The organism is Gilliamella sp. wkB112 (genome assembly GCF_001690685.1).
Classification (GTDB): Bacteria; Pseudomonadota; Gammaproteobacteria; order Enterobacterales; family Orbaceae; genus Gilliamella; species Gilliamella apicola_J.
Genome location: NZ_LZGL01000013.1, coordinates 173014 through 230684, shown reverse-complemented (window position 1 = coordinate 230684; position 57671 = coordinate 173014). Strand labels below are relative to the sequence as shown.

At 34.2% G+C, this 57671-nt stretch carries 53 protein-coding genes and 1 pseudogene (1 of these 54 running past the window's edge); 25 read left to right on the top strand and 29 right to left on the bottom strand.

From position 1 onward, the window contains the following. The 13 genes from A9G12_RS05945 to A9G12_RS05885 all read right to left on the bottom strand — a co-directional run. Positions 1-315 carry the beginning of a Gp138 family membrane-puncturing spike protein gene (locus tag A9G12_RS05945; RefSeq protein ID WP_065564941.1) on the bottom strand. Its footprint begins 336 nt before the window's first position, so only the first 315 of its 651 coding nucleotides appear in the window; its start codon is at positions 313-315; the stop codon falls past the left edge of the window. A gap of 82 nt (positions 316-397) precedes the next feature. Next, the gene (locus A9G12_RS05940) at positions 398-1222 is read right to left on the bottom strand and encodes a phage protein (protein ID WP_065564940.1); all 825 of its coding nucleotides are present in this window, start codon (positions 1220-1222) and stop codon (positions 398-400) included. Continuing rightward, a complete protein-coding gene (locus tag A9G12_RS05935; RefSeq protein WP_065564939.1) occupies positions 1191-1532 on the bottom strand; it encodes a phage baseplate plug family protein in 342 nt (113 codons plus the stop codon). Before A9G12_RS05935 ends, A9G12_RS05940 begins: the two co-directional genes overlap by 32 nt. Before the next feature lie 35 nt (positions 1533-1567). Next, entirely contained in the window at positions 1568-2245 is a 678-nt protein-coding gene (locus A9G12_RS05930) for a phage baseplate protein (protein ID WP_081299674.1), read from the bottom strand. Continuing rightward, the gene (locus A9G12_RS05925; RefSeq protein ID WP_065564938.1) at positions 2245-4188 is read right to left on the bottom strand and encodes a phage tail protein; all 1944 of its coding nucleotides are present in this window, start codon (positions 4186-4188) and stop codon (positions 2245-2247) included. Before A9G12_RS05925 ends, A9G12_RS05930 begins: the two co-directional genes overlap by 1 nt. Positions 4189-4329: 141 nt before the next feature. Next, positions 4330-4746 carry a phage tail assembly chaperone gene (locus tag A9G12_RS05920; RefSeq protein ID WP_065564937.1) on the bottom strand — a complete coding sequence of 139 codons (417 nt, stop codon included), beginning with the start codon at positions 4744-4746 and terminating at the stop codon, positions 4330-4332. Further along, on the bottom strand, positions 4746-5177 hold the full coding sequence (locus A9G12_RS05915; protein ID WP_065564936.1) for a phage protein: 432 nt from the start codon (positions 5175-5177) through the stop codon (positions 4746-4748). The genes A9G12_RS05920 and A9G12_RS05915 overlap by 1 nt, the downstream gene beginning before the upstream one ends. 11 nt (positions 5178-5188) lie before the next feature. After that, on the bottom strand, positions 5189-6700 hold the full coding sequence (locus A9G12_RS05910; protein WP_065564935.1) for a DUF3383 domain-containing protein: 1512 nt from the start codon (positions 6698-6700) through the stop codon (positions 5189-5191). Then, the gene (locus A9G12_RS05905; RefSeq protein ID WP_065564934.1) at positions 6697-7194 is read right to left on the bottom strand and encodes a phage neck terminator protein; all 498 of its coding nucleotides are present in this window, start codon (positions 7192-7194) and stop codon (positions 6697-6699) included. Before A9G12_RS05905 ends, A9G12_RS05910 begins: the two co-directional genes overlap by 4 nt. Before the next feature lie 389 nt (positions 7195-7583). Then, on the bottom strand, positions 7584-8066 hold the full coding sequence (locus tag A9G12_RS05900) for a lysis system i-spanin subunit Rz (RefSeq protein WP_065564933.1): 483 nt from the start codon (positions 8064-8066) through the stop codon (positions 7584-7586). Then, on the bottom strand, positions 8066-8506 hold the full coding sequence (locus A9G12_RS05895; protein ID WP_065564932.1) for a D-Ala-D-Ala carboxypeptidase family metallohydrolase: 441 nt from the start codon (positions 8504-8506) through the stop codon (positions 8066-8068). The genes A9G12_RS05900 and A9G12_RS05895 overlap by 1 nt, the downstream gene beginning before the upstream one ends. Next, positions 8503-8829, bottom strand: coding sequence for a phage holin family protein (locus A9G12_RS05890; protein ID WP_218056586.1), 327 nt, complete (start codon positions 8827-8829; stop codon positions 8503-8505). Before A9G12_RS05890 ends, A9G12_RS05895 begins: the two co-directional genes overlap by 4 nt. Before the next feature lie 364 nt (positions 8830-9193). Further along, positions 9194-9556 (bottom strand): antiterminator Q family protein, encoded by a 363-nt coding sequence (locus A9G12_RS05885; protein ID WP_065564931.1) that lies wholly within the window; start codon positions 9554-9556, stop codon positions 9194-9196. A gap of 283 nt (positions 9557-9839) precedes the next feature. Here A9G12_RS05885 and A9G12_RS05880 point away from each other — a divergent pair, with 283 nt between their 5' ends. After that, positions 9840-10535, top strand: a complete 696-nt coding sequence (locus A9G12_RS05880) for an XRE family transcriptional regulator (protein ID WP_065564930.1) — start codon at positions 9840-9842, stop codon at positions 10533-10535. A gap of 616 nt (positions 10536-11151) precedes the next feature. After that, a complete protein-coding gene (locus A9G12_RS05875; protein ID WP_065564929.1) occupies positions 11152-11400 on the top strand; it encodes a hypothetical protein in 249 nt (82 codons plus the stop codon). Between the two features lie 186 nt (positions 11401-11586). Here A9G12_RS05875 and A9G12_RS05870 read toward each other — a convergent pair. The 9 genes and pseudogenes from A9G12_RS05870 to A9G12_RS05830 form a co-directional block, all read right to left on the bottom strand. Further along, a pseudogene (locus A9G12_RS05870) lies at positions 11587-11823 on the bottom strand (bifunctional aspartate transaminase/aspartate 4-decarboxylase); the annotation flags it as partial. Positions 11824-11830: 7 nt separating this feature from the next. Then, entirely contained in the window at positions 11831-13045 is a 1215-nt protein-coding gene (locus A9G12_RS05865) for an MFS transporter (protein ID WP_065564927.1), read from the bottom strand. 67 nt (positions 13046-13112) lie between these two features. Then, positions 13113-14876, bottom strand: coding sequence for an ABC transporter ATP-binding protein (locus A9G12_RS05860; protein WP_065564926.1), 1764 nt, complete (start codon positions 14874-14876; stop codon positions 13113-13115). Continuing rightward, positions 14863-16626 (bottom strand): ABC transporter ATP-binding protein, encoded by a 1764-nt coding sequence (locus tag A9G12_RS05855; RefSeq protein WP_065564925.1) that lies wholly within the window; start codon positions 16624-16626, stop codon positions 14863-14865. The genes A9G12_RS05860 and A9G12_RS05855 overlap by 14 nt, the downstream gene beginning before the upstream one ends. 73 nt (positions 16627-16699) lie before the next feature. Beyond that, positions 16700-18712, bottom strand: coding sequence for a TonB-dependent receptor (locus A9G12_RS05850; RefSeq protein ID WP_065564924.1), 2013 nt, complete (start codon positions 18710-18712; stop codon positions 16700-16702). A gap of 353 nt (positions 18713-19065) precedes the next feature. Next, positions 19066-20661, bottom strand: a complete 1596-nt coding sequence (locus A9G12_RS05845; RefSeq protein WP_065564923.1) for a bifunctional aspartate transaminase/aspartate 4-decarboxylase — start codon at positions 20659-20661, stop codon at positions 19066-19068. A gap of 28 nt (positions 20662-20689) precedes the next feature. After that, positions 20690-22390, bottom strand: a complete 1701-nt coding sequence (gene aspT, locus A9G12_RS05840) for an aspartate-alanine antiporter (protein ID WP_065564922.1) — start codon at positions 22388-22390, stop codon at positions 20690-20692. A gap of 310 nt (positions 22391-22700) precedes the next feature. Continuing rightward, entirely contained in the window at positions 22701-23099 is a 399-nt protein-coding gene (locus A9G12_RS05835) for a hypothetical protein (RefSeq protein ID WP_065564921.1), read from the bottom strand. Between the two features lie 42 nt (positions 23100-23141). Next, on the bottom strand, positions 23142-24209 hold the full coding sequence (locus A9G12_RS05830) for a methyltransferase (RefSeq protein WP_065565015.1): 1068 nt from the start codon (positions 24207-24209) through the stop codon (positions 23142-23144). Between the two features lie 166 nt (positions 24210-24375). Here A9G12_RS05830 and A9G12_RS05825 point away from each other — a divergent pair, with 166 nt between their 5' ends. The 15 genes from A9G12_RS05825 (at position 24376) to A9G12_RS05755 (ending at position 37961) form a co-directional block, all read left to right on the top strand. Then, positions 24376-25095, top strand: coding sequence for a beta-ketoacyl synthase chain length factor (locus tag A9G12_RS05825; protein ID WP_065564920.1), 720 nt, complete (start codon positions 24376-24378; stop codon positions 25093-25095). 152 nt (positions 25096-25247) lie between these two features. Continuing rightward, on the top strand, positions 25248-25865 hold the full coding sequence (locus A9G12_RS05820; protein WP_218056585.1) for a lysophospholipid acyltransferase family protein: 618 nt from the start codon (positions 25248-25250) through the stop codon (positions 25863-25865). A 22-nt stretch (positions 25866-25887) separates the two neighbouring features. Next, positions 25888-26142, top strand: coding sequence for a phosphopantetheine-binding protein (locus A9G12_RS05815; RefSeq protein WP_065564918.1), 255 nt, complete (start codon positions 25888-25890; stop codon positions 26140-26142). 13 nt (positions 26143-26155) lie between these two features. Continuing rightward, a complete protein-coding gene (locus A9G12_RS05810; protein WP_065564917.1) occupies positions 26156-26404 on the top strand; it encodes an acyl carrier protein in 249 nt (82 codons plus the stop codon). 125 nt (positions 26405-26529) lie between these two features. Then, positions 26530-26973: a hypothetical protein gene (locus A9G12_RS05805; RefSeq protein WP_081299673.1), complete on the top strand. Its 444-nt coding sequence runs from the start codon at positions 26530-26532 to the stop codon at positions 26971-26973. Then, positions 26943-28676 (top strand): ApeI family dehydratase, encoded by a 1734-nt coding sequence (locus A9G12_RS05800; protein WP_065564915.1) that lies wholly within the window; start codon positions 26943-26945, stop codon positions 28674-28676. Before A9G12_RS05805 ends, A9G12_RS05800 begins: the two co-directional genes overlap by 31 nt. Further along, positions 28667-30427: a glycosyltransferase family 2 protein gene (locus tag A9G12_RS05795; protein WP_065564914.1), complete on the top strand. Its 1761-nt coding sequence runs from the start codon at positions 28667-28669 to the stop codon at positions 30425-30427. Before A9G12_RS05800 ends, A9G12_RS05795 begins: the two co-directional genes overlap by 10 nt. Further along, a complete protein-coding gene (locus tag A9G12_RS05790) occupies positions 30411-30839 on the top strand; it encodes an acyl-CoA thioesterase (RefSeq protein ID WP_442903472.1) in 429 nt (142 codons plus the stop codon). Before A9G12_RS05795 ends, A9G12_RS05790 begins: the two co-directional genes overlap by 17 nt. Next, the gene (locus tag A9G12_RS05785) at positions 30836-31441 is read left to right on the top strand and encodes an outer membrane lipoprotein carrier protein LolA (RefSeq protein WP_065564912.1); all 606 of its coding nucleotides are present in this window, start codon (positions 30836-30838) and stop codon (positions 31439-31441) included. Before A9G12_RS05790 ends, A9G12_RS05785 begins: the two co-directional genes overlap by 4 nt. Then, the gene (locus A9G12_RS05780) at positions 31419-33752 is read left to right on the top strand and encodes an MMPL family transporter (RefSeq protein ID WP_065564911.1); all 2334 of its coding nucleotides are present in this window, start codon (positions 31419-31421) and stop codon (positions 33750-33752) included. The genes A9G12_RS05785 and A9G12_RS05780 overlap by 23 nt, the downstream gene beginning before the upstream one ends. 21 nt (positions 33753-33773) lie before the next feature. Beyond that, positions 33774-34346, top strand: coding sequence for a DUF3261 domain-containing protein (locus A9G12_RS05775; RefSeq protein WP_065564910.1), 573 nt, complete (start codon positions 33774-33776; stop codon positions 34344-34346). Next, positions 34347-35528: a beta-ketoacyl-[acyl-carrier-protein] synthase family protein gene (locus tag A9G12_RS05770; protein ID WP_065564909.1), complete on the top strand. Its 1182-nt coding sequence runs from the start codon at positions 34347-34349 to the stop codon at positions 35526-35528. It begins immediately after the preceding gene. Then, complete coding sequence (locus A9G12_RS05765) at positions 35528-36001, top strand: ApeP family dehydratase (RefSeq protein WP_065564908.1); 474 nt, start codon at positions 35528-35530, stop codon at positions 35999-36001. Before A9G12_RS05770 ends, A9G12_RS05765 begins: the two co-directional genes overlap by 1 nt. Before the next feature lie 5 nt (positions 36002-36006). Next, positions 36007-36738, top strand: a complete 732-nt coding sequence (locus A9G12_RS05760) for a 3-ketoacyl-ACP reductase FabG2 (protein ID WP_065564907.1) — start codon at positions 36007-36009, stop codon at positions 36736-36738. After that, positions 36735-37961, top strand: a complete 1227-nt coding sequence (locus tag A9G12_RS05755; protein ID WP_065564906.1) for a beta-ketoacyl-ACP synthase — start codon at positions 36735-36737, stop codon at positions 37959-37961. The genes A9G12_RS05760 and A9G12_RS05755 overlap by 4 nt, the downstream gene beginning before the upstream one ends. Positions 37962-38068: 107 nt before the next feature. Here A9G12_RS05755 and sohB read toward each other — a convergent pair whose 3' ends face one another. Beyond that, positions 38069-39178: a protease SohB gene (sohB, locus tag A9G12_RS05750; protein ID WP_065564905.1), complete on the bottom strand. Its 1110-nt coding sequence runs from the start codon at positions 39176-39178 to the stop codon at positions 38069-38071. Between the two features lie 151 nt (positions 39179-39329). On the opposite strand from sohB, the gene A9G12_RS05745 reads away from it, so the two are divergent. Then, the gene (locus A9G12_RS05745) at positions 39330-41030 is read left to right on the top strand and encodes a formate--tetrahydrofolate ligase (protein ID WP_065564904.1); all 1701 of its coding nucleotides are present in this window, start codon (positions 39330-39332) and stop codon (positions 41028-41030) included. Then, positions 41030-41560, top strand: coding sequence for an RnfABCDGE type electron transport complex subunit B (locus tag A9G12_RS05740; RefSeq protein WP_065564903.1), 531 nt, complete (start codon positions 41030-41032; stop codon positions 41558-41560). The genes A9G12_RS05745 and A9G12_RS05740 overlap by 1 nt, the downstream gene beginning before the upstream one ends. 50 nt (positions 41561-41610) lie before the next feature. On the opposite strand, the gene typA is transcribed toward A9G12_RS05740, so the two are convergent. Both typA and hemG read right to left on the bottom strand, forming a co-directional pair. Continuing rightward, positions 41611-43437: a translational GTPase TypA gene (typA, locus tag A9G12_RS05735; protein WP_065564902.1), complete on the bottom strand. Its 1827-nt coding sequence runs from the start codon at positions 43435-43437 to the stop codon at positions 41611-41613. Between the two features lie 124 nt (positions 43438-43561). Beyond that, entirely contained in the window at positions 43562-44137 is a 576-nt protein-coding gene (gene hemG, locus A9G12_RS05730) for a menaquinone-dependent protoporphyrinogen IX dehydrogenase (protein ID WP_218056584.1), read from the bottom strand. A gap of 140 nt (positions 44138-44277) precedes the next feature. Here hemG and glmU point away from each other — a divergent pair, with 140 nt between their 5' ends. Both glmU and glmS read left to right on the top strand, forming a co-directional pair. Further along, positions 44278-45654, top strand: coding sequence for a bifunctional UDP-N-acetylglucosamine diphosphorylase/glucosamine-1-phosphate N-acetyltransferase GlmU (glmU, locus tag A9G12_RS05725; protein WP_141674111.1), 1377 nt, complete (start codon positions 44278-44280; stop codon positions 45652-45654). A 13-nt stretch (positions 45655-45667) separates the two neighbouring features. Then, positions 45668-47500: a glutamine--fructose-6-phosphate transaminase (isomerizing) gene (gene glmS / locus A9G12_RS05720; protein WP_065564901.1), complete on the top strand. Its 1833-nt coding sequence runs from the start codon at positions 45668-45670 to the stop codon at positions 47498-47500. 110 nt (positions 47501-47610) lie between these two features. Here glmS and A9G12_RS05715 read toward each other — a convergent pair whose 3' ends face one another. From A9G12_RS05715 to A9G12_RS05700, 4 genes are all read right to left on the bottom strand, one after another. Further along, positions 47611-48252 (bottom strand): DUF7424 family protein, encoded by a 642-nt coding sequence (locus A9G12_RS05715; protein ID WP_065564900.1) that lies wholly within the window; start codon positions 48250-48252, stop codon positions 47611-47613. 183 nt (positions 48253-48435) lie between these two features. Further along, the gene (locus A9G12_RS05710) at positions 48436-49092 is read right to left on the bottom strand and encodes a hypothetical protein (protein ID WP_065564899.1); all 657 of its coding nucleotides are present in this window, start codon (positions 49090-49092) and stop codon (positions 48436-48438) included. A gap of 408 nt (positions 49093-49500) precedes the next feature. Next, positions 49501-50145, bottom strand: a complete 645-nt coding sequence (locus A9G12_RS05705; protein ID WP_065564898.1) for a DUF7424 family protein — start codon at positions 50143-50145, stop codon at positions 49501-49503. 398 nt (positions 50146-50543) lie between these two features. Continuing rightward, entirely contained in the window at positions 50544-51149 is a 606-nt protein-coding gene (locus A9G12_RS05700; RefSeq protein WP_065564897.1) for a hypothetical protein, read from the bottom strand. Positions 51150-51461: 312 nt separating this feature from the next. Between A9G12_RS05700 and A9G12_RS05695 the strand changes: the two genes are divergently transcribed. The 4 genes from A9G12_RS05695 to rlmKL all read left to right on the top strand — a co-directional run bounded on the left by A9G12_RS05695 (position 51462) and on the right by rlmKL (position 57491). Continuing rightward, positions 51462-53357 carry a PTS mannitol transporter subunit IICBA gene (locus A9G12_RS05695; RefSeq protein ID WP_065564896.1) on the top strand — a complete coding sequence of 632 codons (1896 nt, stop codon included), beginning with the start codon at positions 51462-51464 and terminating at the stop codon, positions 53355-53357. Positions 53358-53437: 80 nt separating this feature from the next. Further along, positions 53438-54601 carry a mannitol-1-phosphate 5-dehydrogenase gene (locus A9G12_RS05690; RefSeq protein WP_065564895.1) on the top strand — a complete coding sequence of 388 codons (1164 nt, stop codon included), beginning with the start codon at positions 53438-53440 and terminating at the stop codon, positions 54599-54601. Between the two features lie 6 nt (positions 54602-54607). Further along, the gene (locus A9G12_RS05685) at positions 54608-55159 is read left to right on the top strand and encodes an MltR family transcriptional regulator (RefSeq protein ID WP_065564894.1); all 552 of its coding nucleotides are present in this window, start codon (positions 54608-54610) and stop codon (positions 55157-55159) included. Between the two features lie 211 nt (positions 55160-55370). Then, complete coding sequence (rlmKL, locus tag A9G12_RS05680; protein WP_065564893.1) at positions 55371-57491, top strand: bifunctional 23S rRNA (guanine(2069)-N(7))-methyltransferase RlmK/23S rRNA (guanine(2445)-N(2))-methyltransferase RlmL; 2121 nt, start codon at positions 55371-55373, stop codon at positions 57489-57491. Positions 57492-57671 lie beyond the last annotated feature (180 nt).

Here is a 57671-nt window from a genome sequence, read left to right as displayed (position 1 = left end):
ATCAAGAGGTTTTGAAGCGTTACCTGTTGCAAACCAACCATCAATACAGCGGCTAGAAAATACAACAAGTCCTTCATCACCTGCTTTGATTGGCACTGTAATACAAAACCCACCAGCATGTGGAAATTGAGCTGGCACATCAACTAATAGAGGGATTGAAATTTCCTCACCATTGGATAGTACTTTGTTAACCATGGGCTTGCATTGAACAGTGTGCCCATCAAATGAAATAACTTTTGCTGGTAAAGCGGTATAAATATTCGATTGCGCACGCTTAATTTGACTTTCAATTGCTTGAAATAGTGAATCTGTCATATTTTCTCCGAGCAATAAAAAACCCGCCGAAGCGGGTCGTGATCTACATTAAATCGGTCATAAATTTAATTAAAAATGTCTATTAAACTTTACCAAAATTTCCACCAATACAAACTAATTTGCTATTCCAGTTAGTACCATACAGATCTCCATTATGCTCTATCGTTTTTATTTTATAGTCGCCATTATACTCGGTTTGCACCGACTCGACGCGAACAAGCGAACCGATTCTGTAATGAGGATTACATAAAGTTGTAATTTCTAACCCTTCATTAGTTTTTTGAGGGCAGCCTATCATGCCAGTAGTTCTTGATATAACCCAACCTTCGTTATTGGCAAGTGCTTTATCTTTAGGGATAACAACAAGCTGATCGTCTTGTATTGACCAGTCAGCATTATTGTTAATGGCGATTTTGTGCATGGCTTCGCGAGTGTCACACATCATTACTTTACCTCGTGGAAAAACCTTATCATTTGGTAAATTTATAGCACCTTTTTGGACACCAAAACTACTCACCACTTCATTTAAAAAATCACTATCTTTCTGCCCTTTTTGCAAGGTTTTAACAATTGTTTTTTCGGTGTATGCTCGATGTCCATCACTGCAACGCAGTGTAGTAATCATGTCTTGTTCAGCAATTTTATTTTCAATCGTTAGAATATCGCCACAGAATATCAATCTTAGTACATCTTCTTTATAACAAACCGATAATTCAAGAAAATTATATTGTTTACTCGTAATGAGATTGCGATTTGAATCATTAAGATTATAAATTGATATTTCAGCAGTGTTTGGTTCAGAAGTGAGTGTTTTTTTAATTGAGAAAGTTACTCTAAGATTATTAATAACAATGCTTTCTTTACGATTACCAATTTTAAGTTCTAAAACCCTGCCGAATTGCCGCACGATATTCTTCCTTAGTCATTATTAACAGTTGCATGCGATTATTTAAATCATCTTTAGATATAGCATTAATACCCAATCCTGATTTATCATTTAATTCCATCACAAATGGCAAATTAAACTCAATCAAAGATGGACTACCGACAGATAACCCTTTATTTTTCGTTATATACTCATCATTATCAATATCAAACAAGTCGAATTGATAACCGGTTAATATTGCGTTATATCTCAGCGTTAAACGCAAATTTCTATCATAGAGTGTAAAGGATTGCTCTAATACTTCATCTGTTGTTGTTTGTATTATAAACATATCAACCTCTTGTTTTGCTTAACACAAATTCTTATTTAGTTTTCTTTCGGTTGAGTTTTACCAAGATTTCTCGTTTTCGGTTTTGGTACATTTAAACCACTTGCAGTCTGCGTATCAACAATAAAAATTTCACGGAATGTTAACGTAAATTCACCTACAGTATTCTGATTTTGAGTAAGACCGACTGACGTTATAACCATATTTTTATATTGCCGCGTATTAGTTTGCAATGTTACTGGTTCACCGCTACGCTGTATTGCCAATAGTTTTTCGTAAGCATCGGCGATACGGTCAGAAGAAAGGCAGTTCAATAATGGAGATTGGTAATCAGGTAAAAAGTCAGCAATAACTTGGTTAGTTGCTTTTGCGCCAGTTCGAAAATATGATGCAAAGCGATTGACCATATTTTCTGCCTGAGCTGTTACTTTTTTTATTGGCATAGGTAACGGATAATTTGAAAAATTAAAGCCTAATATACTATCAAATGAAAAATTATTAGTTTCGTAACCAACTACTAGACCCGTTACATTAATCTCCTTAGGATCTAATACTACATGGTCAGCAATATTAGCCCCTTTTTCAATTGGATTTTCGGTTACTCGCAACTTCGATGCGTGCTGTTCATTTGTGTTAATATCAAAACTAAAAGTAAAATTCTGACTGACGATTAGACCTGTACTATTTGATGATTTATTTAATATAGACTGAAACATTAGTTAGACCCCATTTTAGTATTTGTATTATCTGCTATCCGTCGGGCCTCATACTGTGCAATATAATTTAGATTATCAAAACCTTGTTGTGGTGTTGTGACATTCATTGTGTTATATATTGTTACAGCATTATTATTGTTAACTTTATTATTTAATGGACTAATACCGCTTGCTTTTGCAACACCTGTGTCTAATTTAGCTGATACTTGTGCTTTTGTGATCTTTGTCGCTGTTGTTGTTATCTCTATCTCATTATCATCAAGCGATAAATCATCATCTTCTTTATCATCTCCACCTAGTCCAAAAAAAGATGCAACGCCCTTAATTTTATTTTTAACCACATCAACAAATCCAAAAAATTTGTCTTTAATCCAGGTTATACCTTCACTAAATGGGGTAGTTATAAAATCAAGCACATTAGAAAAAATACTGCCAAATTGTTCCGTGAATGACGATACAACACCTATCCCTGAATCAAATAGTCCTGAGACAAAATTCCAAGCAGCTTCAAATGGTGCAGTGATAAAACCAAGCATACTAGAGAAAATACCGCCTAATAGTTCCGTGAATGACGATACAACCTCTATCCCTGAATCAAATAGTCCTTTTACAAAATTCCACGCAGCTTTAAACGGCCATGTAATAAAATCCCAGATTGCCCAAAGTGTTTTACCCAGTTTATCTGTCGTTGAGGTGGTGTCATCTTCCCAGATATCAAATAAATCATTAACAAATTTCCAAGCTGCTTTGAATGGAGTGGTGATGAATCCCCATATAGCTTTGAATATTTCACCAATCGCGTTAACGACATCACCTGCATCGATACCAAGCCAGTCCATTATCGCGCATATAGCTTGATACGCCATGCGGAACGGAAATGTAAGCACATCAACAATGAAACCAAAAATCTTACCAATTCTATCAACCGTTTTCATTGCGTCTTTCTCAGACATACCAAAAAACATTAATATATTTTTTAGAAGATTGGCCAGTAACGATTTAATTCCTCGTATTAATGATTTAACACCATTTACTAACGAATTAAATAATTTTTTAGATATTGATTTTACTTTTTGAGTATCACCAGACCAAAATGCTTGTATTAGCTCCCAAAACGATTTGATAAAGCTCCACGCGGCTTTTGCACCATCAATGAATGGTTGCCAGTATTCACCGAAAAGACTTTTACCACCCTTCATATAGACCATAAGATCATCAATCAGAAGCATTAAGACAGTCAGTAATCCAATTACAATACCAATCGGACTGAATAGCAATGCTTGGTTAAATTTTGCCCAAATCACAGCAAGCGCTATAATGGCATTTTCCCAGCCTATTGTATTGCTAATAATTTTATCAATGAATTCTCCAAAATTAATAATAATATGAATTGCCTTACTAACCCATGTAATAACTGTGGTAATTCCTTTACTGATGAGTTCTTTATTAACTATTAACCAATTGCGAAAACTTATGATAAGGTCAGTCACAGCTGGAGCAAGATTTAATGCAATTTTTGTTTTAATACTATCAATTGCATTTCCTGTTTTTTCCATTTCCTTTTTATATAACTTACCTTGATCGATTTCAGTTTTAGATATTTCAAATAATACATCTTCATTATTTGCTAACTCTTGAGCTTTATCGATCGCATTATCAAATGCATTTACAATCGTCTTACCATAAGATTTTCCTGCAGCAGCAATACTAAACAACATTTTTTTTAACGTTACAAGTTTAGATTGAACTTGTACGGCTGAATTGCCAGTCTTATCTGTTGATTTGCTAGTTTCACTAAAGACACTATTTAAATCATTTTGGATTTCCTTTGTGATTTTCGAAAGTTTGCCTGCACCAGATTGTAATTTGTCTGTTATTTGGGCTATATTACTGACTTGAGAAGTATCAATGCCTATTTTGTTTAAATAATTTCCCGAACCCACTTTAGTTCTCCTTTGGTTTTTCGGCCAATTTAACCTCAGCTATTACATTATGCATTTCGATAACATCATCAAGTGAATAGACGGTCCTGAGTTCGTGGAGTGTGGCATATTTATTTACGATCACACCCCACACAAACCAATCTACATCGCTTTCTCCGCTACTGTCTCCAAGCTGAGCATATTTAGATTGGACGCTATTCCATTTGGTAAAAAACCCAAAAAATGGAACTTTAATCCCTCAATAATGATTTGATAATAATGACTACGATGAGTATTAAAAAATTTACCGGCTTCATCAGGTTTTTGGAACAATACTTTATTACCATTCTCATCTATGGCGGTAACATAATCTAAAATGAATTTTTCTATTTCTGCAAACTGCTCTGAGCCAATATTAGAAGCCAGTTGACCAATATCAAAACCTGATTTATTGTCATCTAATGAAAAACAGCCCTTTAAAAGAGCTGTTAATTTTTTAAGATATTTATTTGATTTGAAGAAATCTGCTGCAGTAAATGTATAAACTATATCATCAATATTAAAATCTTTACTTTCCATTATAAACCACCTTTAATACTAAACTCTGCTTTGGTTGCCTTGAATGTCCATGTTACACCATTGTGAGATGTACCACGTGCATACGTTGGCGGTGTAGTAAACCAGCATCCTGTAAGTAAAAACTCATCACCATTACGTAAATCTTTATAGGTGATTAACTTACCAGTGGCGGTAGTTGGATTGTTAACCTGAGCATTGCGTAGTTGATTTAATTTTTCGTTAGTTCCGGTATGTTGGAGGGTTTTAATAGTTATTGTTGCACCCCGATTACAAGCATGTACAAAGACCCCTTTTCCATTAATACCATAAGTAATATCACCATCATCACCAATTGGTGCAATGCTGATTGAATCTTGAGCATTTTCATACCCTGTAATTTCTGTGCCGTCGATGGTTAGTACGGCATCTTCTAGTGAAAATGATTTAGACATATAAAAAATCCTTATCGATTGAATTGAACAATAATATCGACGCTATGACCAGCACCGGCTAATTTGAGTGCGCAGTTAATTGGCATCATTTTACGTGCCTCTCTATCTGCTGTATCTTGCCTATCGAATGAATCAGAATAGAAGTAGTAACCGTTGATTTGATCACCATAAGATAATTCACCGATATTACCCAACGTCCATTTGCCCAGGCCTAAAAAACCATTATTAATAAATTGTTCTCCAATTACCTTAATTGAACTGATTAAAATTTCCTGACCTCGGTCGGTTTGTGGGATTTTAGTCGGTTGTCCTTGTAGGGTATTAAAAGCCTGTACTTGTACTGCGTTGATAAATGCGTCTAATCCTGTAGTTTCATCTATAAACGTACCACCAATCATCACCCCTTCTGCAAGCATATTAGTACCAGCATAATCAGTATAATAATTGATGCCTAAGCGACGGCATTTGGTTGCTTCATTAACCGTGATTCGATCATCTGAAGTGACACTTACTTCTTGTTTAAATTTAACTGTTTTAACGGTATTTACACCTGTCCAAACAGTTGTTAGAGCAATACCCATTAGTTCAGCTGCAGCATGAGTATTCCCTTTGTTGTTATACTGAACCATTAAACGGCCACTGTTACGTTTTGCTAACGTTTTTAATACGTTTCCATCGGTATATTCAATATTAGCTGTTCTGGTTTCGGTATAACCAAGCACTTTAGCATTTTCAATACCTTGCGCCACCACCCAATCATGAGCTTCGACTAATTCATCATCATTAATCGTATTAGCAAAATAAACACCATACCAATTTTGATATTGATTTTGTAACTTACTTAAGGCTTCTGCTGGTGTTTCTTTTATATGATTTATTGAATCTTCACCACTAATTAACACTCCTTTACCGTCAATTAAATTGGTCATGTTGCCAATATAGGTACCATCCAGTTCTTCATTAAAAACGTAACCAAAATTAGCACCTTTACCCTCAATTTTAGAAGATAAAATAAATCGATTACCAATAGAATCATAAACAAACTTAACATCAGCATTAGTTAACTTGTCATTTATAATCGTTGCTACATCATTCATGCTCGATACGCTTGAAAAGTTCAGTTCTTTAACATCAATTTTGGCATCACCGAAATAAAATGAGAAACAACCATCAGTAATATTTTTAAATTGAATATATGACACAGCAAGCGTTGAACCGTTAACTTTTGAACTAATTGCAGATGTTGTTAATCCATTTTGGATGTATTTTGCAATAATTGCTGTTTTGGGTTTTGGTCGAGCTGAAAATAATGCTGATGTAGCTCGGTAAACATCAGAATTAGTGCCAAATTGTGATGCCACACTGTCAACATCTGATACTACAATGTAGCGAGTATCGGCATTAGCAAATGCATCGCACATTTCATTCGTAAAAATGGCAACTACGCTTAAATCGCGTTTTTGTGCCCCTTTGGGGGTTTGTTGTAAAGTAACGTCTACAACTTGACTTAATGGTAAACTCATTTAATAACCTCTAATTTAAATTTTACGTTATCACCTCGCGGAATGCTGGTTTTAACGATGGGATTGATTGAAAAAATAAGATCGACCTGTGCATGTTGCATAATTTCAACTTCACTGGTCATAGGTAAACTACGGATTTCAGAACATCGAAGATACCCCATGCTTAATTGCTTTAATCGTTGCCATACAGGCGTTAATTTCATAGATTCAGTCAATTTGCATAGCATTTCGTAAGAATCGTTGCCATAAGCATCAACAGTGATAGTGATCTCTTTTAAAACTGATACAATTTCTTCTTCATCTTCTCCGTTATAACGAATTTCTGCGCCAATATCAGTTTCGTTGGTATCAGATACTGTTATATAGTTATCGATATTAGAAACATCTTGTGTGTTCCTAACATCAAATATGACTGTTTCAGGTAGCATTAAAATATTTGCAATTATGCGTCTGACTTCAGTCATATCGAATCGTGAAACACTAATAATAGTCATCATTACTCCGTGTTATATTTTTTAAAAATTTTATGTCGTTATGTTTTTAAAGTATGCCGATAGACTAGTCTAGTAAGGAATTTTGGTGTGCCATTATGACTATTAACAACTTCATATAGATTGTTAACTAATATAGTTATCAAAACTTTTACGTACTTTTGCTAGACGATTTATTACCCCAAAAAAGCAAGTCAAGTTCATTGTAGATAGAAAAAAGTTATTACTGATGGTAACTAAGATAAGAGCATTTTTTAGGTAACAATAAAGTGATTAGCAACACTATGAATTGATTGAACAATAAATTTGAAGTAAGCCCAATCATCGATAAAAAAATTGTTATACTATTTTGGCAATTCATTCGTGCTGTAAAAGTAAATTAATTATCACTATTATTCCCCCCCTTTACACATAAACTTAGTTTTGTTTTTAGGCGCAATTTCTTGACAATAATATTGTTGCCAACCGTCAATTATTGCTTTGTTGTAGTTAATTGCGTTGGCGAGATTGTAATAATCTTGTCTAGAAGTTTTTGCAAGTCGTAAGGCTCGGTAAGCAATATCGCTGGTGGCGGTACTATCTCTCTCGATATTTTCGACTTTGACGCGCAACTCGACAAGACCATTATCAATATCATTACGCAAATTATCTGTACTAACTTGACCATTTTTTATCGTCTCGATGATATTTAATTCCAGTTGTTTAACTATATTATTGCTCTGTTTGTATTGCTCAAATTCTGTTTCTAATTTATTAGCTGTAGCTATGGCAAATTGTTTACCTTGCCAACTATGATAAGCAAAATAAATAGCACAACAGGCCACTAAAATACAAAATATTGGGGATACTTTATAAATACATTTCAATTTATCCATCATACTAATCCATTCAAGTAAATGGTTTTACCGCCTTGTTTCACTGCAGTTAAAACTTGTTGGCGATTGTAAGTTGGACTAAAACCAATATGTACCCATTGGTTATGTTCCTGAATGAGTTTATCGAATTGAACACCTGCATCGATTAATCTTTGGCAAATCTGTTTAGGTGAACCAAATGATGAATGGAAATCAACGGCTAATCCTTTAGTATGGGCGCTAGTAGATACGCCTCCAACACGTGCATTTAAAGCAGGACAACGATAACCTGATGTAATAATTATTGGTTGTCCTAAAGCTTTTCTAACAAATTCCAATTTTATTGCAGTCAATTGGATATTAGGCATTAAATCTGTAGGTACGGAATTATTAATTTTTAACCGACTCGCAGTTGTTGAGTGAGTGAATTCTTCTAATTTGAAATGTTCTGTTAATTTCATTGTTCATCTCCTTTGGCTTTTTTTATTAATCGTTCTTCCAGTGCTTTAATCAATGTGGCACCTGACCATCCAGCCAAACCAGCAATACCACCGGCAAACTCAAAAGCCCAGTTGAAATAACTCGCCGCTAATACCACTAACGCTCCTGCAAATGTAGAAATGAATATTTGAGCAACCAAAGTTCCAACTCGGAATTTGTCACCGTTTAGAACGTGATAACAATAACTAGCCAATGAACCAAGCGATGTTAAAATGAACAAATAAATGATAACAATCCAGTTGACATTATCAGGATCTTTAATTGGCATACGTTTTATCTTCATGATGTGCCTCCGAATGAGGCTGTTGATATAAAGAAAGAGATGCAGTACTTAAAATTGTCAATTATGACGGTCAAACTCAGTAATTTGAAGTAACTCAATATTGGCTATGTCATAAATTTTGGATATAAAAAAACCGCAATTAAGCGGTTTAATTTTAAAGTTACTGATATTAAAAGTATATTTTATTACTGCATCGTTTTATTTATTTAACTACCATTATTAACCTAAATTTTTAAGTTTAGACTAAATAGATACTTAAACATAACAAAAAAGCCCAACTAAACAGTTGGGCTTTTATTTAAATGCATAAAAATACATTATAGGGCTATTATATATGCGAATTTGCGCAAAGTCAACCTTTTTATCACGAAATTTCATGATGCTTTTTATAAAATTCAAAAATATACCCTCTTATAAAGCTTTCAGCTTCATTTAACAAACTAATAATGTCATGCGGGCGTCTTCCAATAACTTTTGCTTGAGCATTACATGATATGCCTCTTAAATAATAAGCTGTTAGAACAATCCAATGTGAGTAATTATCCTCTTTTAACCTTAAAACAGCATTGTCCACCTCTTCAGCTTCTATTTCAGTTAAATATTGACGACTATCTACATCAGGTGGAGCACCTTCAAATCCTGATGACTTTGATGGATATTCAGTTCCGATTCGTTTAAGAACTCGGGTATTTTTCCATGCATTTAAAATATCTTTTGTATCTCTCATCTCATCTCTCCATTTAATTCTTTAATCTATTGCTATTAATTAATTGTCTTAGTTTGCTTAAATATCTTATTCGTTTGCATTAAGGTTATATTGATTTCAAATCATGTTATTTTTATTGAATATAATTAGAAAAAAGGAACTATTTATAGAAGCCTTCATAGCTATTAATAATATATGTTATTAATGATAACCAAAGTTATTTAATAAATCAATAACTTTTATTATTTGATAAGCGATAACTTGAGTTATACAATGAGTAATTCATTAACTATGAGATAAAAATATGACTACATTTACTGATAGAATAAATTTGGCATTAAAAAACTCTGGCATGTCTCAACATCAATTAGCTGAAAAAGTTAAAATTAGCCAACCAGCTATTCAAAAGTTGCTTTCAGGCAAATCTGGTACATCAAGGAAAATTGTTGAAATTGCTAATGCATTAAATGTAGATCTTCTATGGTTAACTAAAGGTACTCCAACGACTAAAACAAATCGCAACCAATCAAATGCAACAATGCTTGGAGCTATTGATGAGTGGGATAGTAAAACTCCTTTAGCAGATGACGAGGTAGAAGTCCCATTTTACAAAGATGTACGATTATCAGCTGGTGATGGTTTTGCTGATGATATTGAAGATTATAATGGCTATAAATTACGCCTTTCTAGATCCACTATGCGTAAATATGGAATTGATAAAGACTGTGCGGTTTGTTTAACTGTCTATGGCGATAGTATGGAACCAGTTTTCAGAGATGGTTCTACTGTAGGTATTGACCAAGCAGATACACTCATACGCGATGGAAAAATATACGCAATCAATCATGACGGATTACTAAGAATAAAAATTCTTGAACGACTACCTGGGAATCAAGTTAAGATCAGAAGTTATAATCCCGGATATGAGGATGAAATAGTGTCGCAAGATGAAATCACTGTTCTGGGACGAGTTTGGTGGCAATCTTCTATACTTGATTAGTAAATAATTATACTCCAATCCAATAATTTGAATGAATTTTAAACACAAATAAGCATTCAAAAACCTATTTAAAAAATCAACATTTAAGCCTCAAAAGAGGCTTTATCCTCCTATAGAAATACTATATTTATTCTAACTATCCAAATAACTAACTTAATATCAAATACATCGATAACTTAAATATTAGCCTTAATAACTTTAATTATTGACAATAACGATAACTTATATTATCATTGTTTTATCAAAACCAATCAACTTAACAATAAAATTAAACAATACTACGAGTTATTTAATTAGTTAAGAAGATTCAAGTAGCTAGCAGAGGCATATGAACATACTGCGGTTTTGATTAATTATACATAATTAAATTATATATATTACATCATGCATTGACTGATCAGTTACCGCTTTTCTTTTACCGTCAAGATTAAGTTTTAGGAATATGAATATGACGAATAAAGACTTTATAAATGTAAAAAAAAAGGACAGATTCGATAAAGATTATAAATTAACACCAAGTGAAAAAATCCTCGCTTTTATTTCTTACTCTATATTAATTATAGAAATTCTATTTGGATTATTTTACTGGATGCTACTTATTGCCACGAGGTAAGTTATGAAAATGACATATGGCCAATTTATAAAAAATGCAGACGATGACCAAAAAAAGCAAATTGAAATAGAAAATATTCAATTTATATTATTGAATGAATTATCATTTATGGATTATGAAGCCAATGAATACATTAAAGATTCACTTTATAATATCGCCGAAAAATTAGTAAATGATAAAGCAAGAAAAAGAGGTTTTAATAATATGATGTCCCTTGAACAATATTGTATCGCATATAATAAATGCCTTTAGGTACTCATAATTATTAAAAAATGACCAATTATTATTTATTTTTGGTTGTTTATAAATTTGCGTTTTTTGTTATATAAAAAAGTTATCATTGCACATTCCTAAAAAATAAAAAACCCTAGATAAACTAGGGTTTGGTTTGATTTTAAGTATCTTTAAAAAGTTATTAGCTTTTATATTTAAGCTAGGTTATTTATTTTTAGCTTTATACTCATCATAGTATTCTTGAGCAAGTTTACGTAATGATAAACCGATAGCTGCATATTGGTATTCATTTAAATTAGTTAATGATGCCCTTGCAGAAGGGTGTTGCACTGCAAAGCCTTTACCTGGTAATAAAACCACTCCAGTTTCATCAGCAATTCTGAATAACAATTCAGTTGGATTTTTATTTTTTAAGATCCATTTAGCAAATTTATCGTCATACCATTCTTTAAGGCTTTATTACCTTACGTGCAAAAAATGCATTAAAAAAAGCAATAATAATAGAACCCAACACAACTTCAAAATACCCCAAATGTTGAGCTAAAAAATAACTTAATGATATAGCAGGGAACCCACAAATAAATCCGACTGAAGTTTGAGCATTATAAACTGTTGAAGTTGCTTGAGTACCTTCAGAGTTATCCATAATAATGGCGGAAATTGGAATAGAAAGAAACGGTAGGCTCATAAAATAGAGGAAAAAAGCAAAATAAACACTGAAAATATTAATAAAACCCAAAGATAGCGGAATAAATGACAATAAACAGCATGCATGAACGACTAGGGCAGAAATTAAGCTTTGCCTTCTGGTTAGTCGTTTGATTATTTTCGAAACAAAAAATACTGCAACTAAACTAACAATTGAACCAAAAACCTTAAGTAAAATTGCAATATCCGGTAATGACCAACCATTGTCAACAAGTAATGGGGACATCAAATTATAAGCAGGCAACAAACTAAAAGGAATAATCATCAGTAACATTAACCAACTGATCTTTCCTTTCCATACTAACAATAGATTTTTCCAATAATACTTATTAGCTGTTTCCGTAATATAATTAATTCGTCGATATTGATATTCTTTAAAAAAACATAATTGAGATAATGTAAAAAGTAAAGTTATTATAATTAGTAGCAAACACCCCATCCAACCTATATAAGGATAAAGCAACAATACTCCACCACCACCAAGAATATTGCCTAACATAGCACCACTCATTTTCACACTTGAAATAAAATAACGCTGATCTTCGCTAAACATTTGGCAAGTTAATCCTGATAGAGCAAGATCTTGAGTTGCGGTCATTATTGAAAAGATAAAAATAAGGGATAAAACTAATCCATATTGTTTAATAGGATCGAGAAAGGCTATAACTAACAAACATAATAACATTAAAACTATTGCTATCTGCAACCAATTACGATAATGATATAAGCGAGTCTTCAAATATTTATCAATAAATGGAGCCCATAAAACTTTAATACCAATCGGCATCATCATTAGAGGTATAAGACTAAGCTGATCTAATGCCATACCGTTTTGTCGTAAAATTATTGCCAAGGCAATAGTTAAAAAACCAATACCAATGTATTGTGTAATATAAAGACTTACAAATAAAAACCACACGTTCTTAGAAAGATTAATATTTTTATTTTCAAGCATTTAGATTTTTACCTTTTTTAACTTATATTTGTTTACTAGTTAAAATACACTAAGTAATTAGATTAGATTAAATTATTGATTGTTGAATATCCCAAAACTTTTGGTAAATACCATTTTGATTTAATAGTTGTTGATGGTTACCACTTTCAGCAACCTCACCATGATTTATCACATAAATTTGTTTAGCACCAATAATCGTGGATAATCTATGTGCTATAACCAGTACAGTTTTGCCTTGGACTAAACAATTTATCGCTTTTTGTACTGCTAACTCATTTTGAATATCTAGCGCAGCAGTAGGTTCATCTAAAATTAAAATTGGAGCATCTTTAAGAATGGCTCGCGCGATAGAGATACGTTGTTTTTCACCACCAGACAAACTTTTACCAATTTCTGAAAGCTGTGTGTGGTAACCATCTTTTAAATTTTCGATAAACTCATGACATCTAGCTTGTTTACACACTGCAATCACTTCTTCGTCAGTGGCAGATATTTTTGCCATTCTAATATTATTAATAATGGTGTCCTGAAAAAGATAGACATCTTGAAAGACTACTGATACTAAACTCATTAATTGTTTTTGCGACATATTACGAATATCAACACCACCAATTTTGATTGTTCCGGATGACACATCTGAAAAGCGTAAAATGAGTCTAGTAATAGTTGTTTTACCACAACCACTACTACCAACTAACGCTGTTAATGATTTTTCAGGAATAGTTAAAGAAATATTATTAAGGACGGAACTATGTTGGTTAGGATAAGTGAAATTAACATTCTCGAATTCAATATCATAATGCTGTGGCATTATTGTTGCTTCTTTTTCGGGTAATGAAGGCGCATTTAAAATTTCTTGTAATTTTTCATAGCCAATCACCAACGTTTCAAGCATAGATGACATTTGTATAAAAGTATTCAATATATCGGTTGAACGGGCTATAACTAATAATACGCATGCTAACAACATATAATTGATAACAGCAACATTGACTAAATAAGCCCCTAAAATAATTATTAATAGTAAACTCACTTGTATAGTAATAGTAATAATTAAATTAGGTTTTTCACCCTTTTTAGTACCGATACGTAATATATTGGCGACATCCTGTGCCACTTCAATAAATTGAATAATTTTTTGTTGAGTTTGACCGGTTGATTTTAAAACTTCTAATCCTTGCACAAATTCAACTGCCTCGCCTTTAAGTTTGGCATTTGCCTGCGCTAATATACTAAAACCACGACGATAAGCTTTACGGCGCCAAAAATACAGTGGAATAGCAATTGGAAAAACTACGATCATCATTAACGATAATTGCCAATTATAAAACAATAACATAATAGAAGCTGAAAACGGAATAGTTATTCCCGTAAGGATAATGTTAATCAACATAAACGCATAAACAGCAGCTTCGTTAACACTTTGCATTAATACATAATTAATTTCACCTGAACGGTATTGATTTAAATAATCTAAGGAAATATGCCGCAATTTATTGCCTAATTTTTCTCTTAGTTCAGTAACAGCTAAATTAGAATATCCATCAGCATCATATTTTTCAGAATTTACACGAAAAATAAAACTAATAATTAAAAGGCAAATAACCATCATTAGATAAATCATGACACTATGATTATTATGAGTATCTAAAGCGATAAAGAGTGGATAAAGTGTAACTAACGAGATGCCAAATAAACATGAAGACAAAATAGAATAGATTAAACTACGAATAAAAATAGATCTTTGTTTACCTGATGCGTTCAATAAGCTCGTATACGTAGTTAATAATGATTTTACTCGACTGGTTTGTATATGACTATATTGTTTCATCGGTAACCTCATTATTTACAGAGTTAACGGCAATAGTCCAATTTCGGGCCTGTTGATATTCTTGCCATAAAGCCTGATATTTATCCGAACTTTTGATTAAATCATCATGATGACCTTGAGCAATTATTTTCCCTTGTTCTAAAAAAATGATTTGATCCGCTTTAATCGCACTAGACAAACGATGAGTGATCATAATAACGGTTTTATGTTGTTCGATTAAACGCGTGAAAGCTTTTAATAATAAGACTTCATTTATAGCATCTGAAAAAGCTGTCGGTTCATCTAAAATAATAATAGGACGATTTTGTAAAAAGGTTCTAGCGATTGCGATTCTTTGTTTTTGTCCACCAGATAACAATTGTCCCCGTTCTCCAGCCAGAGTCTGATATTGTTGAGGTAAACTCATGATAAAATTATGAATCTCAGCTTTTTGGGCGGCCTCAATTACTTGTTGATCGGTAATATTATCCAGTCCATAACGGATATTGTCTGCAATTGAACATGAAAATAGAAAATTGTCCTGAGGAACCAACGAAATTTTAGATATAAGCTGATTATATTCAATTTGTTTTATATCAATACCACCTAATGTGATGCTCCCTTGCTCCACATCTAAAAACCGCGGAATAAGATTGGCTAAAGTCGTTTTACCCGAACCTGAGTTACCAATAAACACAGTAAAACTATTTTCTATTATGCGCAGATTAATATCTGATAAAACTTGTTGGTTGTTCTGATATGAGAAATACACATTTTTAAATAGGATCTCATTATTACTAGGCGTGTTATAAGTATCAGTCCGAGTTAAAAAAGGTAAACTTTCAACTTCAAATATCCTATCAATAGCCGCTTTTGATTTTTCCAAAATTTGAAATAAGCCCATTACCGGATATATACTTTCGGCTATACCAGCAGTCAATAACAAGAAACTAAATATAGTGGTAAAAGATACCTGTTCAGACATATAAGCAAAACTTAATCCAATAATCAATATACAATTTACCAACATAGGGGAAAATAAGCTTCGAGCAATTTTGGATGAGTAACGACTAGAATAGAGCCAATCAAAAACCAATTGACTGTAATTTGTTAATGCTGTTCTATATTGACTATATGCCCCTTCCCCTGCATCAAATGTTCTTACTGCATTCATACCTTGTATGTATTCAATGATTCGGCTATTAATCTCCACCGTTGCCTCATTATATTGTTGCTTTAACAGATGCCCTTTTCGTAAAAGGTAAGACAATATTACAAAAGAAACTAACGTTATAAACAATACTAGACAGGCAAATAACCAGTTAAATATGAATAATACGAGTAAAGTAAATATAGGTGTAACAATAGCCTCAGCTTTCAATGGGGGGGCATCAGCAACAAAAGCATGTAGTTCTTTAATATCGTCGATCAATACTTTGATTAGATTACCTGACCCTATATTTCTAGCTGTTTCTAATGGTAATTGATTAATTTTTTCTACTAATCTTTTCCTTAATATTTCTTCTAATTCAAAAGCTGCATAATGTGATTTATCATGAGCATAAACTCTAAGAACATAAAAAATAATACTAATTATCAACAAACAGATTAAAGGTAAGATTGGAAAATGGGAACTATCATTTTTAAGTGCATACATTACCCAAATTAAAATAAGCCAAACACTTAATTTCAGGATTTGTGCAAAAGCAGCAACCACAATTGATTGATTGATCTTTTTTTTAACCGGTAAAAAAATATCTGAATAAACCATTAATGCTCATACCTATTTTTAATTTAAAAATCTGCTTTGGTTATCCAAAGCAGATTTATTCTTAACTAATTATTTAGTAATTTATTTGAGCTGAAACACCAATTAAACGCGGTTGTTGATAAGTCGTGTACTTATCTGAAGAAGACATGGTATTGATTTTATCCCGTGAATTGAAAATATTATCAGCATATAACATTATTCGACCTTGTTTGAAATTATAGGCTAAATATGCATTAGTCTGTGAGTAACTATTAATTTTAGAAGCTCTATTGTTTGATGCATCAGAATAATAACTATCAGTGAAATTAGTATTGACGCCAGTTTCAAAGCCAAATGGGAACGTATAATAGCCTCCAAGATTTATAGTATAACCAGGAGAACGAGTTAATTTATTATCATTATAACTTTTATTTTCACTGTATTTTTTAATTTTAGTTTTAAGTAAACCAATACCTGAAACCAAATTTAAACTTTGAGTAGCTTGCCATTCAACATTAAATTCAGCTCCATAGGTTATCGCTTTATTAGCATTGGCTATAGTAGGACTAATTGGATTACTAAAATATTCAATCTGCATATCTTTATAATCATTGTAAAATATATTTGTATTAATTTTTAAGCGTTTATCTTCAGATATCCAACGGTGATATAGCTCATAGTTCCAAACATACTCGGTACCATAACTATAGGTGGTAAAAGGATAGCGAAATGAAATTCCTGCTCCTCCTGGATTATAACCACGAGCAATTTTAGCCCCTATCCGTTGATCATCACTAATTAGATAGGCAACATCAACTTTTGGCAAAAATGCATTGGTTTTTTTACCATAATCTAAAGTAAATAAGCTACCACCTTTGCGAGTATGATTTTCTTGTTCATAACGAGCGGATAAATTAACCTCAATAATATCTACTGGATTAAAGGTAAACTCACCTAAAATAGCTTTAGTTTTAGTTTTATCATGATAATTATTGCGTACACCTAATAAAATACTATCGTCTTGCGGTGAATTGAAATATAACAGTCCAAGTAAACCTTTATAATTACCATCATTAAATTTTAACGTAGGTGCAACTTGCCATCTATGCCCTTCAACTCTTGATGGCGCATCGGCAGGAATAGATAATCGATCATGAATAAAATTAGAATAAATTAACTTATTTTCAAATTCCCAAGAATCATTAAATTGATATCCAGTATCTAATATTGTTGATGCTGAACGAACTTTAAATACAGGACGATAACTATCATGAGTAGTAGTTGGCTTAAATTCACCTTGTGGATTACGCGAATCAACGTGTGAAAAAGTTAAACGACTATAAAAATCGGGAATTGCCGAAGGCAACCAAAGTAACTTAGCTTTAGTTGTAGTTGTTTTAAATTTACGTGAATCACCAGCTGGATGGAAATTAGCTAAATGCTCATAAGATTGTCGACCTTGTTGATCCACACTTAAACGAAATAGTAGCTGTTCATTAACTAATGGTCCTGAAATCATACCCGCTAATTGACGACGATGTTGGTTACCAAAATCGCTCTTAGCTGCCGCCTCAAATTGATTGATTGGGTCAAAACTTTGCATAACAATGGCACCAGCAATAGCATTACGCCCTTGCGCATAACTTTGAGGGCCTCTAAATACTTCTACTTGTTTAATGTCCCACAACGATCTAACACCATAAGCCAATTCATTATAATTAGAAGTATCTCCATCAACTTGGACATTAAGCCGTGGACGAGCTCCAGCTAAAAAGGCTGTTGCCCCATGAGCAGATGAACCTTCTATACCTCGAATTGTAGGTAATTCATTACCTAAACCTGTTTCTAAAATATTAGGTGTATACTTAAGTACAGAGGTTAATGTTTGAAGATCTGGACGCCTTTCTATGTCTTTATTTGTCGTTACACTTAAGCTAGAACTCGTTTGTAATTCACTACGTGCTACGCCTTCCCCTGTAACAATAATTTTCTCTACATCATCTTCATTTTTTTCTTTTTTATAATCATCTGCTGCTATAACAACAGAACTATAGCAACTGATTAAGCAAAAACTTAGTAAACAAAATTTTGATTTTATTGTTTGCATCAAAAAAACCTTAACTGATAATGATTTTCATTAACAATGAAATTAGCATTTAAAAAATTTGCTGTCAAATAAATGTTTATTTAATATGATTAAATATTTAACAATTTGATTAATATTAAATAATTAAAAAATAGTGAACATGTATGAGTTCGTAGTTAAATGAGATCTATTTTACTGCGATACCATATGAATTTATTGTAAAAATAACTAAATTATCTATATTGTAGGATATCAAATAGTAATAAGTTTATCCTAGATAATCATAAAATATTAATCACAAAAAAACCCTAGATAAACTAGGGTTTGATTTTAAGTATCTTTGAAAAGATATTAGTTTTTATATTTAAGCTAGGTTATTTATTTTTAGCTTTATATTCATCATAGTATTCTTGAGCAAGTTTACGTAATGATAAACCGATAGCTGCATATTGGTATTCATTTAAATTAGCTAATGATGCCCTTGCAGAAGGGTGTTGCACTGCAAAGCCTTTACCTGGTAATAAAACCACTCCAGTTTCATCAGCAATTCTGAATAACAATTCAGTTGGATTTTTATTTTTTAAGATCCATTTAGCAAATTTATCGTCATACAATTCACGACAAATACTTTCAAGGTCGATCAAGGTGTAATAATCAACACTATTTTCATCCGATTTATGTTGTAAACCTAAATGTTGATACAGTGATGCTGCTCGGCGACGGATTAGATTCTTCAATGTTGCTTTATAGCTTTGATCGCTATCCATCATTTCGCATAAGGCAAATAACACCATTTGTACTTGTTGTGGAGTAGAAAGACCAGAAGTATGATTTAATGCCACAGCTCGGCTATCAGCTACCAAACGATCAATAAATTTCAAATTTTGAGGGTCGGTAACAATCGAACTATAACGTTTGTTTAAAACATCTTTGTTTTTCTTCGGTAAGGCTTTAATAGTTTTATCCACAATATTATCACGGGTCATGGCAATTACACCTAAACGCCAGCCTGTTGCACCAAAATATTTAGAGAATGAGTACACTAATATTGTATTTTTTGGACAGATGGCAAATAGTGATTGGAAATCATCAGCGAAAGTACCATATACATCATCAGTTAAGATGATTAAATCAGGGCGTTTTTTAACGATATCGGCAATAATTTGTAAACTTTTATTATCTATTTTTACTGAAGGTGGATTAGATGGATTGACCAAATAAAACGCTTTTATTGATGGATCTTCTAATTTACGTAATTCTGATTCCGGATATTGCCAATTAAGTTTAGGATCTGAATTAACTAATACTTCCACCAATTGATAATCATTTAATTCAGGGATTTCAAGATAAGGAGTAAAAATAGGTGCACCAATAGCAATTTTGTCGCCTTTTTCGATTAAACCATTTTCTTTCATCGAATTAAATATATAAGCCATTGCCGCAGTACCACCTTCAACGGCGAAAAGATCAATTTCGTCACGATGAAGATATTGAGCGCCCATTTGTTCTAGAACATAGGCTTTAACGACTTCTTCACTAAAACGTAACATTCTATCCGGCACTGGATAATTACAACCTAAAATACCTTCTACCATTTCTTGAAGAAAAGCATTTTCGTCTAATCCAAGTTGATCGCGAATATAAGAAAAGGCTTTACCCAAAAAGGCAACGCCTGGAGTTTCATAATTAAGACGAACAAAATGTTCAAAGCGCCCAGTTAAACCATCCTTAATCGGCATGCCACCTACACCTTCATTCAAGTAAGAATAAGACATTTCCGATTCTTGAAGTGCAAATACCCCAAGTTGGAAAAAGGCTTGACGCGGCCAAGTTGCTAGAAAATTTGGGTTACCACGACCAGCATTTAACATTACCCGATCAGTATGGCTTTGTGCTAGTTTAATTAAGTTATCTTTTAATTCAAAAGGACTTAAATTAGCATATTGAGCATAATCTGTTTTATTTTTCATAATCTGGATCCTTAATTTGACATATCAATTAAACAAAAGCCACAACCAATGGGCCTAACAAAGTTAGGAAAACATTAGCTAAAGCATAAGTAATAGCAAAAGAGTTAGTAGGAGTAGAATTACCCGCTTTGTTAAGTACTTCACCAAATGCCGGATTGGCACTGCGTGCACCTGATAGCGCACCCGCAAACACTGCCGCATTTTTATAACCAAGTACGTATTTACCAAAATAAATAGCTAGTATCATTGGTAATAAAGTCACCACAATTCCGATAAGGAAAAGGGATAAACCTTGTTCACGAATAGTATTAATCGCCTGAAGTCCAGAGCTTAGACCAACAACGGCAACAAAACCTGCCAGACCAAAGTCTTTTAATAATTGCAGTGCACCAGTTGGAATATTACCAACAGTTTGATGAAGGGAACGGTACCAACCAAAGATTAAGCCAGAAAGCAATGCGCCACCACCAGCACCAAGGGTGATTGGAATACCACTGACTCGAATCACAATTAAACCAATAATTAGCCCAACCACTAATCCTAAACCATGGAAGATCCAGTCAGTTTTTTCACTTTTAGTAATTGGCGCACCAATTCTATCAATGACACGTTTCAAATCACTATCGGCACCATAAACAGTAATAATATCGCCTAGTTGTAGATGAACATCGTCATTTAGATTAAGCGGTTGACCATCGCGATGAATAGCAATAAGGTAAATACCATGTTTTAATTTCATTACCTCATCGGATGCCAGTACTTGTTTTAAACTTTCACCTACATAACGGGTATTACGCATCTCAACATCTTGAGTGTTCATAATAATATCCATGCCCGAAGCTGAGTTAACTTCTGAACCAAAAAACTCATGAGCTTTAATCATGGCATTACGATGTCCTACCACTAAAATAATATCTTTGGCTTTTAATGCAGTATCAGGAGCTGCTTCAATAATTTTATTACCACGTTTAATTCGTTCAACGCTGATACCTTTTAATTTTTGTTCAACCTGAGCAACAGTTTGCGCAATATTATTAGTTATACGATAAAGGCGCCCACTAATATCAGACAAAGCTAAATTTTGATTATTACCTAACAGCAAAGAACCATTAAGTTGCTCAGCCTGGGCTTTCATGGCGTCATCGCGGATATCCCGACCCATTATTTTTGGTAGAATATTCACGCACACAATAATTGCGCCTAGAGAACCGAATATATAAGTAACCGCATAACCTATAGTAACATTGCTTTGTAACTTACTTAGCTCTTCCGCACTTAAACCTAGTTGCGATAAAGCATCAGAAGCTGTACCCATAATGGCAGATTGAGTTAAACCACCAGCAGCTAAACCAGCGGCAAGCCCCTTGTCTAAATGGAAGATTTTAGCTAACACAACCACTGTAACCAAACCGGCAACAGCAATGAATAATGCTAAAAAGATTTCTCGCAAAGTTTTAACACCGAGGGAACGGAAAAACTGCGGTCCACTTTCAAAACCAACAGCATAAATAAATAATGCAAATAACACGGCCTTAACGCCGGCATCGACTGTAACGCCAAAAACACTCAACGCTACCGCAACCAACAATGAACCAGCAACCCCACCAAGTTGGAATTTACCAATTCGAATACCACCAATTAAATACCCTAAACTTAACGATAAAAACAAAAGAATTTCAGGTGAATGTTTAAGTCCATCTAAAATCCAATTTAAAAGCCATTGAAGCATAATAATAGTCCTCAAGCATGAAAAAAAAAGAAATAAGAAAGAAATGTAGGGAATTGGAGCCATATTCAGTAAATTTTGAATACAGTTATATATTAAACTGCTTATTAAATAATAGATAGTTAGTTTTAACGATTAATAATATAGTTAGAAGGTTTTTTATTAATGTGTATTTTGTTGAATAAGAAATTTAGACTAATTATAAAAAATAATTATTAACAGAGAATTACTAAAGTAAAGCATAAATCCTAATGCTAGTTCATTAATAGGCTCAATAAAAATTGAGCTTATTAATTAAATTGCATGTATAACTTTATTTAGCATTAAAAATGTTCTGTTTGATTTTTACATCTAGATTATTTATCCAACGGTTATAATTTCGATGTACATTGCCATTTTTGCTTTTTAAATTATCGCTTACAGATACATAATTTATTGAATAACTTGTTGCTGAATAAGGAATGTTTACAACAGCTTCAAACTTACGATTAAACAAATGACCTCGAATAGTATTTTGGTCAATAGATTCCATTTTCCATGTACCAAAAGTAGATTCACCTTTAGTTGCCGATGCTAAAATAGCTTTTTTTACTTGCTCTTTGGTTAGGCCTTCTACAGGTGTAGTAATATTGTGGGGTGCCTGATATTTACTAGAACATCCAAATAAAAATGTAATGAACATCATAGTTAAAAGAATTTTAATAAATTTCATTGTATTACTCCTTAGATAGTTATCATTTAATTATTTTATTACTCAACGTTTTTTACATATTAACAGGGTATGCCCAAAACCTAAACCATCAATATCCTGCTCAACATGAAAACCAGCTGCACTCAAGCATTTATAAAACACTTTTGAATGATAGAAACGACTATTACCATTAGCTAAACAAGTAAAATATAATGAAGAAGCATTTAAACTTAATGCCCCAGCTGAAAATGCCTGTCTATCCCAAAATAGGTCCATAATACAAACAGTTGCATTATCTTGCATACTGTGATGAATTAACTTCAAAATATCAACAATCTGATCTTCACTAAAACAATCTAAAAACTGACTCATCCACCATACATCTGCTTCACTAGGTAATTGTTGTTCTTTTAATAAATCTACTGCAAACCCGTTAATACGATCCATGAACCCTGCTTGTTTTACATTTTCTTGTGCTACAGCAAGCTGCTCTGGTAAATCCAATATTGTGATTTTTACTTCTGCATTTTGTTGGGCACAATATAGTGCCCATAAACCTGTATTACCACCAACATCATAAATGTGTATAGGAGCAAGTTTATTTACATAAGGGTAGGCAGCTGGAAATGAATGATTAGAGTAAAAATGATCAAATTCGAACCAACTCTTTTTGGCCTGTTCAGGTAATAAGTTTAGTGCCGGGTAGATTGTTTGCCACTCACCAAAAACTTTTAATCCCGCTGGGTACCCTTTTTCGAGGGCTTCTGACAAATAAAACATACTTTGATAACAAATATCTTGAGTAAAATTCATATTAACTTGGGTCATTTTATCATGTAATAAGTAGTGCCCTATTTTACTTAAAATATAACTTTCATTTCGTTGGTAAACCACATGCATGCTCAACCCGACATCCAATAAAAGTTGAATTGCATAAGAAGAAAGCGAAACTTCTTTGGTTATATTATCAATATTAGTTCCTTGTGTACCAGCACGATCTAAACAGGCTAAAATTCCATTTTTTTTCATACACACAACGGCTTGAAACAAAATTGGGTAAAATGCAATCTTTTGCGCTTCGGTAATTGCATCTAAAGCAGAATGGATGTTTTGATCATAACCATACTTAATATTTTCCTGACTGGTCAATTTAATTCCTTTTTATGTTGTTTTCATAAAGTTTAAAAGCTTATACTTAATATTTTCTGGAAATCAAGTTACTAACGATATACTATAAACGATTATCGTTTAACAAATCAGTGCATAAATAATATAGTTATTTAAAAATATAATCAAAATGAATTTTTCTTTTTCTATTGACAGTTGGTTTGCATTATCATCAGGATTATCCAATAGAATTGATTGGAGCTTATGGTCAAAGCATTCAAATCATGACTGGAGTTTGCCTTTACCTAAATCAAAAAAAATACCTATGATGCAAGCAAGAAGAATGAGTGAACCATCTCGCTTAGCTGTCGAAGTTGGCTTAGAACTTATTGAAAATGAAGATATTAATTTAGCAATTTTTACTAGCCGTCATGGAGAATTGGAAAGAACTTGCCGAATTTTATCTATGCTTAATCAAAATACTGCAATATCACCCACTGATTTTGCTTTATCTGTGCATAATACTGCAGCAGGGGCATTAACTATAATAGCCAAACGAACCATTCCAATAACATCACTTTCAGCTAATATTGATAGTTTTCATCAAGGTTTACTTGAAGCATTACCATTAATTTATGCACAAGATAAAAAAGTGTTATTGATTGATTTTGATGGCAAGATCCCTGATATTTATCAAACACTAATAAAACCAACTATTCCTGCTTACGCAGTCGGCTATATACTAAGCCAAGGTAATCAATTTAGTTGCCAAAACATAGAAAAGACATCAACTTTTTATCTAGCTGAACACCCGCAATCCCTTGCTTTTTTACATGCTTATTTAAATAAAAAACAGAAATTTACTATAAAAGGTAATACTCAAGATTGGCAATGGACACAAAACATATAATACATAAAATTGCAAGTAAATTAAATCAGTGGTGGCGACTATTGGCAACTGCATTTGGATTTATATTATTCGGATTTTATGGGTTAGTTGTATTATCAATAATATGGTTTAGTTTATTGCGATTATTTATTTGGAATAAGGATAAAAGATGCATGATTGCCCAATGCACAATCAGTTTGAGTTTTAAAATTTTCCTATGGATTGTTAAAACATTGGGTATAATTAATTATAAATTCGAGGGCATAGAAAAACTTAAACAGGATAAAAATTGCCTTGTTGTGGCCAATCACCCATCTTTATTAGATGTTGTACTTTTAGTATCGGTAATGCCTCATTGTAATTGTTTAGTTAAGGGTGCTTTATTAAATAATATTTTTATTAGTCGCATTATAAAAACTGCTGGTTATATTTTAAATGGTGAAACTAATAAAATTTTGTCTAATTGCCAAGAAATATTATTGAATGGAGGCCGAATATTGATATTCCCAGAAGGTACGCGAAGTGTACCCAATCAACCAATAAAATTACAAAGAGGTGCAGCTAATATTGCACTACGTTGCCAAGCAGATATTCGCATTATCCATATTGATTGTGATCCTTTTTGGCTGATAAAAGGACAAAGATGGTATCAAGTCCCAGTCAAAAAAACCGTGTTTAATATTACAGTGGGGGAAAAAATCACAATTCATGAATTTTTAAATAACAACACAACTATAGCAGCGAGGAAATTGACCAGACATCTAACATCAGTACTAACACAAAAATATTAAAAAATAAGTAAAAGGAAAACTAATGGAAAAATTACACAATGAAATTAAAACTCTCATTATTCATGTTCTTAACTTAGAAGACATAACTCCTAATGAAATTGAAACCGAGGCACCATTATTTGGTGATGGTCTTGGCTTAGATTCAATAGATGCATTAGAACTTGGTCTTGCGATAAAAAACCAATATAGTATTGTTTTATCAGCTGAAAGTGACGAAACTAAAAAAGCATTCTATTCGGTTAAAACATTAGCTAATTTTATTTCTTCACAACAATAAGGAGTCCTATAGCATGGATAAGCAACAAATTTTTGAACAAATTCAATCTGCACTTGTCCAACTTTTTGAGTTATCACCAGAAGAAATCAAACCTGAGTCAAGGCTATTTGAAGAATTGGATCTTGATAGTATAGATGCTGTTGACTTAGTTGTTCATCTACAAAAAAAGATAGGCAAAAAAGTCGATCCCGAAACATTTAAATCGGTAAGAACTGTACAAGACGTAGTTGAAGCAGTAAATAATTTAATGAATGATAAATAATAAACATGAATAAATATAGAGTAATAATAAAATGCATTACTAATATTTTATTAGTATGTTATCCATTTATTATCTATTTATCTCTACATTATCAATGTATTAATCTAGCAATTTTATGTTTACTAATGTTTTTTATATTACGCATCTTTACCTTGCCCAATATATTCTCTTATATCCAATGGCTAGCAAAGATTACTGCGTGTGTAGGTTTATTCTTAGCAATTCTTAGTTGGGTATTTACTAAGTATCAGCTACTACTTTATTATCCGGTTGCTGTTAATGTGCTATTTTTTGCAGTTTTTTGCTACTCTTTAACACAACCACAAACAATAATAGAAAAATTCGCAAGAATACGTCATTCGGAGTTATCACGAAAAGCGATACAATATACTCGTAAAGTAACATTATGTTGGTGTGTATTTTTTGTATTAAATGGCAGCATAGCACTTTTAACCTGCCTATTGGATAATATCTCTTACTGGACAATTTATAATGGCCTGATTAGCTATATTCTCATTGCAATACTAATGGGGGGAGAATGGCTTATTCGTCAAAAACACCAAAATTAGCCTATTTATCTGAACAGCTATTACGACCTGAACATGAAATAATTGCTTTTAGACATCACCAACCATTATTAGTTGGAGATCTCAAACAGCAAGTGTTATTAATCTGTCATTCACTAGTTCATTGCCCGCAAAAATATTGGGCGTTATCCATGCAAGATAGCTTTAATTTTGTGGCAGGATTATTAGCATTACTTTATTTAGGTAAACATCCCCGCTTGCTCGATCCATGCCATCAAGAAATGCAACATTTTTACGAAGCGATATTGACCGATGATAAAACAATTTATCAAAACCAATATGATAACCAACAAATTATCGATATTAATTCACTAAATTCCAACAATCTAACCTATGATTATAATCTTTTGGATAATGGCTTTATCCAAAAAACCTTCACGTTGTTTACCTCCGGTTCAACAGGATTACCCAAACCAATTGAAAAATCAGTTTCTCAGTTGGAACAAGAAAGTTTAGTTCTTCTATCTTACTGGGGAGAATTGTCTAGCGATCTATTTGTGGCGGCTGTTTCGCATGAACACATGTATGGTTTAACCTTTAAAATTATGTTAGCACTAAGTTGTAAAATACCATTTGTTTGTGAAAAAATTATTTATCAAGAACAATTTACGGCCTATAAACATAAAAAATTAATCTACATTACCACGCCTTCAATTATTAAAAATTTAGATGATAAATTGCCTGCAATAAAATGTGATAAAGTGATTTCGTCGGGTGGAAAATTAACTTATGCCGAAGCACAACTTTGTCAACATAACTTCACAGTATTACCAAATGAGATATATGGTTCAAGTGAAACTGGTATTATAGCTATTCGCCAACAAAAACAGCCTGATATGCCTTGGCAGTTATTTGCGCCAATGCATATTAAAATGGAAGAAAGCCAACCTGCACTATTTTTTTCACCATTACTTGATAAACCTCAACCATTGGATGATAAAATAAGATTAGTGAATAGCAGATCTTTTTATTTAGATGGTCGCCTCGACAAAATCATCAAAATATCGGAAAAACGAGTTTCATTGACTTATATAGAAAATAAATTCAATCAACTTAATCAAGTCGAACAAGCATATGTTATCCCATTAGAACATAATAATCGAACTATTCTTGGTATAATAATTAAACTCAATCATTCTGGGCAACAACAATTACAACATGAAGGAACGTTCAAATTATCACAATATTTTCGACAATCCTTAAAAGATACATTATCATTAAGCGAAATGCCTAAAAAATGGCGATTTATTAATGATTTTCCTAAAAATACTCAAGGCAAATGTACTTATATTGAATTAAAAAAATTATTTGAGGTTACCAAAATGAGTAAAATACTTCCTGAAGAAATAACCTTAAATATCAATCAACATCAAGCTGATATTGAGCTGAATATACCACCTGATCTATTTTGGTTTAAAGGCCATTTTGTTTCACAACCACTATTACCAGGAGTGGCTCAACTCAATTGGGTAATTTATTATGCCCAAAAATTTTTTAACGCGAATTTAGCCTTATCATCGGTGGAAGTAATCAAATTTCAATGCCCTATATTGCCTGAAGATCACTTATTGTTACACATAGAATGGAACACTCAGACACAAAAATTGTTATTTTCTTATACTTTTATTACCCCAGAAAATATCAATAAAGTGGCCAGTTCAGGAAAACTTACATTATGCCAGTAACAACCTATATAACGGAAACAACATCAATTAATTACTGCTTTGTTATTCCATGTTATAATCATAGTGAAGCATTAGCTGGCGTTCTTAATAGTATTGAAACTTATCAATTACACTGTTTTTTAATTGATGATGGCAGTACCAGTGATTCGGCAAAACAACTGCAACAAATCTCTCAACAATTACCATGGGTGACCTTAATTCGTTTACCAACCAATCAAGGTAAAGGTGGTGCCGTGATGACTGGAATTAAATATGCCTATCAACAAGGATATTCACACGCAATTCAACTTGATGCTGACGGTCAACACAATTGCCAAGATATTATGCAACTGATCGCACAATCCAAATTATTTCCTAGTGCATTAATATCTGGTCGTCCTATTTACGATGATTCTGTACCTAAACATAGATTAATAGCTAGATATATAACCCATTTTTGGGTATGGATCGAAACTCTATCTTTTGCAATTAAAGATAGTATGTGTGGATTGCGTATTTATCCATTGCCATCAACTTATAAGCTAATTAATCAACATCAAATAGGTAAACGGATGGATTTTGATACAGATATAATGGTCAGATTATATTGGCAAGGTTCTTCGGTTATTTTTATACCTACTAAGGTAATTTACCCAAAAGGTGGCATTTCTCACTTCAAAGCATTCCAAGATAATTTACTTATTTCTTGGATGCATACCAGACTATTCTTTGGTATGTTGCCACGATCAATTTCTTTAATAAAACGAAATCTTAATAAAAAAAAACAGCAAACCCATTGGTCTCAAACTCAAGAAAGGAAAGGATTGTTAGGCATTAAATTTATCCTCATGCTTTACCGTTTATTAGGTCGAAAAGTGGCGCAACTGATCATGTTTCCAGTTATAAGCTATTTTTGGTTAACCGGTAAAAAGCAACGGCAAGCATCAAAAGATTACTTACAAACAATCAAACAATATTACCACCACATTCCATTAGTTGATAAAAAACAACTTACTACATTTCATCATTTTCAACGCTTTGGCGAATCATTACTCGATAAACTTGCCAGTTGGCAAGGTGACATTAAAATAGATGATTTGTATTATCCTAATAAACAAAAATGTTTAAACATTATCGCTGAAAAGCAGGGCATTATTTTACTCTGTTCACACCTTGGCGACATAGAAATGTGCCGAGCAATTGCAAAATTATCCCATCAAGTAACAATTAACGCCCTAGTATTTACTCATCATGCCGCCCGTTTTAATCAAGTCTTGAAAGAAGTTAATTCAGATTCTGCCATTAATTTAATTCAGGTCGACACCTTAGGGCCTGATACAGCAATTTTATTAAAACAAAAAATCGACGCTGGTGAATGGATAGCGATTGTTGGCGATAGAACATCAAGTAATGCTCATCAAAGAATGCAAGAAAACTCCGTTGTTTGGACTGATTTTTTAGGTAAACCCGCCCCGTTCCCTAAAGGGCCATTTATCTTATCTGCTACATTAAAATGTCCTGTTTATTTAGTTTGGGGATTAAAACCTAATGGACGTTTTCAATTCTATTTTGAACATTTTTCCGATAGACTAAATTTAACCAGAGCCAATCGCCAACGTGAACTGGAATTAATAATACAAAGTTATGCTAAGCGTTTAGAGCACTATTGTTTAATATCGCCTCTTGATTGGTTTAATTTCTATGATTTTTGGCAATTTAGTCAACCTAAATCCAATAACCTAACGCTAAAGAAAAATGGACATGAATTGTAATACTAAATGCTGTGCGACAATCGAATATACCACCTCATTTCATGATACTGATGCAATGGGTGTTGTGTGGCATGGCAATTATTTAAAATTTTTTGAAAAAGCACGAGAAGCTTTATTTCAAAAATACCATTATGGTTACCGCGACATGATCGAGTCTGGTTATCTTTGGCCTGTTGTTGATGCAAGAATAAAATACTCAGCCTCAACAATTGCTGAACAAACATTACAAATAACTGCAGAATTAGCAGAATATGAACACCGCATAAAAATTAATTATAAAATAATTGACGTAAAAACCGGGAAAAAAACAACTTCTGGTTATACCATTCAAGTGGCTGTATCGGCCATTAATCAGGAAATGAGTTTTGTTACTCCCAAAATATTATTAGAAAGGTTTGGATTAGTAGAATGAAACAATATTTAGCTGCTTCTATTAGCATTTTAGGGTTGTTTTTAACAACTTGCTGTCAAGCAATTACGCTAGCAGATTTACAACAACAATTTAGTAAGAATGAAATTGTACGGGCGGATTTTAGTCAGGATCGCTATATTAATGGTTTACCCGATTCATTGCATTCAACTGGTAAAATGATCCTATCGCAAAAATTAGGATTATGGTGGCAACAATTAACTCCTTTTGAAATGATATTAAAAATGAATCAACAACGAATGGAACAAAACATTGCTGATCAAAAGCCACAGATCATTACGGCAGAAACTCAACCACAATTATTTCAGTTTAATCATTTATTAACGGCAATATTTACCGCAGATAGAAAATTGTTAGAAGATAATTTTGACGTCACACTAAGTGAACAAAACAGACAATGGACTTTACTGCTAAAACCTAAATTAGCGCCATTAAGTAAAATTTTTCAACAGATAACATTAAGTGGCGAAGTCTATCTACAAAAAATTATCATTGATGATATGCAAAATGATAAAACGGTTATTTCATTTTCTAATCATCGCACAACACCATTAAATAAAAATGAACAACTATTATTTAAATAAGTTTGTAACACTAAAAACTGCCGCCATTTTATGGCTGATGATGGTTATTACCCTGCTATTGGCAACAGGTTATCTGGTTTCTAATAGCAAATTAAATAGCAGTATATTATCTTTATTACCTAAAGAACAAACCAACAAGGTACCATCTGAACTTATTAATAGTTTTCAAGATAGACTCGATAAACAATTAGTTTGGTTAATTAAACCAGCCGATCCTAATAATACCGAACCGGTAATGTGGTGGTACCAAAATTTACAACAACAAACATTTATTCATCAAACAAACGGCTTATTTGACGAAAATTTTCAAAAAAGTTGGGGGCAATTTGCTTATCAACATCGTTTTCAATTAATAGATGACCAAACGATCGCACGGCTTAAATCAAATCAACATTTTTCTTGGATCCTAAGTCAACTATACTCGCCTTTTAGTGGGGTTAGTGCTAGTGAACTAACCAATGACCCTTTACTTCTAATACGTTCATCACAATTAAACCAGTTAGCCAATACCGGCAACTTAATGGTTAAAAATAATTGGCTTACTAGCAAGGATGAACAAGGTGCTGTCTGGTACATGATTTATGCTGAACTGAATGGCTCTTCATTTAATATGAACCAATCACACCAAATCGTGATACAGCTAAATCAACTCACCGATCAATTAAAAACAAAATGGCCAGAAACAAAAATATTAAAGCGTGGGGTTTTATTTTATAGCGATTATGCTAGTCAACAAGCTCAAAGTGATATTTCAACTATTGGCAGTATATCAATTATCGGCATCGTCATTTTAATTATTACTATTTTTCGTTCAGTTAGACCGATCTTACTTTCCTTATTATCAATTTTCATTGGTATTGTTTGTGGATTAGTTGCTGTATTAACTATATTTGGTGAAATTCATGTAATTACTTTAGTAATGAGTACCAGCATCATTGGTATCGCTATTGATTATTCACTTCACTATCTTACTGAACGATTATTGCACGGCAATCAGGAATCACCTTATCTAAGTTTAAAAAAATTAATAGCAACATTAGCCATTGCCTTAAGTACCAGTTTTATTGCTTATTTAATTTTATTAATTGCCCCTTTCCCTGGGTTAAAACAACTGTCAATATTTGCTATGTTTGGCTTAATTGGCGCATTTATGACTGTGATTTGTTGGTATCCATTTTTAGTCAAAAAGTTGCCTGTACGGGAAAATATAGGTCAACACTTATTAAGTTTTTGGCTTAATCTCTGGCAAAAAAGAGTAATGCAACTCTTTATGATAATATTAGCTTTAATTTTTATTGGTTATGGTTTAAATCAACTTAACGTAGATGATGATATTGGCAAGTTACAAGCTTTACCTGCTGAACTACAACATCAAGAACAGCAAATAATTAATATCACTCACCAATCTTCAGACCAAAAATGGTTTATAGTATTTGGCGATACCCCTGAACAAACATTGCAAAGATTGGAACAATTTTTACCAAAATTAGAACAAGCAAAACAAAATGGAGCCTTTAAGCAATATCAAGCAATTAACTTGCCATCGATGGCTAAACAACAACAAAATATAGTTACATTAGAGCAATACGCACCTGAGATCATATCCTCGCTTAAGCAAATCAACCTACAGGTCGAATTACCTCATTTCAACCCAGTTAATACCACTTTTATTACGCCAGAGTTATGGCAACAAAGCACAATCAGCCATGGTCGAAATTTACTGTGGTTGTCATTAAAAGATGGTAAAAGTGCTACCTTGATACCAGTAAGTGGTATTCATCAATTAAATCAAGTTAGACAATTATCTCAAATAGATAACGGTGTTTATTGGTTAGATCGTCGTTCCGACTTCAATACTATGTTCACCAACTACCGCATTCATATAGCACAACTAATTACCGTTACCGTAGCAATTATTTGTTTGAGTTTTATCATCTACAATCGTAAGCATGGGTTAATTGCTGCGTTAAAAAGTACCTTACCAACACTTTTATCGATTGGTATGGCATTATCGATACATGGAATTACAAATCAATCACTCAATTTATTTTCAATGTTGGCACTCATCCTTGTCATTGGTATCGGTATCGATTATAGTCTGTTCTTAAGTAATTATAAAAGCCAAACCAAAAGTGCATTATTAGCTGTCACCATGGCAGCTTTAACTACGCTATTATCTTTTGGACTTCTGATAATTAGCCATACAAATGCTATTAGAGGATTTGGTTTAGTGCTAACTAGTGGAATTTTCGCTGCATTTTTATTTGCACCATTAGCTGTACCCCAAAACCAATATTTAAAAAATAAATAATCCAAAACTAGGTGATTCAGGATGAAAAAATATTTAATTTTAACAATACTTATGTTAGGAATGCTTATTTCTGCTTGCACAACTAAACCCCACGCAGAGGCATGGCTAACTAAGGAAACAAGAGTCAATCTTCCAATACCTAATTTACAGCAAGATTATCACGACCAACAACTACTAAAGTTCAAATATAAAAACCAAGCAAATTCACTTATTACTTTAGTTGATCTCAACCAAAATCAACTTAAAGTTATTGGATTGACAGCGTTAGGAATTCGATTATTCGAAATTGAATATGACGGTCGAAATATTAAAACGAAACAAAATATATTCGTTAAAGAATTGCCAGCACCTCAGCAAGTTTTATCTGATATTATGTTAAGCATTTTACCTACTCAACAATGGCAAGTAGTTTTACCGGAAGGCTGGCAACTTATTGATAACCAACTACATAGAAAATTACTTAATGATAAACAAGAAACTATTATCGACATAACCTATAAAGAAAAACCATCCCTGCAAATAAGAAAACCTATTCAAATTGTACATAATATATTTGGCTATCAAATTGACATTCAAAGTATGGAAGCGCAGTAAATGATCTATATAGCTGCACTAGGTGCAATTAATGCATTAGGCAATACCTTGATTGAAATTAAGCAAAATCTAGCTAACAATTATCGAGCTAGCCATTGCTTAGTTCAACGACAAGAATGGTTATTAGATGGTCAACCAACATGGTTAGGAAAAGTCTCAGATGATTTGCCCAACATTCCTAAACCTTTATCACTATACTCAACACGCAATAACCGACTTTTGTATGCAACGTATCTGCAAATTCAACATGAAATAGAACAAATTATTAGTCAATATGGGCGTAAAAGAGTAGCAATTATTATGGGGACCAGTACTTCCGGTATTCATGAAGGTGATCTCGCCGTTAATCACTACTTACAAACTCAAAACTTTCCTTCAAGCTATAGTTATAATCAACAAGAATTGGGTGATCCATCTTGCTTTTTGACCGCGTTACTTGGTTTAAAAGGTCCTAGTTATACTATTTCGACAGCTTGCACCTCAAGCGCCAAAGCCATTATAAGTGGAAAAAGGCTAATCGAATCAGGTCTGGTCGATGCAGCAATTGTTGGTGGTTCCGACAGTTTAAGTAGAATGCCAATTAATGGTTTTAATGCGCTTGAATCTCTGTCTGCAAACCCATGTATGCCATTTGCAGAAAAACGTAATGGCATAAATATTGGTGAAGCAAGTGCTTTATTTTTACTAACCAAACATGAAACCAGTGACATAGCAATTTTAGGAATCGGCGAATCATCTGATGCCTATCATATCTCATCGCCGCATCCGGACGGTTTAGGTGCGCAACAGGCTATGCAAATAGCACTTGATGAAGCTAAGTTAAATTCCAATCAGATTGGCTATATCAACTTACATGGCACCGCAACTATATTAAATGATTTGGCTGAAAGTAAAGCGGTATATCGCTTATTTAACCAATCATTACCGCCATGTAGTTCAACCAAACACCTTACTGGACACACATTAGGGAGTGCCGCCGCTACCGAATTAGCAATTAGTTATTTATTACTCACTAACAAAATATACTTACCACAACAAAATTTTTCAATATCAGCATTTGATCCAAATCTTGATAAGATCAATATTGTTACGCGAGATATGATCTTGGAATATCCGGTTATAATGTCAAACTCTTTTGCATTTGGTGGTAACAATGCATCGCTTATTATTGGGAGAGTATAATGCAATATTACCCAGCAACTGATTATTTACCGCATGAAGCGCCAATGGTAATGATTGACAAAGTTCATTTAGTTGATGAAGAACATTGCATTTGTGGTGTGCAAGTCAACCAAGATGGAATCTTAGCACCTTTTTTAAATAACGATAAAGCATTACCTAATTTTTATACCATTGAATTAATGGCGCAAACTATTGGTATTTGGAATGGTTACCATGGCATGAGCAAGCATAAAAAACCACAACTAGGAATGTTATTAGGAGGAAGATCAATAAAAACTACTTTAACCGCCTTCCCTCACCTAAGCCAGTTAATAATACAGGCTAATTTAGTTCTTTCTGATGCCAAACTAGCTAATTTTGATTGCCAAATAAATATCGACCAACAATGTGTAGCATCAGGTAAACTTAATGTTTATGAACCTGATCATATGGAATTACAATATCTTGTTGGTGAAAAGCGATTAGGAGTATAAGTTTAATGAAACGAACGGTTCTTGTGACAGGTGCAAGTAAAGGAATTGGCCAAGCGATAGCCCAAAAATTATCTCAAGATGGTTTTAATATTGTTATACATTACCACAACGATAAACAAGGCGCGGTTGATACCCAACAAAGTATTGAACAATCTGGTTGCGAAGCTCGGTTACTACAGTTTGATGTAAGTGATCGATTACAATGCCAACAGGTGATTGAAGCAGATATTGAGCAGCATGGTGCGTATTATGGCATCGTTAATAACGCGGGTATAATTCGCGATGGCGCCTTTCCAGCCTTAACCGAAAATGATTGGGATGCTGTTATTCATACTGATCTCGATAGTTTCTATAATGTATTACATCCTTGTATTATGCCAATGATAGGATTACGTTCTGGTGGAAGGATTATTGTTATTTCTTCTGTCTCAGGGATAGTCGGTAATCGTGGGCAGGTTAATTATAGCGCAGCTAAAGCCGGTTTAATTGGAGCAAGTAAAGCCTTAGCGCTTGAACTTGCTAAACGCAAAATTACGGTTAACTGTATTGCACCAGGTTTAATTGATACCGGTATTTTAGCTATGGAACCTATTGCACTACAAGAAGCTATGAAAATGATCCCTTTAAAACGAATGGGACAAGTTGAAGAAGTAGCAGGACTTGCTAGTTACCTTATGTCAGACCTTGCTGGATATGTAACCCGGCAAGTAGTATCAATCAATGGGGGGATGGTATGACAAAACGAGTAGTTATCACCGGAATGGGTGGAGTCACTGCATTTGGTTATGATTGGTTTACTATCCAAGCTAGATTAAAAAAATTAGAAAATGCGGTTAGATATATGCCCGAATGGGAAATCTATGATGGTTTACATACTAAATTAGGTGCACCTATTGATCAATTTGAATTACCTGAACATTACACCAGGAAAAAAATTCGCTCAATGGGGCGAGTATCCTTGTTATCAACCAAAGCAACCGAAATAGCGTTAGAGAAAGCGGGATTACTCAATGATCCAATTATTACTAATGGTGAAACTGGAATAGCATTTGGTTCATCAACCGGTAGTACACAACCCGTAGCTTCATTTGCCACCATGTTAAATGAAAAACACACTAACAATATTACCGCAACCACTTATATCCAAATGATGCCACATACTACAGCAGTTAATACCGGACTTTTTTTTGGCTTAAAAGGGCGTTTAATTACCACGTCTAGTGCTTGTACCTCAGGCAGTCAGGCGATTGGCTATGCATATGAAGCAATAAAATTTGGGATGCAAACGGTTATGGTGGCTGGCGGTGCTGAAGAGCTGTGTCCATCTGAAGCCGCGGTATTTGATACCTTATTTGCCACAAGTCAAAAAAATGATACACCAAAATTATCGCCAAAACCTTATGATCGCGACAGGGACGGACTGGTAATAGGTGAAGGGGCTGGTGCATTAATATTAGAAGAATACGAACATGCTAAAGCTCGAGGCGCTAAAATCTATGGTGAGATTATCGGCTTTGTCACCAATTGTGATGCAAGTCATATTACCCAACCTCGGCAAGAAACAATACAATACTGCATGCAACAATCATTAAAACAAGCGGGTCTAGATCCGAGTGCAATTGGTTATATTAGTGCTCACGGCACTGCCACAGCACGAGGGGATATTGCTGAAAGTAATGCCGTTGCTAATATATATGGCAATAAAACGCCTATATCATCATTAAAAAGTTATTTTGGTCATACACTTGGTGCCTGTGGTGCACTCGAGGCTTGGTTATCGATTGAAATGATGCATACTGGTTGGTTCCATCCAACCATCAATCTTAATAATGTTGATCCTCAATGTGGTGATCTGGATTATATTGTTGGTTCTGGTCGTGATTTAGACATTGAATACCTACAAACCAATAACTTCGCTTTTGGTGGTATTAATACCTCAATTATCATCAAACGATTATAAATAATAGGATTATTAATGATAATTATAGGTAGTCCAAATGGCTACCTATACATGGCTAGGGTTACAATAAATAACGTAATTTAAAATTATTGTCTAATAAGAGCCCGTTACAGCCCTTTTTCATGTCTCAGAAAAAGTCGTTCCAGACCTTTAACTACATTTTTAGATAGCTTTTCTGATAATTTTTGTTTGCGCTGGTATTTTACCGATATAATTTTATGTGATTCTAAATGAGATAAAATAAAATCATCACTGGTGCTAATTTCGTCAACTAAGCCTTTATCTTTGGCTTGGCTGGCAAACCAATGTTCACCTGTTGCCACTTGTTCTATGTCCACATTTGGTCGATACTCTTTAACAAAGTCTTTAAACAATAAATGAGTTTCTTCAAGTTCTTGTTTGAATTTTTGCCGACCTTCGTCAGTATTTTCACCAAACATAGTCAGCGTACGTTTGTAGGCACCGGCAGTTTGTAACTCAATATCCACATCATGTTTTTTAAGTAAACGATTAAAGTTAGGAATTTGCGCTACCACACCAATAGAACCGACAATGGCAAATGGTGCTGCCACAATTTTGTTCGCTGTACAAGCCATCATATAGCCACCACTGGCAGCCACTTTATCCACTACCGCCGTAAAAGGAATATTACGGGTTCTAAAGCGTAATAATTGTGAAGCAGCCAGTCCATAACCATGAACTACACCACCCGGGCTTTCTAGTTTAACCACTACTTCATCTTCGGGTTTGATAATAGCCAGCACGGCAGTGATTTCTTGACGTAATTCTTCAACTTCATGTGCATCCATACTGCCGTTGAAAGACAATACAAATAATTTAGCTTTTGCTTTATCAGGTGTTTCCTCTGCTACTGGAGTTGCTGGTTCTGCCGTATTAGATTGCTCAACAGATTGTTGATTATTTTTTTCTACTTTCTTTTTCTGCTTAGCAACTATTTTTGCTTGTTTCTTTTCCAGTTTTTTTTGTTTTTTAAGATCTTTAGTAAACAACTTTGCTTCAAGCTCATCCATACTCGACATCAGCATATCATCTTTGATTTGCTCATATTCTTTACTTACATCTTTGACGGATAAATGCCCAGCAGCAGTAGCTAGTTTCCGTCGTTGACTTAAAATAAAAACAAGTACAGCCAAAATAGCAATTACTACGGTGGCGGTTTCTGCTAAAAACAGCGAATATTCTGAAAACCAATGCATTTAATTATTATCCTTTTGATTGAATGATGGTTCTATTATAGCAATATAATCAATGATTGTGCCTAAATTTAATAAACACGCATTTGCTGCTTTATTCGGCTATTTAAATTATTTATACTGACAGTCTGATTATTATTAGACGAGAACTAAAATGCCTTTACGCCCAATTACCGAAATCGCTGCCCAATGTAATATTCCAGAAGCCTTTGTTTTACCTTATGGTAAACATGTTGCCAAAATCGATTTATCTATTATTCAAGCAAATAAAAATCAACCTCAAGGTAAGCTGGTATTAGTTACTGCAATCACCCCTACCCCACTAGGTGAAGGCAAAACAGTTAACACCATTGGCCTTAGTGAAGGATTAAATTACCTCGGCAAAAAGGCGATTGCCTGTATTCGGCAACCAAGTTTAGGGCCTGTTTTTGGGGTGAAAGGCGGTGCCGCAGGCGGTGGTCAAGCCGAAGTATTACCAATGGAAACCTTAAATTTACATTTAACTGGTGATATTCATGCCATTACCGCTGCCCATGATTTAGCTTCAGCAGCACTTGATGCCAGACTTTATCATGAAGATCGCCTTGGTGATGAATTTACTGCGCAAACCGGTCTACCTCGTTTAAATATCGACCAAAATCGTATTGTTTGGAAGCGGGTTATCGATCATAACGATCGGGCTTTACGCCATATTACTGTTGGTGTGGGTGGTGGTGTTAATGGTATTGAACGCCGTGATGGCTTTGAAATCACAGCAGCCTCAGAATTAATGGCGATTTTAGCTTTAGCTTCAGATCTACATGATATGCGGGCGCGTATTGGCCGCATTATTTTAGCTTACAATACCCAAGGTGAAGCCATTACTGCTGAACAACTTGAAGTTGCTGGTGCCATGACGGTACTATTGAAAAATGCCATTAATCCCAACTTGATGCAAACAGTTGAAAATACTCCAGTATTAATTCATGCTGGTCCCTTTGCTAATATTGCCCATGGTAACTCGTCAGTAATTGCCGATCGCATTGCTATGCAAGTTGCCGATTATGTGATCACCGAAGCCGGTTTTGGTTCGGACATGGGCATGGAAAAATTCTTTAATATCAAATATCGTCAAGCTGGTATTAAAGCTTCGTGTATTGTATTAGTCGCGACGGTACGTAGTTTAAAATCCAACAGTGGCAAATACAACATCAAACCAGGACAAGCCATTCCTAAAGAAGTTTCCGAATCAAATGTTGAATTGTTGGAACTAGGTGCCGCAAATTTAGCTTGGCACATCAATAATGCTAAGAGTTATGGTCTACAAGTGATTGTTGCCATTAACCGCTTTCCGCATGATAGTGAAGAAGAGTTGGCCTTTTTACAACAATATGCCATTGAACATGGTGCCTATGCTTGTGAAGTGAGTGAGGCCTTTACTCAAGGAGGTAAAGGAACGGAGAAACTAGCACAACATGTAATTAAAGCTTGTGATATGCCAAGTGAGATTAAATTACCTTATCCGGACAATATGCCTTTAATCGATAAAATTCAAACTATGGTAAAAAAATATGGCGCCAATAAAGCCAATTTATCCGATCAAGCTTTAAAAAATATTCAGGAGATTGAAGCATTAAAACTTGATCACTTACCGCTTTGTATTGCTAAAACGCCAATGTCAATCAGCGCTGATGCTAATTTAAAAAATGTACCAACTGATTTTGATGTTGATATTAGTCATTTAGCTATTTCGGCTGGTGCTGGCTTTATTCGGGTTTATGCCGGTAATGTTATGACCATGCCTGGGCTGGGTACTAATCCAGCTTATCGTCATATCGATATTGACAAAGATGGTAATATTGTAGGTTTAAGTTAATGCAACCCGTTATCATGCAAAACCAACAAGTCTACAAAGCCTTTATTGATGAAGAAAATTGTATTGGCTGTGGCAAATGCATTCGCGTTTGCCCAACTGATGCTATCGTTGGGAGCAAACAAGTATTACACACTATTTTGCCCCAATTTTGTACCTCATGTAGTAACTGTATTAATACCTGCCCAACCGATTGTATTACTCTAAGTACGCTAGGTACCGCATTAACAGTACAAGAAGAATTACAATTAACTGAGCAAAAACAGCAACGCTTAACTCAAAATCAACTGGTGCCGCCAACTATCTTATTCCAGCGGACAATGCCGGTTAACACCAATACTAACAAGCAAACAGATCGTAAACAGTCAGTTGCTGATGCCATTGCCAGAGTAAGAGCTAAGAAAAACCTTACTGTTGCTTCACTAGCACCCAATGATATGGTAAATAGCCATGCTAACACCCCCAAAGATCGCAAACAATTTGTTGCCGATGCTATTGCCAGAGTAAAAGCCAAAAAAAACCTCGCTAATTAGCGAGGCTTTTCATTTTAAAGTAGCTGTTATCGTTAATAAAACACCATGAATTAGTCTTTATTATTACTTCTAAAGGCACGTTTACGATCATTCTCCGTTAAATGACGTTTACGTAAACGAATAGACAATGGTGTAACTTCTACTAATTCATCATCATCAATAAACTCTAATGCTTGTTCTAATGACATTTTGACCGGTGGTGAAAGGGTAGTTGCTTCATCAGTACCTGACGCTCGCATGTTAGTTAATTTTTTACCAGTTAAACAGTTAACGGTTAAATCATTGGAACGTGTATGAATACCAATAATTTGACCTTCATAAACCTCTGCACCATGACCAATAAATAACTTACCACGATCTTGCAAGCTGTATAAAGCATAAGCTAATGCTTTACCAGTACCGTTAGAAATCATCACCCCATTATTGCGTTGGCCAATTTCACCCGGACGCACATCATCATAATGACTAAAGGTTGAATAAAGTAAACCAGTACCCGAGGTCATAGTCATAAACTCAGTTCTAAAACCTATCAGTCCACGACTTGGAATAACATAATCTAAACGTACTCGACCTTTACCATCAGGTAGCATATTGGTTAAATCACCTTTACGTAAACCTAGCGCTTCCATCACTGAACCTTGATGTTGTTCTTCAATATCGAGAGTTACTTGTTCAAATGGTTCTTGTTTTTTACCATCAATTTCGCGATAAATAACTTTAGGACGAGAAACACCTAACTCATAACCTTCACGGCGCATATTTTCGATTAATACTGATAAATGTAATTCACCACGACCAGACACTTTAAAGGCATCAGGATCCGGGGTTTCTTCAACTCGCAACGCCACATTATGTACCAGTTCTTTATTTAAACGTTCTAAAATTTGGCGCGAAGTTACAAATTTACCTTCTTTACCGGCAAAAGGAGAGTTGTTAACATTAAAGAACATAGTCACTGTTGGTTCGTCTACACTTAATGCAGGTAAGGCTTCCACTGCACTATTATCACAAATCGTATCCGAAATACCGAGTTCTCCAAGACCGGTTAATGCAATAATGTCACCAGCTTCAGCAACTTCGGCTTCATAGCGCTGTAGGCCTAAATGACCTAATACTTGCCCTACTTTACCGGTACGTTTGTTACCTTCACTATCAACAATCGTAACTTGTTGATTTGGTTTAACACGACCACGTTTAATGCGACCAATACCAATTACGCCAACATAATTATTATAATCAAGCTGGGAAATTTGCATTTGGAATGGACCATCTAAATCCACTTTTGGTGGCTCAACGTATTTGACAATCGCTTCAAATAATGGGGTCATGTCTGGTGCCATAACTTCATGATCCAGCCCCGCAATACCCATTAACGCAGAAGCATAAACAATAGGGAAGTCTAATTGTTCATCGGTGGCACCTAAATTAACAAACAGATCAAATACCTGATCAACTACCCAATCTGGGCGTGCACCTGGACGGTCAACTTTATTAATAACCACAATTGGTTTTAAGCCATAAGCAAAGGCTTTTTGGGTAACAAAACGTGTTTGTGGCATTGGTCCATCCATGGCATCAACCAGTAATAATACAGAATCGACCATCGACATAACTCGTTCAACTTCGCCACCAAAGTCAGCATGCCCCGGAGTATCAACAATATTAATTCGATAGTCATTCCAGTTAATTGCTGTGTTTTTAGCTAAAATAGTAATACCGCGTTCTTTTTCAAGCGCGTTAGAGTCCATTATTCGTTCATTTTCCTCACCACGCAAATTATCAAGCGTGCCGGATTGTTTCAATAATTTATCAACCAAAGTGGTTTTACCATGGTCAACATGCGCAATAATGGCTATATTTCTTAAATTTTCAATCACAATTAAAATTCCAATTAGGATACAGATTCTTTAGGCGCGATATTGTACACCTTTTTAGTTGAAATGTTGATCTATATCACAAAGTTTCTTTAAAAGAGCTTTAGTGCCTTGCTAAAAGCAAAAATTATAAATCTTTTTGTAGAAATGTTTCAGGAGAGCCATACGTTTTAGTATAAAATTCAATGGCAAATTCATCAACTTTAGACCAATTCGTATATTCAATCACGGGTTTGGTCACATCCGTATCACCTTTACCTAACCACATAATAAAGCGGATCATATTGCGATCAAACCAATTATACTGTGGATAATAAAGTGCACCAGCAAAAACCGCTTTTAATTTTGGGTGCCAAGCTATTTTCGCTAGGAATTTCTTAGTATATAAATTGGTTTCAGGGGTATTTTTATTTGGTTTTCTGGCGACCACATTCACCCCAAAAAAGGCAGATGGCATACTATTCAATTTTTGATAATTATCATCAATAAATCTCTTCATCACCTTACTGTAAAATCCATAACGGATAGAACAGCCTAGCAATGCGGCATGATATTTTGTCAAATCAATGTGGGAATTAGGCTGTAATTCAATTAAATCACAATCTAATTTACCATCTAAATGTTGTTTTATGCGTTGCATGATCTTAAGCGTCTGCTTTTCATGTGTGGTATATAATAATAAAACTTTCATATCAGTGCTCATGGTATTGATTCCTTATTAGTAATAATACTCAGTCTTGACCAAGATTACTTTTTTTATGAGAAAAATTAATAAATTGGGGATGATTTAACTAGCAACTTTTATTATAGTAGTAGGCTAATTAAATTAGCATGGAACTGATTATGGCAATTTCACCCCCAAAACTTAGTGCAATTATTTTGGCGGCAGGAAAAGGCACACGGATGTATTCCAACCTCCCTAAAGTTTTACACAAAATCGGCGCTAAACCGATGTTACAACATGTTATCGATACAGTTCAACAACTTAATACTAATCATATCAATATAGTTTACGGACATGGTAAACAACAACTAGAACAGGCTTTAAAAGATCAACCTGTGCAACTGGTTTATCAGGCTGAACAACTCGGTACCGGACATGCGGTGCAGCAGGCTATTCCTTATATTGAAGATGATGAGGATATCTTAATCTTATATGCCGACACTCCGCTTATTTCAGTACAGACTTTACAAAATCTGATTGCCAATAAACCCAAACAGGGCATTGCTTTATTGACTGTATTACTTGACGATCCAGCTGGATACGGTCGCATAGAGCGTAAAAATGGTAAAGTTGTTGCCATTGTTGAACAAAAAGATGCTACACCTGAACAACAAAAAATTAACGAAATCAACACCGGAATTATGTTGGTCACTGGCAAATTACTCAAAATTTGGCTGGCGCGCCTAACCAATAATAATGCTCAACAAGAATACTATTTAACCGATATTATCGCCTTTGCCCACCAAGATGGTTACGAGATTTTAACTACGCATCCAGTACAATCCTTTGAAGTAGAAGGCGTAAATAATCGCGTGCAATTAGCTGCTTTAGAACGCCAGTATCAACAACAGCAAACACATAACCTGCTATTAGCTGGCGTTACCTTACTAGATCCGAACCGCTTCGATTTACGCGGTACCCTCACCCATGGTCAAGATGTAACTATAGATTGCAATGTAATTATCGAAGGAGCTGTCCAACTCGGTAATAACGTGTTTATTGGTGCCGGATGCATCCTCAAAAATTGTCGCATTGATGATAATTCAGCGATTAGCCCTTATAGCATTATTGAAGATTCAATATTAGCTAACAATTGTACCGTCGGTCCTTTTGCTAGATTACGTCCAGGTAACCAACTTGATGAACAAGCCCATGTAGGTAACTTTGTTGAACTCAAAAAGGCGCATTTAGGTAAAGGCACCAAAGCTGGGCACTTGACTTATCTTGGTGATAGTGAGATTGGTAGTAATGTTAACATTGGTGCCGGCACGATTACCTGTAATTATGATGGTGCCAATAAATTTAGAACTATTATTGAAGATGATGTGTTTGTCGGTTCGGATACGCAGCTAATTGCACCTGTAACCATTGGTAAAGGTGCCACTATTGCTGCCGGTACCACAGTAACAAGTAATGTTAATGATAATGAATTAGTCTTAAGTCGTGTTAGACAACAGCAGTTACCCGGTTGGAAACGTCCAACAAAAACTAAATAACGAGGAATAAATTATGTGTGGAATTGTTGGCGCTATCGCCAAACGTGACGTCGCAGAAATTCTGTTAGAAGGGTTAAAACGCTTAGAATACCGAGGATATGATTCCGCCGGATTAGCGATTATTTCACCACAAGGAGAATTACAACGCATCCGCCGAGTAGGTAAAGTACAAGCACTCAAAGACGCAGTAGAACAACACCCACTTAAAGGATCAACAGGGATTGCCCACACCCGTTGGGCCACACACGGCGAACCGTCCGAGCATAATGCCCACCCACATGTTTCCGATTTTATTGCGGTTGTTCATAATGGTATTATTGAAAACTTTGAACCGTTACGCGAAAGTCTAATTGCCAAAGGTTACCAATTCCGTTCTGAAACCGACACCGAAGTCATTGCCCATCTAGTTCATGACATTATTGCCACCGACGACTGTAACTTATTTGATGCAGTGCAAAAAGCCATTCCACAATTACGAGGCGCTTATGGCACAGTAATTATGGACATCCGCAATCCCGATATTCTGGTTGCAGCTCGCTCAGGTAGCCCATTAGTCATTGGTTGTGGCGTTGGCGAAAATTTTATTGCCTCTGATCAACTAGCCTTATTGCCAGTAACCCGCCAGTTTATCTTTTTAGAAGAAGGTGATATTGCACTAATCAGTCACCGTACCATCTCGATCATCGACAAAAACTTTACTGAAGTCACGCGTCCATGTGTAGAATCCGACGCCAAATATGATGCAGGTAGTAAAGGTGGTTATAGCCATTACATGCAAAAAGAGATTTACGAACAACCCAATGCGATAAAAAATACTCTTGAAGGCCGAATGGCACATGGTAAGGTTGATTTAACGGAACTTGGTGATCAAGCGGAAACTATTCTTAAACAAGTTGAGCATGTACAAATTGTGGCTTGTGGTACCGCTTATAATGCTGGAATGGTAGCCCGTTATTGGTTTGAAGCACTAGCAGGCATTCCTTGCGATGTCGAAATTGCCTCCGAATTCCGTTACCGCAAACCCGCTCGCCGTAAAAATAGCTTATTTATTACCTTATCGCAATCGGGTGAAACTGCTGACACGCTTGCAGCTTTGCGTTTAGCTAAAGAAAACAATTATTTAAGCACGTTGGCAGTGTGTAATGTGGCAGCTTCAACCTTGGTGCGCGAAGCTGATTTAGTGTTATTAACCAAAGCTGGCGTTGAAATTGGTGTAGCCTCGACCAAAGCCTTTACTACCCAATTAACGGTATTATTATTGTTAGTTGCCAAATTAGGTCGACTAAATGATATGGCAGAAAGTACTGAACTAGCGATTGTCCATGCCTTACAAACTCTGCCTAATCGTATTGAACAAGTGTTAATGGCTGACCCTCAAATTAAACAACTAGCGGGGCAATTCGTTGACAAACATCATGCTTTATTCTTAGGCCGTGGTGATGAATACCCGATTGCAATGGAAGCCTCGTTAAAACTAAAAGAAATATCCTATATTCATGCCGAAGCTTATGCTGCAGGGGAATTAAAACATGGACCATTAGCATTAATTGATGCCGATATGCCAGTAATCATCATGGCACCAACCAACGAATTATTAGAAAAATTAAAATCTAATATCGAAGAAGTGCGTGCTCGTGGTGGACAACTATATGTATTTGCGCAGCAAGATGCTGGTTTTGTTAGTGACGACACTATGGAAGTAATTAACTTGCCACATATTGAAGAACTAACTGCGCCAATTTATTACACTGTACCAACCCAATTATTAGCTTATCATGTTGCGTTAATTAAAGGCACCGATGTAGATCAGCCACGCAACTTGGCAAAATCTGTTACAGTGGAGTAAATTTAGAGACATAATAGTGAATAAAGAATATTGTTGTGAATTAATCTAATCAAAAAAAGGCATCAATTAAGATGCCTTCTCATTTAACTAAAGTTATTCAGACTTAAACCTTATTGAGTTTCATCTTTCTTTTTATAATCTTGATAAACAAAAATTATATTATTTTTTAAAAGAACATCAATTGAAATACTTGATAATCGGAACGTATGGTTTCCTGTTTGAAGCAAATATTGGCTAAGAAGAATAGGATTATTATCAATATATACTCCATTTGCATAAATATTACGCTCTTTACCTAGGTCATTATTAAGATTTATTTTTATATCAAAGTCTAACTTTTCTGATGATTTTTTCATATTATTAATTTTGCCACTCAACTCTTTTGACACAAATACAACCATTCCATCCCCCCAATTACCATTAGTGATCTGAATATCACCAGAAGGCTGTTTACCACCAACAACAACCGGAATTTTAAATAATGCTTTAGAATCCATCATTTCTTCGTAACACTCGACATACTCTGCATTAGGGAATATTTGTGTAATTTTTTGTTTTGCTTCAGTTAAAGAAGAAGATTCTTGCCTAGAATCTTGATAACTACCGCAAGCAGTGACTTCGATAGTAAGGTTTGATTTAATTGTTTTGGGTGTTTCGCTACTGAGATCACTCAAATTCACACTTGGTGATAATTCTACTTTACAAGCAGATAACAAAACACAGCAAGACAATAATACTAATAGTTTTTTCATCATTTCTCCCTCATGATTATTGCTTTATTGATTCAATACCAAATATTGATTCTTTTACAATAAATGAATAAATGGGTATTAACAACGTGTTTTTGACCGATATTTCAAATGGCTTACTGTAAAAAGTGTAATCGGTAATATTTGTTTTTTTATTAATGACAATATTATATTTTAACTCGCATGCTAATATTCTAATTCACGAGTAAGTGTACTTCTTTTTATATTATCATCCGTCATACAATAACCACTCGTCCAATCACCATACTCATTATGATTTGAATAAATACATTTAAAATCACTAGGCTTTAAGTTTTCTGCTTTCCTATCTGATTGCATGGTATTTAAGTCTGGTTTTGAGGAATTACTTATTTTAGATTTATCATCTGTAATAACAGACGTCTTTGTTATGCTTTCTAATACTTCACCATATTGATTATAAGAAATGTTACCTTGATATGAAATAGATACTAGTTGTTCATTATTTTCATCTAAAATGGCCGTAATATAATTATGACTATCTAACTCAATCGTCGCATCTATATTTGAGCAATGAATTGTTTTCTTAAGATAGTCAATACTCATATTTTGTAATTCATCATTAATAAATACTTTTTCAATTAAACCATCTGAATTTGATTCAATCATTATATGAATTATTTTATTAGTATCTAATAAATTCATTATGATTTTTTGTTTTATAATTGGTTTTTTATTAGGAATTAACATTGGGTATAACATCCAATTATATGTATTTGTAATTAATGAGGGTTGTTTAACCTTAATTTCAGCATGAAGACTGAAAGAAATAGATACTAATAAAATAAATATTAATTTTTTCACTTTTTATCTTTATTTCCAGTATTTAATTTTTTTATGGTATCACCTAAATCAATATTACCATCTTTAACAAAGGAATTTATAGGAATTTCTTTGGTAATTCATTACAGACTCTAGCTCATATCTCTCCAACAGTCGTTCGTTACCGACATAGTTCAACCTCATTAAATGTGAAGACTTAATGTCTGTTACATGGCAAATCAAATGATATAGATAGCTTTATTATGTTTGGAGACATTCTTATGCTACTTCTGTTCGTATTTTATTACAAACATTGGTCGAAGTTTTATCGATAAAAATAAATTTAGAGACGTAATAGTGAATAAAGAATATTGTTGTGAATTAATCTAATCAAAAAAGGCATCAATTAAGATGCCTTCTCATTTAACTAAAGTTATTCAGACTTAAACCTTATTGAGTTTCATCTTTCTTTTTATAATCTTGATAAACAAAAATTATATTATTTTTTAAAAGAGCATCAACGGAAACATTTGATAATCGGAATATATGATTTCCTGTTTGAAGCAAATATTGGCTAAGAAGAATAGGATCATTATCAATATATACTCCATTTGCAGAAATATTACGCTCTTTACCTAAATCATTATTAAGATTTATTTTTATATCAAAGTCTAACTTCCCTGATGGCGATTTTTTCATATTATTCATTTTGCCACTCAATTCTTTTGACACAAGCACAATCATTCCATCGCCCCAATCACCATTAGTGATCTGAATATCACCAGAAGGCTGTTTACCACCAACAACAACCGGTATTTTAAACGATGCTTTAGAATCCATCCTTTCTTTATAACACTCGACATACTCCGCATTAGGGAATATTTGTGTAATTTTTTGTTTTGCTTCAATTAAAGAAGAAGATTCTTGTCTAGAATCTTTATAATTACTACAAGCAGCAACTTCGATGGTAAGATCAGATTTAATTGTTTTGGGTGTTTCGCTACTGAGATCACTCAAATTCACACTTGGTGATAACTCTACTTTACAAGCAGATAACAAAACACAACAAGACAATAATACTAATATTTTTTTCATTATTTCCCTCTCATGATTATTGTTTTAATGGTTCAATACTAAATATTGAGTCTTTTACAATAAATGAATAAATAGGTATTAGCAATGTGTTTTTAACAGGTATTTTAAACAACTTATTGAGAATAATTTAATCGGCAGGATTTGTTTTTATTGGTAACAATGTAGATAAGTAATCGCATAACCTACTTTGTTATTGTAGAGAATTGTCGACTTTGATCTGATACTAGTCAATTATATTTGTAGATCATGCTATTAATACTTTAGCTGGCGATAAAATTTCGATTTGGTTATGCCCTCGCCTGAAACACAATATCCGCTAGTCCAATCACCATATTGGTTATGTTCTGAATAGAAGCATTTAACATCATTAGCGGCTAATTTAGCTAATTCACCAGCAACTAATTGGGTTCAGGGCAAGAATCGGTAGCATCATGATTAGATGCCATGACACTTTCGATCAACCAACCTGATTTATTATAAAAAAACTGTGCTAACCAGCAGGAACCTTCACTTGCTTGACTACGAGAAACCAACTTATTATTAACATAATTAAACGACGTAATTATTGATTCTAAAGTGGTATTATCAGTTTTATTAATCAGCTGACCAAATTTGTCATAATTAAATTCTACAATACTTTGTCTGTTGTTGTCGATCATTGTAGTAATGTTGTCATGCTTATCTAAATTTAAAGAGAAATTTTGATTTTGATAATCTATTGATTTAGATGAATAATCGACATTCACATTATCTATTTCATCTGCAGCAATAACTTTTGTAATTAAACCTTGTTGATTAGCTTCGATAACAGTTTTTATTGATGTATCATTAGTAGGAATATAAGATATAAAAACTTGTTTTACAATCACTTTATCATTTGGAATAAATTCAGGATACGACAATGCATTATAACTATTACGCACTTGTGTATGATTATTTGCTTGGGTATCACAACCAAAAAGTAACCAGATACAATTACAACAAATGAATACCAGTTTTTTCATTTTTATTCCTATATATTGATTGATCCAAACATATGTATCAGAAATCTGATAATGAAAATATTCTTTAAAAAAATTCAGTTCATTTTCACCCTATTAAAAATTTAGAGTTAAGTATACATTGAAGCATATTTTAAGGAGAAATATTTATAACCCCAAAAAAATGTGATCTATATCACATAAACAAAAAATACCCATCTTTATATAATGTGATATACATCACATTTATTGATTATTCTTAATGAATCTCTCCGGCTATTGCTTCTACAATAGCGTCATCAAAATTAAATCAATCAATAAGGAATGGTTAACAATATGACAACATCAAATATAAAACTAAAAGTCCAAAATTTTGGACGATTCCTTAGCAATATGGTTATGCCGAATATCGGTGCATTTATTGCTTGGGGATTTATTACAGCTATCTTTTTATATAACGCTAAAGACCCAACTGCTGGAGGTTGGTTCCCCAATGAAAAAATTTCGACATCATTTATTAGTCCGATGATCACTTACTTGTTGCCATTATTAATAGGTTATACAGGTGGTAAACTAATATATGGTGAGCGAGGTGGTGTGGTTGGTGCTGTAACAACTATTGGTGTTGTAGTTGGTTCTTCTATTCCAATGTTCCTAGGTGCGATGATTGCGGGACCTTTAGGGGGATGGGTCATCAAGCAATTTGATAAATTAGTTGATGGTAAAATCAAAAGCGGGTTTGAGATGTTAGTAAATAACTTCTCGGCAGGTATTATCGGCATGATTTTAGCCCTGATATCATATGCAGCTATCGGCCCGTTTGTTGAAGTTGCTTCTAACGCATTAGCTGTTGGCGTTAAATTCATGGTAAATAATAATCTACTTCCACTTACCTCAATTATTGTTGAACCGGCTAAAATCTTATTCTTAAATAATGCCATTAATCACGGTGTTTTTACTCCACTTGGTATAACTGAATCAGTTGAAACAGGTAAATCAATATTCTTCTTAATTGAAGCAAATCCAGGACCTGGTTTAGGTCTATTATTGGCTTATATGTTCTTTGGAAAAGGCGATGCTAAAGGTTCTGCAAGTGGGGCTGCGATTATTCACTTCTTCGGCGGTATTCACGAAATTTACTTCCCTTATGTGCTTATGAATCCTCGTTTGATTATTGCTGTTATCTTAGGTGGTATGACAGGAGTATTCACTTTAACAATGTTCAGTGCTGGATTAACTGCTCCAGCTTCACCGGGTTCAATATTTGCAGTAATGAGCATGGCCAAAGGATCTTATTTAGGAGTAACTTTATCGGTAATTGCAGCAACAATAGTATCATTTATTGTCTCAGTAATCTTACTTAAAACAACTAAAACAACAAGTAAAAGCTTCGAAGATGCAAAATCTGATGTATCAGCGATGAAAAGTGAAGCAAAAGGTGTTACCAATGGGGCTTTCGATCCTGCTAAAGTGAAAAAAATTATTGTTGCTTGTGATGCTGGTATGGGTTCGAGTGCAATGGGTGCCGGTGTTTTACGCAAAAAAGTACAAGATGCTAATTTAGATATTACTGTAACTAATTTGGCTATTAATAATCTTCCATCTGATGCCGATATTGTTATTACCCATAAAGATTTGACCGAAAGAGCTAAACAGTTTGCCCCTAATGCTCATCATATTTCCTTAACTAACTTCTTAGATAGTGAATTATATAGTCAATTAGTGTCAGAATTGGTAACAGCTCGCGGAGAGTCAAGACAAACTACTCAAGTAGCAAGTCAAAGCACTACTGAAAATCAACCTTTATTTAAATTGACTGAAAAAAATATCTTTCTAGGATTATCAGCCCAAAATAAAGAAGAAGCTATTCGTTTTGCTGGGCAAAAATTAGTTGATAATGGTTATGTTGAACCTACTTATATTGATGCCATGCTTGCACGTGAAGCGCTTACTTCAACTTATTTAGGTGAATCAATTGCTGTACCGCATGGTACAATTGAGGCCAAAGATAGTGTTATTAATACTGGCATAGTCTTTTGCCAATATCCATCTGGTGTACAATTTGGTGAAGATGCTGGTGATAAAGCCAAAATTGTTATTGGTATTGCCGCTCGTAATAATGAACATCTTGATGTCATCGCTAAATTAACTAATGCACTTGATAATCCAGATGTTATTACCAAACTTGCCAGTACTAAAAGTATTGAAGAAGTTTTAACAATACTTAGCTAAAATCAATCTAGTATTTCCCGCTATATGCGGGAAATCTGTTTCAATATTTAAAATTATAGTTAAATTTAAGGGCTATTATTATGCAAGCATTACACTTTGGCGCTGGTAATATTGGGCGCGGTTTTATTGGCAAATTACTATCCGATGCAAATGTACATGTTACTTTTGCTGATGTTAATCAACAAATCATTGACGAAATTGCCAAACGTCATGAGTACCCGGTTAATGTAGTAGGGGAACAATCAACAACCGAAATCGTTAAAAATGTAGATGCAATTAATAGTACATCCAACCAAGTTAGCGACTATATTGCAAAAGTTGATTTAGTTACTACTGCTGTTGGTCCACAAGTTTTAGCTCGAATAGCGGCAAGTGTCGCTCAAGGTATTATCGCTCGCCACCAACAAGGCAATAATAAACCGCTTAATATTATTGCTTGCGAAAATATGGTTAGAGGTACTAGCCAATTTAAACAAGAGATCTTCAAAGCATTACCTGAATCGTTACATCAATGGGTCAATACTCATATCGGTTTTGTTGATTCAGCGGTTGATCGCATTGTTCCTCCCGCTACATCAACAACAGGTGATATTTTAGAAGTAACCGTTGAAACATTTTCAGAATGGATTGTCGATAAAACTCAATTTATTGGTGAAATTCCTCAAATTAAAGGCATGGAACCAGTTGATAACCTAATGGCTTTTGTTGAACGTAAATTATTTACTTTAAATACCGGCCATGCGATTACTGCTTATTTAGGTTTTTATAATAATATTGGCACAATTCGCGAGGCAATATTAAATGAACGAATCCGTTCCATAGTCCAAGGCGCTATGGAAGAAAGTGGTCAAGTATTGATAAAACGTTATAATTTTGATACAGCTAAACACCAAGCTTATATCGAAAAAATCTTATCTCGTTTTGAAAACCCGCATTTACATGATGATACCGCACGCGTTGGCCGCCAACCAATTCGCAAATTAGGTGCTGGTGACCGATTGGTCAAACCTTTATTAGGTACATTCGAATATCATGTTAACAATAACAATTTATTAATAGGTATTGCTGCTGCACTTAATTATCGCAATCAGGATGACGAACAAGCAGTAGAACTTGCAAAACTGATAGCTGATAAAGGCGTAGTGCAGGCTTTTTGTCAAATATCAGGTATCGATAGTAATAACCCTATTGTTAAGCAGATTGAACAAATTTATACTGCAATGCAAAATCATCAATTTGTATAGTAATAGATGACTGAATCGATATTACAAGAAGATACTATTTTAGAAAAACTCAATCAGCAAGTTGATATTCATAACTTGCTGATTGAGGCAATTAAGCTTATTAATGAAAGTGTTAATAATTTAATTCTTAAGGTTTTTCGCAAAGAAAGGCATGCTATTAAATTTGTTATCCCCTCTCTTATCGGTAAAAATGGTCCACTTAATGACACTTCGGTTTGTTTAAAACTGCTTTACGCACTTGGTATTATTACTCGCGAAGAATACGAAGATGTAGAATTACTAATTGCGATTTTAGATGAATTAGATCACGATGATAAAAAATACACTTATCTTGATGATGAAATTTTAGGGCCAATTAGCCTACTACATGATATGGTATTGCCCCCAAATTGGGCTTTGCAATCAGATAGTAGCAAAGATGTGGGTATTGTGGATACGTTAAAATCATCCATATATCAAAATCGTTACCAACAAATGATACGTTCAGCACTGATTATTGCCATTACTGATCTTACTTTGCGCATTGTTAATAAGCAGAAAATTAACTATTTTCCATAATAATTATGGATGGGTTAATATCGCTAAATTATCCTCACTTCGATATTGCATGTCGGCTTAAATTTATACTCAAACGTATAGCACTCCTGAAACATTTTTACAAACCTGTTATTATTATTTAAGCAATATAACTGATAAATTTCGCCTTAATTTCCCACTATTGGAATTAATCGCTATAATGCAGGCAATTTTATTGTAAAGTGGATTATTCATGAAAACGTTATTTGCCAGTACCTCTCGTGGACTTGAGGAGTTACTTAAAAAAGAGTTAGAGGAAATAGGTGCAGTCAATGGTAAAATTGTTCAAGGTGGAGTTTATTTTGATGCTGACGAAACCACATTATACCAATCATTATTATGGTCGCGTTTAGCTTCACGCATTTTATTGCCAATAGTTGAATTTGACATCTATAGTGATTTAGATCTTTATTCGTGTGCTTTTAACGTCAAATGGTCGGATATTTTTGCTGTCGATAATTCCTTTGTCATTAACTTTGTTGGCGTCAATGATTTTATTCGCAATAGCCAATATGGCGCACTTAAAATTAAAGATGCCATTGTGGATCACTTTTCACGCACAGTTAATCAACGCCCAAATGTGGCTAAACAAGATCCTGATATCCGTATTCATGCTTATTTAAATAAAAATCATGTAACACTTTCATTAGATTTAAGTGGTGATAGTCTGCACCAACGAGGTTATCGTCAACAAACGGGGGCCGCGCCATTAAAAGAAAATCTTGCGTCGGCAATTATTATGCGTTCAGGTTGGCAAGTTACAGAGCCGCTGCTTGATCCTATGTGTGGTTCTGGTACTTTGCTGATTGAAGCCGCGATGATTGCTTGCAAAATTCCACCGGGATTACAACGTAAGCAGTGGGGATTTTTTGCGTGGAAAGGCTTTAACCCTTCCCTTTGGAATGAATTACTGTTTGAAGCCAAACATAATGTGGTTAAATCTGATGCCCCATTTATCGGTTATGACAATAATGTACAGGTACTTGAGCGTGCCAAACAAAATGCTACTCAAGCTGGCGTGGGTGATTTAATCACTTTTAAGCTGCAAGATGTGACCCAATTAACTAATCCATTACCCATTGAAACGTCAGGAATAATTATCAGTAATCCGCCTTATGGTGAACGATTAGAAAGTGAACCGGCACTTATTGCACTGCATACAGCACTTGGCCAACAAATTAAACATAACTTTGCCGGTTGGCGCTTATCACTGTTTAGCGGTGCGCCACAATTGTTAGATTGTTTACAAATGCGTGCAGAACGACAATTTAAGGCCAAAAATGGACCTTTAGATTGTGTGCAAAAAAATTATGTGATTGCCAAACGCGATACTAATCAGCAAATAGTAACGCCAAGCCTACCGGCGGCTGATTTTGCTAACCGATTACGCAAAAATAAGCAAAAATATGAAAAATGGGCTAACCAAGAACAGTTAGAATGTTATCGGCTTTATGATGCTGATCTACCTGAATACAATGTGGCAATCGATCGTTATAAAGATAAAGTGGTGGTGCAAGAATATGTTGCGCCTAAAAATATCGATCCCCAAAAAACCCGTCAACGATTATTCGATATAATCAATGCCACTATGTCAGTATTAGCACTCACTGCCGATCAGTTAATTCTAAAAACCCGCGAAAAGCAGAAAGGTAAACAACAATATCAAAAACTGGCACAAAAACAGGATTACTTTTTAGTCCACGAATATACCATTAACCAGCGTAAAACGCAGTTCTGGGTTAATGTGACTGATTATCTTGATACTGGCTTATTTTTAGATCATCGTCTAGCGCGTAAAATGATTGGTGAAATGAGTGCCGGAAAAGACTTTTTAAATCTGTTTGCCTATACCGGTAGTGCGACTGTTTATGCTGGCCTTGGCGGAGCAAAATCAACCACGACCGTCGATATGTCACGAACATACTTAGAATGGGCCGATCGCAATTTAAAACAAAATGGTTTAACTGGCAACAAACACCGTTTGATTCAAGCTGATTGCTTACTCTATCTGGCTCAAAGTGATGTACAATTCGATTTAATCTTTATCGATCCGCCGACATTTTCCAATTCCAAACGGATGCAAGACACCTTTGACGTACAGCGCGATCATTTAAAATTAATGGCTGATTTAAAACGGTTATTAAGACCGAATGGCGTTATTGTGTTTTCCAACAATAAACGTGGTTTTAAAATGGATGACACTGGCATGCACAATCTTGGGTTGTCATATCAAGATATCACCAGCAAAACCCTGTCCCTTGATTTTAAACGTAACAAGCAAATTCACTGCTGTTTTATCATCAAACATTTATAAAACTCGAAATCAGCATAGAAATACCGCCTATACAGCGGTGAACTTAAACAGCCTGATACCGAAAAAGATGCTATGTTTCTAAACCGCCTATACGGCGGTGAACTTCGATATAGTGAATCTAAATCAAGCTGCTGTTTTCTAAACCGCCTATACGGCGGTGAACACATTAAACGAATTTAA

Excerpts from the sequence above, each read along its gene's own strand:
- A9G12_RS05935 (WP_065564939.1), bottom strand. The coding sequence starts at position 1,532 with ATGTTTATAATACAAACAACAACAGATGAAGTATTAGAGCAATCCTTT.
- A9G12_RS05930 (WP_081299674.1), bottom strand. The coding sequence starts at position 2,245 with ATGTTTCAGTCTATATTAAATAAATCATCAAATAGTACAGGTCTAATC.
- A9G12_RS05920 (WP_065564937.1), bottom strand. The coding sequence starts at position 4,746 with ATGGAAAGTAAAGATTTTAATATTGATGATATAGTTTATACATTTACT.
- A9G12_RS05915 (WP_065564936.1), bottom strand. The coding sequence starts at position 5,177 with ATGTCTAAATCATTTTCACTAGAAGATGCCGTACTAACCATCGACGGC.
- A9G12_RS05910 (WP_065564935.1), bottom strand. The coding sequence starts at position 6,700 with ATGAGTTTACCATTAAGTCAAGTTGTAGACGTTACTTTACAACAAACC.
- A9G12_RS05905 (WP_065564934.1), bottom strand. The coding sequence starts at position 7,194 with ATGACTATTATTAGTGTTTCACGATTCGATATGACTGAAGTCAGACGC.
- A9G12_RS05900 (WP_065564933.1), bottom strand. The coding sequence starts at position 8,066 with ATGGATAAATTGAAATGTATTTATAAAGTATCCCCAATATTTTGTATT.
- A9G12_RS05895 (WP_065564932.1), bottom strand. The coding sequence starts at position 8,506 with ATGAAATTAACAGAACATTTCAAATTAGAAGAATTCACTCACTCAACA.
- A9G12_RS05890 (WP_218056586.1), bottom strand. The coding sequence starts at position 8,829 with ATGAAGATAAAACGTATGCCAATTAAAGATCCTGATAATGTCAACTGG.
- A9G12_RS05885 (WP_065564931.1), bottom strand. The coding sequence starts at position 9,556 with ATGAGAGATACAAAAGATATTTTAAATGCATGGAAAAATACCCGAGTT.
- A9G12_RS05880 (WP_065564930.1), top strand. The coding sequence starts at position 9,840 with ATGACTACATTTACTGATAGAATAAATTTGGCATTAAAAAACTCTGGC.
- A9G12_RS05875 (WP_065564929.1), top strand. The coding sequence starts at position 11,152 with ATGAAAATGACATATGGCCAATTTATAAAAAATGCAGACGATGACCAA.
- A9G12_RS05865 (WP_065564927.1), bottom strand. The coding sequence starts at position 13,045 with ATGCTTGAAAATAAAAATATTAATCTTTCTAAGAACGTGTGGTTTTTA.
- A9G12_RS05860 (WP_065564926.1), bottom strand. The coding sequence starts at position 14,876 with ATGAAACAATATAGTCATATACAAACCAGTCGAGTAAAATCATTATTA.
- A9G12_RS05855 (WP_065564925.1), bottom strand. The coding sequence starts at position 16,626 with ATGGTTTATTCAGATATTTTTTTACCGGTTAAAAAAAAGATCAATCAA.
- A9G12_RS05850 (WP_065564924.1), bottom strand. The coding sequence starts at position 18,712 with ATGCAAACAATAAAATCAAAATTTTGTTTACTAAGTTTTTGCTTAATC.
- A9G12_RS05845 (WP_065564923.1), bottom strand. The coding sequence starts at position 20,661 with ATGAAAAATAAAACAGATTATGCTCAATATGCTAATTTAAGTCCTTTT.
- aspT (WP_065564922.1), bottom strand. The coding sequence starts at position 22,390 with ATGCTTCAATGGCTTTTAAATTGGATTTTAGATGGACTTAAACATTCA.
- A9G12_RS05835 (WP_065564921.1), bottom strand. The coding sequence starts at position 23,099 with ATGAAATTTATTAAAATTCTTTTAACTATGATGTTCATTACATTTTTA.
- A9G12_RS05825 (WP_065564920.1), top strand. The coding sequence starts at position 24,376 with ATGAATTTTTCTTTTTCTATTGACAGTTGGTTTGCATTATCATCAGGA.
- A9G12_RS05820 (WP_218056585.1), top strand. The coding sequence starts at position 25,248 with ATGATTGCCCAATGCACAATCAGTTTGAGTTTTAAAATTTTCCTATGG.
- A9G12_RS05815 (WP_065564918.1), top strand. The coding sequence starts at position 25,888 with ATGGAAAAATTACACAATGAAATTAAAACTCTCATTATTCATGTTCTT.
- A9G12_RS05810 (WP_065564917.1), top strand. The coding sequence starts at position 26,156 with ATGGATAAGCAACAAATTTTTGAACAAATTCAATCTGCACTTGTCCAA.
- A9G12_RS05805 (WP_081299673.1), top strand. The coding sequence starts at position 26,530 with ATGTTTTTTATATTACGCATCTTTACCTTGCCCAATATATTCTCTTAT.
- A9G12_RS05800 (WP_065564915.1), top strand. The coding sequence starts at position 26,943 with ATGGCTTATTCGTCAAAAACACCAAAATTAGCCTATTTATCTGAACAG.
- A9G12_RS05795 (WP_065564914.1), top strand. The coding sequence starts at position 28,667 with ATGCCAGTAACAACCTATATAACGGAAACAACATCAATTAATTACTGC.
- A9G12_RS05790 (WP_442903472.1), top strand. The coding sequence starts at position 30,411 with ATGGACATGAATTGTAATACTAAATGCTGTGCGACAATCGAATATACC.
- A9G12_RS05785 (WP_065564912.1), top strand. The coding sequence starts at position 30,836 with ATGAAACAATATTTAGCTGCTTCTATTAGCATTTTAGGGTTGTTTTTA.
- A9G12_RS05780 (WP_065564911.1), top strand. The coding sequence starts at position 31,419 with ATGAACAACTATTATTTAAATAAGTTTGTAACACTAAAAACTGCCGCC.
- A9G12_RS05775 (WP_065564910.1), top strand. The coding sequence starts at position 33,774 with ATGAAAAAATATTTAATTTTAACAATACTTATGTTAGGAATGCTTATT.
- A9G12_RS05770 (WP_065564909.1), top strand. The coding sequence starts at position 34,347 with ATGATCTATATAGCTGCACTAGGTGCAATTAATGCATTAGGCAATACC.
- A9G12_RS05765 (WP_065564908.1), top strand. The coding sequence starts at position 35,528 with ATGCAATATTACCCAGCAACTGATTATTTACCGCATGAAGCGCCAATG.
- A9G12_RS05760 (WP_065564907.1), top strand. The coding sequence starts at position 36,007 with ATGAAACGAACGGTTCTTGTGACAGGTGCAAGTAAAGGAATTGGCCAA.
- A9G12_RS05755 (WP_065564906.1), top strand. The coding sequence starts at position 36,735 with ATGACAAAACGAGTAGTTATCACCGGAATGGGTGGAGTCACTGCATTT.
- sohB (WP_065564905.1), bottom strand. The coding sequence starts at position 39,178 with ATGCATTGGTTTTCAGAATATTCGCTGTTTTTAGCAGAAACCGCCACC.
- A9G12_RS05745 (WP_065564904.1), top strand. The coding sequence starts at position 39,330 with ATGCCTTTACGCCCAATTACCGAAATCGCTGCCCAATGTAATATTCCA.
- A9G12_RS05740 (WP_065564903.1), top strand. The coding sequence starts at position 41,030 with ATGCAACCCGTTATCATGCAAAACCAACAAGTCTACAAAGCCTTTATT.
- hemG (WP_218056584.1), bottom strand. The coding sequence starts at position 44,137 with ATGAGCACTGATATGAAAGTTTTATTATTATATACCACACATGAAAAG.
- glmU (WP_141674111.1), top strand. The coding sequence starts at position 44,278 with ATGGCAATTTCACCCCCAAAACTTAGTGCAATTATTTTGGCGGCAGGA.
- glmS (WP_065564901.1), top strand. The coding sequence starts at position 45,668 with ATGTGTGGAATTGTTGGCGCTATCGCCAAACGTGACGTCGCAGAAATT.
- A9G12_RS05715 (WP_065564900.1), bottom strand. The coding sequence starts at position 48,252 with ATGAAAAAACTATTAGTATTATTGTCTTGCTGTGTTTTGTTATCTGCT.
- A9G12_RS05705 (WP_065564898.1), bottom strand. The coding sequence starts at position 50,145 with ATGAAAAAAATATTAGTATTATTGTCTTGTTGTGTTTTGTTATCTGCT.
- A9G12_RS05700 (WP_065564897.1), bottom strand. The coding sequence starts at position 51,149 with ATGAAAAAACTGGTATTCATTTGTTGTAATTGTATCTGGTTACTTTTT.
- A9G12_RS05695 (WP_065564896.1), top strand. The coding sequence starts at position 51,462 with ATGACAACATCAAATATAAAACTAAAAGTCCAAAATTTTGGACGATTC.
- A9G12_RS05690 (WP_065564895.1), top strand. The coding sequence starts at position 53,438 with ATGCAAGCATTACACTTTGGCGCTGGTAATATTGGGCGCGGTTTTATT.
- A9G12_RS05685 (WP_065564894.1), top strand. The coding sequence starts at position 54,608 with ATGACTGAATCGATATTACAAGAAGATACTATTTTAGAAAAACTCAAT.
- rlmKL (WP_065564893.1), top strand. The coding sequence starts at position 55,371 with ATGAAAACGTTATTTGCCAGTACCTCTCGTGGACTTGAGGAGTTACTT.